Source organism: Aquamicrobium sp. NLF2-7, assembly GCF_022359935.1.
GTDB classification, from domain to species: Bacteria; Pseudomonadota; Alphaproteobacteria; order Rhizobiales; family Rhizobiaceae; genus Mesorhizobium; species Mesorhizobium lusatiense.
In genome coordinates this window covers 1890526-1946535 of sequence record NZ_JAKSED010000001.1, presented here as the reverse complement: position 1 = coordinate 1946535, position 56010 = coordinate 1890526, and the positions used below count along the sequence as shown (strand labels likewise).

The 56010-nt window shown below is 63.8% G+C and carries 55 protein-coding genes (1 of these 55 only partly in view); 26 read left to right on the top strand and 29 right to left on the bottom strand.

Going from position 1 to position 56010, the window contains the following annotated elements:
• The 7 genes from MIC97_RS09660 to MIC97_RS09630 form a co-directional block, all read left to right on the top strand.
• Positions 1-363, top strand: partial view of an acyl-CoA thioesterase II gene (locus tag MIC97_RS09660; protein WP_183825043.1) — the 3' portion only. 507 nt of this gene lie to the left of the window's left edge; 363 of the gene's 870 nt are visible here — the last part of the coding sequence; its start codon lies beyond the left edge, outside the window; the stop codon is at positions 361-363.
• A 219-nt stretch (positions 364-582) separates the two neighbouring features.
• On the top strand, positions 583-921 hold the full coding sequence (locus MIC97_RS09655; RefSeq protein ID WP_183825039.1) for a P-II family nitrogen regulator: 339 nt from the start codon (positions 583-585) through the stop codon (positions 919-921).
• A 32-nt stretch (positions 922-953) separates the two neighbouring features.
• Complete coding sequence (locus MIC97_RS09650; protein WP_239799841.1) at positions 954-2309, top strand: ammonium transporter; 1356 nt, start codon at positions 954-956, stop codon at positions 2307-2309.
• A gap of 426 nt (positions 2310-2735) precedes the next feature.
• Positions 2736-3869 (top strand): porin, encoded by a 1134-nt coding sequence (locus MIC97_RS09645; protein WP_239799840.1) that lies wholly within the window; start codon positions 2736-2738, stop codon positions 3867-3869.
• A gap of 243 nt (positions 3870-4112) precedes the next feature.
• Positions 4113-6782 carry a DNA translocase FtsK gene (locus tag MIC97_RS09640; protein WP_239799839.1) on the top strand — a complete coding sequence of 890 codons (2670 nt, stop codon included), beginning with the start codon at positions 4113-4115 and terminating at the stop codon, positions 6780-6782.
• A 143-nt stretch (positions 6783-6925) separates the two neighbouring features.
• Entirely contained in the window at positions 6926-7618 is a 693-nt protein-coding gene (locus tag MIC97_RS09635) for an outer membrane lipoprotein carrier protein LolA (RefSeq protein WP_239799838.1), read from the top strand.
• A gap of 92 nt (positions 7619-7710) precedes the next feature.
• Positions 7711-8514 (top strand): exodeoxyribonuclease III, encoded by an 804-nt coding sequence (locus MIC97_RS09630; protein WP_239801083.1) that lies wholly within the window; start codon positions 7711-7713, stop codon positions 8512-8514.
• Between the two features lie 13 nt (positions 8515-8527).
• On the opposite strand, the gene MIC97_RS09625 is transcribed toward MIC97_RS09630, so the two are convergent.
• Positions 8528-8983 (bottom strand): cyclic nucleotide-binding domain-containing protein, encoded by a 456-nt coding sequence (locus MIC97_RS09625; protein WP_239799837.1) that lies wholly within the window; start codon positions 8981-8983, stop codon positions 8528-8530.
• Positions 8984-9068: 85 nt separating this feature from the next.
• Positions 9069-9752: a response regulator transcription factor gene (locus MIC97_RS09620; RefSeq protein WP_239799836.1), complete on the bottom strand. Its 684-nt coding sequence runs from the start codon at positions 9750-9752 to the stop codon at positions 9069-9071.
• Between the two features lie 125 nt (positions 9753-9877).
• Between MIC97_RS09620 and MIC97_RS09615 the strand changes: the two genes are divergently transcribed.
• A complete protein-coding gene (locus MIC97_RS09615) occupies positions 9878-10441 on the top strand; it encodes a L,D-transpeptidase (protein ID WP_239799835.1) in 564 nt (187 codons plus the stop codon).
• On the opposite strand, the gene MIC97_RS09610 is transcribed toward MIC97_RS09615, so the two are convergent.
• Genes MIC97_RS09610 through tsaD form a run of 5 tightly spaced genes read right to left on the bottom strand, consistent with a single transcriptional unit; the run spans position 10434 to position 13944 of the window.
• Positions 10434-11099 carry a methyltransferase gene (locus MIC97_RS09610; RefSeq protein WP_239799834.1) on the bottom strand — a complete coding sequence of 222 codons (666 nt, stop codon included), beginning with the start codon at positions 11097-11099 and terminating at the stop codon, positions 10434-10436. The genes MIC97_RS09615 and MIC97_RS09610 overlap by 8 nt on opposite strands.
• The gene (locus MIC97_RS09605; protein ID WP_239799833.1) at positions 11096-11536 is read right to left on the bottom strand and encodes an EVE domain-containing protein; all 441 of its coding nucleotides are present in this window, start codon (positions 11534-11536) and stop codon (positions 11096-11098) included. The genes MIC97_RS09610 and MIC97_RS09605 overlap by 4 nt, the downstream gene beginning before the upstream one ends.
• Before the next feature lie 16 nt (positions 11537-11552).
• Positions 11553-11846 carry a YciI-like protein gene (locus MIC97_RS09600; protein ID WP_183825005.1) on the bottom strand — a complete coding sequence of 98 codons (294 nt, stop codon included), beginning with the start codon at positions 11844-11846 and terminating at the stop codon, positions 11553-11555.
• An 11-nt stretch (positions 11847-11857) separates the two neighbouring features.
• A complete protein-coding gene (locus tag MIC97_RS09595; protein ID WP_239799832.1) occupies positions 11858-12856 on the bottom strand; it encodes an NAD(P)H-dependent glycerol-3-phosphate dehydrogenase in 999 nt (332 codons plus the stop codon).
• Positions 12853-13944 carry a tRNA (adenosine(37)-N6)-threonylcarbamoyltransferase complex transferase subunit TsaD gene (gene tsaD, locus MIC97_RS09590; protein WP_239801082.1) on the bottom strand — a complete coding sequence of 364 codons (1092 nt, stop codon included), beginning with the start codon at positions 13942-13944 and terminating at the stop codon, positions 12853-12855. The genes MIC97_RS09595 and tsaD overlap by 4 nt, the downstream gene beginning before the upstream one ends.
• 93 nt (positions 13945-14037) lie before the next feature.
• Between tsaD and hemC the strand changes: the two genes are divergently transcribed.
• The 6 genes from hemC (at position 14038) to MIC97_RS09560 (ending at position 20272) form a co-directional block, all read left to right on the top strand.
• Complete coding sequence (gene hemC, locus MIC97_RS09585; protein ID WP_239799831.1) at positions 14038-14985, top strand: hydroxymethylbilane synthase; 948 nt, start codon at positions 14038-14040, stop codon at positions 14983-14985.
• Positions 14964-15701 carry a uroporphyrinogen-III synthase gene (locus MIC97_RS09580; RefSeq protein ID WP_345773557.1) on the top strand — a complete coding sequence of 246 codons (738 nt, stop codon included), beginning with the start codon at positions 14964-14966 and terminating at the stop codon, positions 15699-15701. Before hemC ends, MIC97_RS09580 begins: the two co-directional genes overlap by 22 nt.
• Positions 15702-15807: 106 nt before the next feature.
• Positions 15808-17205 carry a phage tail protein gene (locus MIC97_RS09575; RefSeq protein WP_239799830.1) on the top strand — a complete coding sequence of 466 codons (1398 nt, stop codon included), beginning with the start codon at positions 15808-15810 and terminating at the stop codon, positions 17203-17205.
• A gap of 3 nt (positions 17206-17208) precedes the next feature.
• Positions 17209-18948, top strand: coding sequence for a heme biosynthesis protein HemY (locus MIC97_RS09570; protein ID WP_239799829.1), 1740 nt, complete (start codon positions 17209-17211; stop codon positions 18946-18948).
• Complete coding sequence (locus MIC97_RS09565; RefSeq protein WP_239799828.1) at positions 18948-19427, top strand: TerB family tellurite resistance protein; 480 nt, start codon at positions 18948-18950, stop codon at positions 19425-19427. The genes MIC97_RS09570 and MIC97_RS09565 overlap by 1 nt, the downstream gene beginning before the upstream one ends.
• 134 nt (positions 19428-19561) lie before the next feature.
• Positions 19562-20272 (top strand): glutamine amidotransferase, encoded by a 711-nt coding sequence (locus tag MIC97_RS09560; protein WP_183824988.1) that lies wholly within the window; start codon positions 19562-19564, stop codon positions 20270-20272.
• An 89-nt stretch (positions 20273-20361) separates the two neighbouring features.
• Here MIC97_RS09560 and MIC97_RS09555 read toward each other — a convergent pair whose 3' ends face one another.
• The 6 genes from MIC97_RS09555 to MIC97_RS09530 form a co-directional block, all read right to left on the bottom strand.
• The gene (locus tag MIC97_RS09555) at positions 20362-20943 is read right to left on the bottom strand and encodes a CarD family transcriptional regulator (protein WP_183824985.1); all 582 of its coding nucleotides are present in this window, start codon (positions 20941-20943) and stop codon (positions 20362-20364) included.
• A gap of 343 nt (positions 20944-21286) precedes the next feature.
• Positions 21287-21625 carry a ferredoxin FdxA gene (fdxA, locus tag MIC97_RS09550; RefSeq protein WP_183824982.1) on the bottom strand — a complete coding sequence of 113 codons (339 nt, stop codon included), beginning with the start codon at positions 21623-21625 and terminating at the stop codon, positions 21287-21289.
• A gap of 151 nt (positions 21626-21776) precedes the next feature.
• Entirely contained in the window at positions 21777-22157 is a 381-nt protein-coding gene (locus tag MIC97_RS09545) for an RNA-binding S4 domain-containing protein (protein WP_183824979.1), read from the bottom strand.
• 21 nt (positions 22158-22178) lie between these two features.
• Complete coding sequence (locus MIC97_RS09540; RefSeq protein ID WP_239799827.1) at positions 22179-25364, bottom strand: helicase-related protein; 3186 nt, start codon at positions 25362-25364, stop codon at positions 22179-22181.
• A gap of 634 nt (positions 25365-25998) precedes the next feature.
• Positions 25999-26721, bottom strand: coding sequence for a beta-ketoacyl-ACP reductase (locus tag MIC97_RS09535; RefSeq protein ID WP_239799826.1), 723 nt, complete (start codon positions 26719-26721; stop codon positions 25999-26001).
• 115 nt (positions 26722-26836) lie between these two features.
• Positions 26837-28024 carry an acetyl-CoA C-acetyltransferase gene (locus MIC97_RS09530; protein WP_183824970.1) on the bottom strand — a complete coding sequence of 396 codons (1188 nt, stop codon included), beginning with the start codon at positions 28022-28024 and terminating at the stop codon, positions 26837-26839.
• A 283-nt stretch (positions 28025-28307) separates the two neighbouring features.
• On the opposite strand from MIC97_RS09530, the gene phaR reads away from it, so the two are divergent.
• Positions 28308-28910 (top strand): polyhydroxyalkanoate synthesis repressor PhaR, encoded by a 603-nt coding sequence (gene phaR / locus MIC97_RS09525; protein ID WP_239799825.1) that lies wholly within the window; start codon positions 28308-28310, stop codon positions 28908-28910.
• A 37-nt stretch (positions 28911-28947) separates the two neighbouring features.
• Here phaR and MIC97_RS09520 read toward each other — a convergent pair whose 3' ends face one another.
• On the bottom strand, positions 28948-30141 hold the full coding sequence (locus MIC97_RS09520; RefSeq protein WP_239799824.1) for a diaminopropionate ammonia-lyase: 1194 nt from the start codon (positions 30139-30141) through the stop codon (positions 28948-28950).
• Positions 30142-30245: 104 nt separating this feature from the next.
• On the opposite strand from MIC97_RS09520, the gene MIC97_RS09515 reads away from it, so the two are divergent.
• From MIC97_RS09515 to MIC97_RS09505, 3 genes are all read left to right on the top strand, one after another.
• Positions 30246-30749, top strand: coding sequence for an Lrp/AsnC family transcriptional regulator (locus tag MIC97_RS09515; protein ID WP_239799823.1), 504 nt, complete (start codon positions 30246-30248; stop codon positions 30747-30749).
• Between the two features lie 41 nt (positions 30750-30790).
• Positions 30791-31840, top strand: coding sequence for a dipeptidase (locus tag MIC97_RS09510; RefSeq protein WP_345773544.1), 1050 nt, complete (start codon positions 30791-30793; stop codon positions 31838-31840).
• 125 nt (positions 31841-31965) lie between these two features.
• Positions 31966-32823, top strand: a complete 858-nt coding sequence (locus tag MIC97_RS09505; RefSeq protein ID WP_183824955.1) for an RNA polymerase factor sigma-32 — start codon at positions 31966-31968, stop codon at positions 32821-32823.
• A gap of 52 nt (positions 32824-32875) precedes the next feature.
• Here the strand turns inward: MIC97_RS09505 and trmD are convergent, their stop codons facing one another.
• Positions 32876-33562 (bottom strand): tRNA (guanosine(37)-N1)-methyltransferase TrmD, encoded by a 687-nt coding sequence (gene trmD, locus MIC97_RS09500; RefSeq protein ID WP_239799822.1) that lies wholly within the window; start codon positions 33560-33562, stop codon positions 32876-32878.
• Positions 33559-34155 carry a ribosome maturation factor RimM gene (gene rimM, locus MIC97_RS09495; protein ID WP_239799821.1) on the bottom strand — a complete coding sequence of 199 codons (597 nt, stop codon included), beginning with the start codon at positions 34153-34155 and terminating at the stop codon, positions 33559-33561. The genes trmD and rimM overlap by 4 nt, the downstream gene beginning before the upstream one ends.
• Before the next feature lie 101 nt (positions 34156-34256).
• On the opposite strand from rimM, the gene MIC97_RS09490 reads away from it, so the two are divergent.
• From MIC97_RS09490 to MIC97_RS09480, 3 genes are all read left to right on the top strand, one after another.
• On the top strand, positions 34257-35204 hold the full coding sequence (locus MIC97_RS09490) for a tyrosine recombinase XerC (protein ID WP_239799820.1): 948 nt from the start codon (positions 34257-34259) through the stop codon (positions 35202-35204).
• Between the two features lie 50 nt (positions 35205-35254).
• Positions 35255-36322: a TraB/GumN family protein gene (locus MIC97_RS09485; protein WP_239799819.1), complete on the top strand. Its 1068-nt coding sequence runs from the start codon at positions 35255-35257 to the stop codon at positions 36320-36322.
• A 90-nt stretch (positions 36323-36412) separates the two neighbouring features.
• Complete coding sequence (locus tag MIC97_RS09480; protein ID WP_239799818.1) at positions 36413-36838, top strand: hypothetical protein; 426 nt, start codon at positions 36413-36415, stop codon at positions 36836-36838.
• Between the two features lie 181 nt (positions 36839-37019).
• Here MIC97_RS09480 and lpdA read toward each other — a convergent pair whose 3' ends face one another.
• The 9 genes from lpdA to MIC97_RS09435 form a co-directional block, all read right to left on the bottom strand.
• Positions 37020-38426, bottom strand: coding sequence for a dihydrolipoyl dehydrogenase (gene lpdA, locus MIC97_RS09475; protein ID WP_239799817.1), 1407 nt, complete (start codon positions 38424-38426; stop codon positions 37020-37022).
• An 81-nt stretch (positions 38427-38507) separates the two neighbouring features.
• Positions 38508-39020: a hypothetical protein gene (locus MIC97_RS09470; RefSeq protein WP_239799816.1), complete on the bottom strand. Its 513-nt coding sequence runs from the start codon at positions 39018-39020 to the stop codon at positions 38508-38510.
• 20 nt (positions 39021-39040) lie between these two features.
• Positions 39041-40315 (bottom strand): 2-oxoglutarate dehydrogenase complex dihydrolipoyllysine-residue succinyltransferase, encoded by a 1275-nt coding sequence (gene odhB / locus MIC97_RS09465; RefSeq protein ID WP_239799815.1) that lies wholly within the window; start codon positions 40313-40315, stop codon positions 39041-39043.
• 30 nt (positions 40316-40345) lie between these two features.
• Positions 40346-43333: a 2-oxoglutarate dehydrogenase E1 component gene (locus MIC97_RS09460; RefSeq protein ID WP_239799814.1), complete on the bottom strand. Its 2988-nt coding sequence runs from the start codon at positions 43331-43333 to the stop codon at positions 40346-40348.
• A gap of 137 nt (positions 43334-43470) precedes the next feature.
• Positions 43471-44373, bottom strand: coding sequence for a succinate--CoA ligase subunit alpha (gene sucD / locus MIC97_RS09455; protein ID WP_183824909.1), 903 nt, complete (start codon positions 44371-44373; stop codon positions 43471-43473).
• A gap of 6 nt (positions 44374-44379) precedes the next feature.
• Positions 44380-45576 (bottom strand): ADP-forming succinate--CoA ligase subunit beta, encoded by a 1197-nt coding sequence (gene sucC, locus MIC97_RS09450; protein ID WP_239799813.1) that lies wholly within the window; start codon positions 45574-45576, stop codon positions 44380-44382.
• Between the two features lie 18 nt (positions 45577-45594).
• On the bottom strand, positions 45595-46563 hold the full coding sequence (gene mdh, locus MIC97_RS09445; protein ID WP_183824903.1) for a malate dehydrogenase: 969 nt from the start codon (positions 46561-46563) through the stop codon (positions 45595-45597).
• A 249-nt stretch (positions 46564-46812) separates the two neighbouring features.
• The gene (gene zapE / locus MIC97_RS09440) at positions 46813-48027 is read right to left on the bottom strand and encodes a cell division protein ZapE (protein ID WP_239799812.1); all 1215 of its coding nucleotides are present in this window, start codon (positions 48025-48027) and stop codon (positions 46813-46815) included.
• A gap of 22 nt (positions 48028-48049) precedes the next feature.
• The gene (locus tag MIC97_RS09435) at positions 48050-48595 is read right to left on the bottom strand and encodes a protease inhibitor Inh/omp19 family protein (protein WP_239799811.1); all 546 of its coding nucleotides are present in this window, start codon (positions 48593-48595) and stop codon (positions 48050-48052) included.
• Positions 48596-48840: 245 nt separating this feature from the next.
• On the opposite strand from MIC97_RS09435, the gene dapF reads away from it, so the two are divergent.
• The 5 genes from dapF to MIC97_RS09410 all read left to right on the top strand — a co-directional run bounded on the left by dapF (position 48841) and on the right by MIC97_RS09410 (position 53623).
• Complete coding sequence (gene dapF / locus MIC97_RS09430) at positions 48841-49722, top strand: diaminopimelate epimerase (protein ID WP_239801079.1); 882 nt, start codon at positions 48841-48843, stop codon at positions 49720-49722.
• Complete coding sequence (gene mtaB, locus MIC97_RS09425; protein ID WP_239799810.1) at positions 49722-51035, top strand: tRNA (N(6)-L-threonylcarbamoyladenosine(37)-C(2))-methylthiotransferase MtaB; 1314 nt, start codon at positions 49722-49724, stop codon at positions 51033-51035. Before dapF ends, mtaB begins: the two co-directional genes overlap by 1 nt.
• 13 nt (positions 51036-51048) lie before the next feature.
• Positions 51049-52578: a signal recognition particle-docking protein FtsY gene (ftsY, locus tag MIC97_RS09420; RefSeq protein WP_239799809.1), complete on the top strand. Its 1530-nt coding sequence runs from the start codon at positions 51049-51051 to the stop codon at positions 52576-52578.
• A gap of 57 nt (positions 52579-52635) precedes the next feature.
• Positions 52636-53295, top strand: coding sequence for a septation protein A (locus MIC97_RS09415; RefSeq protein WP_239799808.1), 660 nt, complete (start codon positions 52636-52638; stop codon positions 53293-53295).
• Between the two features lie 160 nt (positions 53296-53455).
• On the top strand, positions 53456-53623 hold the full coding sequence (locus MIC97_RS09410; RefSeq protein ID WP_183824889.1) for a DUF1127 domain-containing protein: 168 nt from the start codon (positions 53456-53458) through the stop codon (positions 53621-53623).
• On the opposite strand, the gene MIC97_RS09405 is transcribed toward MIC97_RS09410, so the two are convergent.
• The 4 genes from MIC97_RS09405 to ccmA all read right to left on the bottom strand — a co-directional run bounded on the left by MIC97_RS09405 (position 53614) and on the right by ccmA (position 55860).
• Positions 53614-54189: a DsbE family thiol:disulfide interchange protein gene (locus MIC97_RS09405; RefSeq protein ID WP_239799807.1), complete on the bottom strand. Its 576-nt coding sequence runs from the start codon at positions 54187-54189 to the stop codon at positions 53614-53616. The two genes, MIC97_RS09410 and MIC97_RS09405, sit on opposite strands and share 10 nt — an antisense overlap.
• Positions 54186-54359: a heme exporter protein CcmD gene (ccmD, locus tag MIC97_RS09400; protein ID WP_183824883.1), complete on the bottom strand. Its 174-nt coding sequence runs from the start codon at positions 54357-54359 to the stop codon at positions 54186-54188. Before ccmD ends, MIC97_RS09405 begins: the two co-directional genes overlap by 4 nt.
• A gap of 151 nt (positions 54360-54510) precedes the next feature.
• Positions 54511-55176: a heme exporter protein CcmB gene (gene ccmB, locus MIC97_RS09395; RefSeq protein ID WP_239799806.1), complete on the bottom strand. Its 666-nt coding sequence runs from the start codon at positions 55174-55176 to the stop codon at positions 54511-54513.
• A 69-nt stretch (positions 55177-55245) separates the two neighbouring features.
• The gene (gene ccmA / locus MIC97_RS09390; protein ID WP_239799805.1) at positions 55246-55860 is read right to left on the bottom strand and encodes a heme ABC exporter ATP-binding protein CcmA; all 615 of its coding nucleotides are present in this window, start codon (positions 55858-55860) and stop codon (positions 55246-55248) included.
• Positions 55861-56010: the final 150 nt, after the last annotated feature.

The window sequence follows — 56010 nt, the reverse complement described above, 5'->3', positions numbered from 1 at the left end:
ACGAGCCGCGAAAAGCTGGAGCCGAAGCAGAACATCTGGATCCGCACCACCGGCCCGGTTCCGGCCGATCGTGCACTGCAATGCGCGGTGCTGGCCTATCTTTCCGACATGACCCTGCTCGATACCTCCACCTTCGCGCATGGGCGGGCCGTGTTCGACCGCGACATCCAGGCTGCAAGCCTCGATCATGCCATGTGGTTCCATCGCCAGAACCCGCTGGACGACTGGATCCTCTACACGCAGGACAGCCCTTCGACCCAAGGGGCGCGGGGTTTCACCCGGGGCGCGCTGTTTGCACGTGACGGAACGCTGATCGCCTCCGTCGCACAGGAGGGGCTTATCCGCCTGCGCAAGAAGCCTTAATTTTGTGCATCTTGATATTTCTGCCTAAAAATTAATCGCATCGATTGCCGGCGGGCGCATGGCCAGCCTCGGAAGGAAAATTTTATCGCTTTGAAATCAGCGTGTTGAGCGCGTGCCAGGGCAACTGGCACGGCGCTTGATTGTCACTTTGTGCTGCCGGTCCGCGTCGGGTCGGTGAGACAGCGTGCGGGATGCCGCACCAGCAGAGGGTGAAAGCTGATGAAAATCGTGATGGCTGTCATCAAGCCGTTCAAGCTCGACGAAGTGCGCGAGGCGTTGATGGCGCTCGGCATCGAAGGTCTGACCGTTACCGAGGTCAAGGGCTACGGGCGTCAGAAGGGGCACACTGAAATCTACCGCGGCGCCGAATACGCCGTGAGCTTCCTGCCGAAAATAAGGATCGACGTCGCGGTCGCCGGCGACCTTGCCGACAAGGCCGTCGAGGCCATCCGCACCGCCGCCCGCACAGGCCAGATCGGAGACGGCAAGATCTTCGTCTTCGGCATCGATCAGGCCGTGCGCATCCGTACCGGCGAAACCGACACCGACGCCCTGTGATCAGGCGCGCCCGATTTATCATGGAGAGATCAATGAATTTTTCTTCCACCCTGACAAGAGCGGGGCTGCTTGGCCCGGCGGCTCTGGCGCTGTTCGGCCCGCTCGCCGCCTCGGCGCAGGAAGCCGCCCCGGAAGCGGCGGAAGCCGCGACGGAAGCGGTTGCGGCAGCCGCGATCAATTCCGGCGATACAGCCTGGATGCTGGTTTCGACCATTCTCGTGCTGTTCATGATCCTGCCGGGTCTGGCCCTGTTTTATGGCGGCCTCGTGCGGTCCCGGAATGTGCTGTCGGTGCTGATGCAGTGCACCATGATCACCGCCGCCGTCATCGTTGTGTGGGTGCTGTGGGGCTATTCCTTCGCTTTCGGCGGCAGCGACAGCCCCTTCTTCGGCGGCTTCGGCAAGCTTTTCCTCGCCGGGGTGACGCCGGACTCCGTCTCGGGCACCATTCCCGAACTCGTCTTCATCTGTTTCCAGATGACCTTCGCCTGCATCACGCCGGCGCTGATCGTGGGTGGTTTCGCCGAGCGCGTGAAGTTTGGCGCCGTCATCCTGTTCGTCGTTCTGTGGGTCAGCCTCGTCTACTTCCCCGTCGCCCACATGGCGTGGGATGAGAACGGCCTGTTCTTCGGCTGGGGCACCATGGACTTCGCCGGCGGCACGGTGGTTCACATAAATGCCGGCATCGCGGCGCTGGTCGGTGCGATCGTGATCGGCAAGCGTGCGGGCTACGGCAAGGAAAACATGGCGCCGCACAATCTGCCGCTGACGCTGGTGGGTGCGGCCATCCTGTGGGTGGGCTGGTTCGGCTTCAATGCGGGTTCAGCGCTTTCGGCCGGTGGATCCGCGGCTCTTGCCATGATCAACACCTTCACGGCCACCGCCGGTGCAGTCATTGCCTGGTCGCTGGTGGAAAAGGCGGCGCGGGGCAAGGCCTCGATGCTGGGCGGCGCGTCCGGTGTGATCGCTGGCCTCGTCGCGGTGACGCCTGCGGCCGGCTTCGTTGGCCCGGTCGGCGCCATCGTTCTCGGCGCCATCGCCAGCGTGGTGGCCTATTACTTCGTTGCGGTCGTCAAGATCCGGCTTGGCTATGATGATTCCCTCGACGTGTTCGGCATCCACGGCGTCGCCGGCATTGTCGGCGCCATCGGCACGGGCATCTTCGCTTCGGCCTCTCTGGGCGGTGTCGGCTACGGCGAAGGCGTGACCATGGGTGCGCAGCTGTGGACGCAGTTCCTCGCCGTCCTCATCACCATCGTCTGGTGCGGTGTCGTTTCAGCCATTCTCTACAAGCTTGTCGATGCGCTTGTCGGGTTGCGGCCCAAGGCTGAAGAAGAAGCGCAGGGACTGGACATCACCTCCCATGGCGAGGTCGCCTATCATCCTTGATCGACCCATCGATATCCATCGCCACCAGAGGGGAAAAATACACGCAAAAAGAGTATAAACAGAATTTGCGATGTATCTGGTTGTAATGCTTCGGGGCCGGTTCTGCCGGCCCTCTTTTTTTGATTCCTGTCCGATTCGAGGCTTCGAGAACCGAAACATCGGGTCCGGCGGCCCCCAATCGTTAATGAAACCTTTCCGGCGCGCGCAAAATCGTGGCGTTTGTGCAACACACCTCTCGGATAGCAGCTGCTGAAGTTGCAGCGCGTTGCGTTCCTTGTTGAACGGAGCCGCCCGATGGGTAATGTCGGTTTCGAAGGAGAGGCGCGGTGCGCGTCTTTTTCGACCGTGGGGATGGGGCAGGGAACGCTGTCCTTCGGCAAAGAATAGCCCAGACCCGTTTTTGAACTTTTGACTGGAGGTCAGAAAATGAACATCAAGAGCCTTCTTCTCGGCTCCGCTGCGGCTCTCGTCGCAGTCTCCGGTGCGCGCGCCGCCGACGCTATCGTCGTGGCCGAGCCGGAACCCGCTGAATACGTCCGCATCTGCGACGTCTACGGCGCTGGCTACTTCTACATTCCGGGCACCGAAACCTGCCTGCGCGTGGGCGGTTATCTGCGCTACGACATCGGCGTGGGTGATCTGAATGGTCATACCGACGTTCTCGACCGCAAGGACGACATGCGCGGCAATTTCGACACGAACGACACCTACTACAAGCGTATGCGCGCTCAGCTGCAGCTGGATGCCCGCTCGGAGACCGAGTACGGCACCCTGCGCGGCTACATGGCAATCGACTTCAACCGCTTTGATGACCACCGAGGCGGCAGCGGTGCTAGCATTGATCATGCCCTTATCCAGCTCGGTGGCCTGACCATCGGCTACTCCGACTCGCTGTTCGAGTCGCTGACCGACTCGGCTGGTACGGTGATCAATGACGGCTACGTCAATTACACCCCCGGTAAGTCGCACCAGATCTCCTACACCTTCGATGGCGGCAACGGTTTCTCCGCTACCATCGGTGTTGAAGAAGGTACGGGTGAGTTCGTGCTCGACTCCTACGTTCCGCATGTCGTGGCTGGCGCTTCGTACACGCAGGGCTGGGGCAAGATCGCCGGTGTCATCGCTTATGACTCCGTCTACGAGAAGGTCGCTGGTAAGCTTCGCGTTGATGTCAATGTCAACGACGCTCTGACCCTCTGGGTGATGGGTGGTTATCAGGACTGGGATTGGCAGACTGCAGCCTACGTCAACGGTGGCGGCATCTCCGGTATCGACCACAATGGCGGCAGCTACTACGGCGTCTGGGGCGGCGACTGGGCTGTCTGGGGCGGCGGTCAGTACCGCTTCAATGAAAAGACCGCTCTTGACGTTCAGCTTTCCTATGACGATCTCGAGACCTTTGGCGCTGTTGTCGGCCTCCGTCACGAGCTCGTTCATGGCTTCGTAATCCGTCCGGAAGTCTCCTACGCTTCTTGGAAGAACTACGACGCCGTCGGCAACAAGATTGGCGGCAAGGATGATGGTTGGGGTGGTTTCCTCCGCTTCCAGCGTTCGTTCTAAGATCGGTTCTACCGTCTGAACAGAAGAACCCGGCAGGCAACTGCCGGGTTTTTTCTTTTGAAGTCTTGTCCGGCTCAAAACATTTCGCAGATGCCGTGGAGTGTAGCTTCCGGACAGCCGGCGGTTGAAAAGCGCTCACCTCCCGCATGGTTAATGCGGTTTTAACCATCCCTTCGCTAGTTTGAGCCTCAGAGTCCGTCCGGCGTTCGCGCCGGCTCACCAAGACCGACGAGGACCAGATTGATGCGTTCAGGGGCGACAGCACGGCTTGCGCTGGAAGAACCGGCCTATGGAGGCCTGCAGGCATTCGCGCGACGGCAGGTCGGGCGGATAACCGGCTTCGCGCTGTTCGCTTTCGTGGGCTTCGGCGTGGCAAGTCTGGCCACCTGGAACGTCTCCGACCCAAGTTTCAGCCATGCCACCGATAACATCGTCACCAACGCCATGGGCTATGCCGGCGCGGTGTTCTCGGATCTCGCCATGCAGTTCTTCGGTCTGGCTGCCGTCGCCAGCCTCGTGCCGGCGGTGATCTGGGGCTTCATTCTGTTTTCAGCGCGCGGGATCGGGCGTCTGCCGCGGCGCGCGCTTGGCTGGCTGGGCTTTTCGCTGCTGGCCGCCGCGATGGCCGCCTGCATCACGCCGCCGCCTACCTGGCCACTGCCGACAGGGCTCGGGGGTGTGTCGGGCGACATGGTGCTGCGAATCCCCGGCATGTTCATCGGCGATTATCCGACCGGACTGGTGGCTGCGGTCATTGCCGGCGTGCTGGCGGCGCCCTGCCTGTGGCTGTTTGCCTATGGTTCGGGCCTGATCCGGCGCGGCAATGGCGTCGCCATCACAGACGCAGATGAATATGACGACGCAGACGATGCGGATTCCGTCCTCTATGAGGATGGCGAGGACGACGATGAGGGGCGTGGTAGCCTGCTGCTGGGTATGCTGGGCCACTGGTGGATGTCGGCACGGGGCTGGATGCACAGGCATGTGCCGTCCCGTCGGGCGGCTGATGATGGTTATCCCGAAATGCCGGCCCAGTCGCGCCGCAGCGCATGGCGGCAGGCGGCTGAGCGCGTCGAATCGGCGGAAATGGAAGAAGCCCGCATGTATCGCGGCGGCAGCGCTCGCGTCGAACCCGAGCTATTTGCGGAAATGGTCAGGCAGCCCTCACCGCCGCTCGATCCGCATGACCGCGACGTCTTCGACGATGGGGACGAAGGCGATCTCTGGTTCGACGATCAGCACGGCCATGCGCCGCAAGGTCATGTCCAGAATTTCCGGTCTCCCGAAGGCGGAGCGCGCGTGGCATCGCCCGCGCCGCGCCCGGCGCCCGGTGCCCGGGTGCAGCGCGAGGCGCAGACTTCGCTCATTCATCCGGGCATGAGCGGCGCGCACAGCTTTGAGATGCCGTCGCTGCACTTCCTGTCCAACCCGCCCAATGTGGTGCGCGATTCCAGCCTCTCGGCGGATGCGCTGGAGCAGAACGCCCGCCTGCTGGAAGGGGTTCTGGAGGATTTCGGCGTCAAGGGCGAGATCATTCAGGTGCGCCCCGGTCCGGTGGTCACCCTCTATGAGCTGGAGCCTGCGCCCGGCATCAAGTCGAGCCGCGTCATCGGTCTTGCCGACGACATCGCCCGCTCCATGAGCGCGATCGCCGCGCGCGTCGCCGTGGTTCCCGGCCGCAACGCCATCGGCATCGAGCTTCCCAATGCAAGGCGCGAAACCGTTTATCTGCGCGAGATTCTGGCCAGCCGGGATTTCGAGACCAGCAAGGCCAAGCTCGCTCTGGCGCTAGGCAAGACCATCAATGGCGAGGCGGTGATCGTCGACATCGCCAAGATGCCGCACGTTCTGGTGGCCGGCACCACCGGTTCGGGCAAGTCGGTGGCCATCAACACCATGATCCTGTCGCTGCTTTATCGGATGACTCCGGAGCAGTGCCGCCTGATCATGATCGATCCGAAGATGCTGGAACTGTCGGTTTATGATGGCATTCCGCATCTGCTGACGCCGGTGGTTACCGATCCGAAGAAGGCCGTTGTGGCACTGAAGTGGACGGTGCGGGAAATGGAAGACCGCTACCGCAAGATGTCCAAGGTGGGCGTGCGCAACATCGACGGCTTCAATGCGCGGGTGGCGGCGGCCGACAAGAAAGGCGAACAGATCACCCGCACCGTGCAGACCGGTTTCGACCGCCAGACCGGCGAGGCGATCTACGAAACCGAACACCTCGATCTTGAGCCGATGCCCTACATCGTCGTCATCATCGACGAAATGGCTGACCTCATGATGGTGGCCGGCAAGGACATCGAAGGCGCGGTGCAGCGGCTGGCGCAGATGGCGCGTGCGGCCGGCATCCACGTCATCATGGCCACGCAGCGGCCGTCGGTGGACGTCATCACCGGTACGATCAAGGCCAATTTCCCGACCCGCATTTCCTTCCAGGTCACCTCGAAGATCGACAGCCGCACCATTCTGGGCGAGCAGGGCGCCGAGCAGCTTCTGGGCATGGGCGACATGCTCTATATGGCCGGCGGCGGTCGCATCCAGCGCGTTCACGGCCCCTTCGTTTCCGATGACGAGGTCGAGAAGGTGGTCGCGCATCTCAAATTGCAGGGCGTACCGCAATATCTCGATGCCATCACTGAGGATGACGAGGAGGATGGCGACGAGCCCGCCGGCAAGGGCGGTTCCGGTGGCAATTTCGAGGATTCGGACGATCCCTACGATCAGGCGGTTGCCGTGGTGCTGCGCGACGGCAAGGCCTCGACCTCCTACATCCAGCGCCGTCTTGGCATCGGCTACAACCGGGCGGCCTCGATCATCGAGCGCATGGAGCAGGAAGGCATCGTCGGGCCTGCCAACCACGCCGGCAAGCGCGAAATCCTCGTGCCGACGGAAGAGGACAAGTTCTGACCAGAGCAATTCCGGACGCAAAACGGCTACGCACTTTTGCTGGAATTGCTCTGGCCTCATGGAACTTCCTGCGGCGGTCAAACTTAAGCCCAACTGAAAGCTCAAAAGCATTCCGAAGGGCAGACGAGACGAGAGCGACACGAATGACGAACCAGATTTTTGCCACGGCCGCCGAAACCGGTTTCTCCCGCCGCCGCCTGATTCGCCTCGGATTGGGCCTCGGACTGGCCTGCGTGGGCGCGGCGGCGCTCAATATCACTCCCGGCTTCACGCCAGAGGCTGCAGCGCAGACGGTTCCTGCCGCCGCGCAGCGCATTGCCGATCATTTTTCCTCAGTCAGGTCGATGACCGGCGAGTTCGTGCAGTTCGGCCCCAAGGGTGAGCAGACCGGGGGCAAGTTCTTTCTGGAACGCCCCGGAAAAATCCGTTTCAACTATGACGGGTCCTCCAAATTCCGCGTGATTGCCGATGGAAAATCGGTGGTCATTCTCAACCAGAAGCTCCAGACCTCCGATCTTTATCCCCTGTCGAAGACGCCGTTGAAGCTGCTGCTCGATGAGCGCATCGACCTGTCGGGCGACAAGGTTCGCAGCGTGAAGCAGGAAGACGATCTCACCACCATCCAGCTCGCCGACAAGTCGGTGTTCGGCAACGCCATGATCACCATGATGTTCGACCCGAAAACCTTCGAGCTGCGCCAGTGGACGATCACCGACGCACAGGGCAAGGACACGACAGTGATGATCTTCAACGTGCAGGAAGGCGTGCGTTTCGCTGCCGACACCTTCACCATCGATTATCGCGCCAATCGCGTGCTCAACAGCAAGGGGCCGTAAGGTCTCACGGCATCTGTGGAAATCCCGCCGGGGCGCGTCGGAAGGCGTGCCCCGACTTGTTTTTCGCATCCGTCGCTGACATGTTCCGCGCCATGTCTTTCAAGCTCGCCACCTGGAACATCAACTCCGTTCGTCTGCGCATGCCGCTGGTGGAGCACTTCCTCCAGCAATACCAGCCGGATGTCCTGTGTTTGCAGGAAACCAAGTGTCCGGACGACCTGTTTCCGTTCAAGCCTTTGCGCAAACTGGGTTACGAGCACATCGCCATCCACGGCCAGAAGGGCTATCACGGCGTCGCAACCATCTCGCGCCGACCGCTGGAGATCGTCGAGAAACGGCGTTTCTGCGAGATCGACGACAGCCGCCATCTGTCGGTGACGCTGGATGCGGGATCGCGGAAAATCCTCCTGCATAATTTCTATGTGCCGGCCGGCGGCGACGAGCCGGACCCCGAGATCAACCCGAAATTCCGCCACAAGCTGAGTTTCGTCGAGGAAATGCGCGCGATTCGCGCCGAGCATGACGAGGTGTCCGGCTCGATTCTGGTCGGCGACCTCAACATCGCGCCGCTGGAACATGATGTGTGGTCACACAAGCAGCTGCTCAAGGTGGTCAGCCATACGCCGGTCGAGACGACGAATTTCGACGCGATGCGCGAGGCTGGCGAATGGGTGGACCTGATGCGCCACAACATTCCCCATGAGCAGAAGATCTATACGTGGTGGAGCTACCGGGCGCGCGACTGGGACATCTCGGATCGCGGGCGGCGTCTGGACCATGTGTGGTCCTCGCCCAATCTGGTGCCGCACTTTGCCGGGTATGAGATCCTGCGCGAGGCACGCGGATGGGAGCGCCCGTCGGACCACGTGCCGGTGATCGCCAGCTTCGATCTGTGAAGCGTACGCCGGCTTATTCCTCGAAGCGGGGCGCCATGCCTTCGATGCGCTCCACCAGCGCCTGAAAGCGTTGCAGGATGCGGCCGTGCAGGTGCACGGCGACCTCCGGATATTCTTCCAGAATGCGCCGGAACATCGACCGGTTGAGTCGCAGCACCTGCGTGTCGGTCTGGGCGTAGGCGCTGGTCATGCGCCGCGTGTCGGAGATAAGGGCCATCTCGCCCAGAATCTCGCCGGCGCCGGCCGCGGCGATCGGCGTTTTTTCCGCGTCATCCTCGTAATACAGCGCGATGCGGCCGCTGATGATGATGTAGGCGCAGTCGGCCTCATCGGCTTCCCGAAACAGCTTGCGCTCTGCCTGCAGGCTTGTCGTTTCCGCACCGAAGGCGAGCAGGCGCAACTGTTCGCTCGTGAAGTCGGCAAAAAGCTCCACGCCAGACAGGAGGCGGATGTCATCATCCAGCGCCATCAGCTATGTCCCCGTATCGATAGGCCGTTCCCTCCACCCACGACCCGCGCCCCGAATCATTGTCGGTTAATACACCTGAAATTGCTTAAGGAACCAGCTTGTAGCCTCCACTTTCCGTAACGAGAATCTCCGCATTGGAGGGATCGCGTTCGATTTTCTGGCGCAAGCGATAAACATGGGTCTCCAGCGTATGGGTGGTGACGCCTGAATTGTAGCCCCACACCTCCTCCAGAAGCACGTCGCGGGTGACGACTTTCTGCTCTGCCCGGTAGAGATATTTGATGATCGCGGCTTCCTTTTCGGTGAGCCTGATCTTGCCGCCACGCTGGTCGATCAGCAGCTTCTGGCTGGGCTTGAAGGTGTAGGGACCGACAGTGAAGGTGGCATCCTCGCTCTGCTCGTGCTGGCGAAGCTGGGCACGGATGCGGGCCAGCAGCACCGCGAAGCGGAACGGCTTGGTCACATAGTCGTTGGCGCCGGCTTCCAGCCCCAGAATGGTGTCGGAATCGGTGTCATGGCCGGTCAGCATGATGATGGGGGCCTTGAAGCCTCCCTTGCGCAGCATCTTCACCGCCTCGCGGCCGTCCATGTCGGGCAGGCCGATGTCCATGACGAGCAAATCGATCAGTCCGTTGCGCACAGTGGCCATGCCGCGCGCGGCGCTGGCTTCCTGCAAAACGTCGAATTCCTCGTAGAGCGACAATTGCTCCACCAGCGTTTCGCGCAGGTCCTCGTCATCATCGACAATCAACAGGGTCCGTGAGGTCATCGTGGATCAGTCCGTTCTTCTGCCTGGTCTTCCGGCTTCCGGTTGACCGGGGCGATTTTTTGCGGAAGGTGACCGGCAAACTTCCGATCACGCTGATTTGTTCCGTGGCCAGATCATACAGGAAAATGCGCGGACGCAATGCCGCGACTGAAACTTTCCCCGGCAGCCTTGCTGTTCTGGTGGTCCGGGCGCGTCCGGGCAAGCCCACGCAGGGGCTTTTGCAGGCCGGACCGCTGGTTATTCCATGTGCGCTGGGCAAGGGGGGGATAACCGCCAACAAGCGAGAGGGCGATGGAGCGACACCGCTGGCCGCGATGCGCATCCTCTCCGGCTATTTCCGCAATGAGCGCTTTGCCGGCGCCCGCCGCACCTGTCTGCCCATGGCGGCGACGGATGCGGGGCTCGGCTGGTGCGACGCGCCGGGCGACCGCAACTACAACCGGCCGGTGCGGCTGCCCTGCAAGGCAAGCCACGAGACCATGCAGCGGGCGGATCATCTTTATGATGCGTGTCTCGTGCTGGACTGGAACATCGCGCCGCGCAAGCGCGGGCGTGGCAGCGCCATCTTCTTTCATCTGGCAAGACCGGGCTACGCGCCGACTGAAGGTTGCGTGGCTATCAGCCGCCGCGATATGGAGCGGTTGCTGCCGCATCTTTCCCGGCGCACGGTGCTGAAGGTGGTCAGGTAGCGGTGCAGCCAAACCGCCATACGGTGGTGCGCTTGACCTCGGCATCCTCCAGCGCCCGCGTCACCGGCACTTCATAGACGGCCAGCTTTTCGAGCCCGGATTTCGGCAGGTAGGAGCGGCCGGGATCGCCGACCAGTATGTCGGCACTCCGGGCCCTCAGAGCTCCAAACCACGGGACCAGCCGCTCGGCAAAGGGCTTTTCGTAGAACACGTCACCGGCCAGAATCACGTCCCAGCCGCCATCGGTGCCGACGAGGTCGGAACCGTCGAAGGCGACGGAAACGTTGTTGGCTGCGGCATTGAGGGTAATGGCGGTTTCGCAGAACGGATCGATGTCGCAAGCCATCACGCTGGTCGCGCCGGCTTTTGCGGCTGCGATGGCGACAAGGCCGGAGCCGGAGGCGAAATCCAGCACTATTTTGCCGCGCACGATTTCGGGATGATCGAAGATGTGGCGGGCAAGGCCCTGTCCGCCCGCCCATGCGAAGGCCCAGAAGGGCGGAGGGAGGCCGATCTCCGCCAGTTCTTCCTCAGTGCGCTGCCACAGATCATGCGCCTCATCGGCCAGATGGAGCGCGATTTCCGGCACATGTGGCGGCCTGATCAGGCCCGTGTTGGCGCGGATGAAGGTCTCTGCCGTCCGCGCCGTCAGCTTCATGGAGCGGGCCTCATGGGAGCGGGCACGAGGCCGCCCATGCGGCAGACCTCTTCCCATTCCGCCCGCGTCACCGGCTGCACCGAAAGGCGGCCAAGGCGCACCAGCGCCATTTCCGACAGATGCGGATTGGCTTTCACGTCGGCAAGGCTGACGGGTTGCGGCATGTCGCGCGCATAGCGGATGTCGACGCATTCCCAGCGCGGATCGTCCGTGGTGCTGTCGGGATGGGCCAGCGCGCAGACTTCCACGATGCCGACGACATTCAGCCCCTCATTGGAGTGGTAGAAGAAGCCGAGATCGCCGATCTGCATGGCGCGCATGTTGTTGCGCGCGGCGTAGTTGCGCACGCCATCCCATTCCTCGCCCTTCTCGCCTTTCTTCTTCAGGTCGTCGAAGGAGAATTTGAAAGGCTCGGATTTGAACAGCCAGTAATTCATTGCGGAAGCGCTCCCCTCAGGCGGACGGCTTGTTGAAGACCCAGTTCCAGGCCCGCACCTCGACGCTGTCGAACAGGCTGGCGAGTGCGTAAGGGTCGGCCGCAGCGATGGCTTCGGCCTCGGCCTTGTCCGCGGCCTCGACCACGACGAGGCTGCCCTCCGGCTTGCCGTCGGCATCGAGGAAGGGGCCGGCGAAGGCGAGCTTTCCGGCTGCGTTGAGCCCTTCCAGATAGGCGGCATGGGTGGGCCTTGTGTCGAGCCGCAGTTGCAGCGAGCCGGGCTTGTCCTTGCAGATCAGGGCGAAAAGCATGTCTCTGGCTCCTAGATTTTGTTTTCGTGCTTCAGCGGCCGGGTCATCAGCGCTTCCACGGCTTCGGTGACGGTGATGGCGCCCTGCAGGATGGCGGCAACGGCGGAGATGATCGGCGCCTCCACGGCATGTTCGGCGGCAAGGCGGGCGGCAATGGCGGCTGTCGGCACGCCCTCGGCCAGCGGCCGGCCTTCAAGCGATTCGCCCCGGCCCAGCGCCAGCCCGTAGGTGAAGTTGCGGGACTGGGTGGAGGAGCAGGTGAGCATCAGGTCGCCGAGGCCGGAAAGGCCCATCAGCGTTTCGGGCTGCGCGCCGAAGGCCGCACCCAGACGGCGCAACTCCACGAAGCCGCGGGTGACCATGGCCGCCTGCGCGCTCGCGCCAAGCTCTGCGCCGACGACCGCGCCGGCGGCGATGGCGAACACGTTTTTCAGGGCACCGCCCAGTTCCACGCCAATGATGTCGTCGCTGGCATAGCAGCGCAGGTTTTGCGCGGAAAAGCGCGCTGCAAGCTGCATGGCAAGGGCGTTGTCGCGGGCCGCGACGACAACCGCCGTCGGCAGGCCGCGCGCCACGTCGGCGGCGAAGCTCGGACCGGACAGGATTGCCACCGGATTGTCGGGCAGGATTTCGGCAACGATCGAGGACAGCAGCGCGCCGGTCTCGCGCTCGATGCCCTTGGCGCACAGGACGAACGGAATGCCGGCCGGCATACGTGGCTTCACCTGCTCCAGCACGCTGCGCAGCGATTGCGCGGGCGTGACCGAAAGCACGCAATCGGCATCGGCAAGGGCGGCCTGCAGATCCGTGGTCGTTTCGATGCCCGTGTCGAAGGAGATGCCTGGCAGGTAGCGCGGGTTTTCGCCTTTCGCGATCGCAGCCGCCATGTCCGCATCGCGGGCCCACAGGCGCACCGCATGGCCGGCATGAAGGGCGGCAAGCGCCAGCGCCGTACCCCAGGCGCCGCCGCCCAGAACGGTGGTTCGCGACGGGACTGGATTTCGGCTCATGCTTTTGCTCCGCGTCTGCCGAACCCGACCACGGGCGCCGAGACTTCGTCCAGCGGCCAGCGCGAGCGCGGGGCGAAATCGAAGGCGTCGATGTCGGCCTTGCCGGCGTTCAGCCGCTCGATTCCCGCCCATGCGATCATCGCGGCATTGTCCGTGCACAGGCTGTGCGGCGGGGCGACGAAACGAAAGCCGTTTTCGGCGCACAGGCGCTCAAGGGTTTCACGAATGACACGGTTGGCGGCGACGCCGCCGGCCACCACCAGCGCAGATTCGGCCTTGCCGGGATAGTCCGCCCGGAAACGGTGCAGGGCGCGCGCGACGCGGTCGGCCAGCGCATCGGCCACCGCCGCCTGAAATGAGGCGCAGATGTCGGCCACGTCCTGATCGGACAGGGGCGCAATCGCCGTCGCGGCTTGCCGCACGGCGGTCTTGAGGCCGGAGAAGGAAAAATCGGGCTGGGCCGAGCCTTTCATCGGGCGCGGAAAGGCGAAGCGGTACGGATCGCCCTTCGCCGCCGCCTTCTCGACATTGGGGCCGCCGGGATAGGGAAGGGCCAGCATCTTGGCGACCTTGTCGAAGGCTTCGCCCAGCGCATCGTCGATGGTCGTCGCCCAGCGGCGATAGTCGCCGACGCCGGCCACGCGCACGATCTGGGTGTGGCCGCCGGAGACCAGCAGCAGCAGATAGGGAAACTCCAGCCCATCGGTAAGTCGGGCGGTGAGCGCATGGCCTTCCAGATGGTTGACGGCGATAAGCGGCTTGTTCGCGGCGGCGGCAATGGCCTTGGCCGTCATCAGGCCGACGATCAGCCCGCCGACAAGGCCGGGACCGGCTGTGGCGGCAACCGCATCGACTTCGGCAAGCGTGACGCCCGCATCCGCCAGTGCTGCCTCGATGATGCCGTCCAGCGCCTCGACATGGGCGCGGGCGGCGATTTCCGGCACCACGCCGCCGAAGGCGGCATGTTCCTCCACCTGGCTGAGGATCACGTTGGACAGGATCCGGGGCGGGCCCGATGCATCGTCGAGCGCGACGACGCTTGCCGCCGTCTCGTCGCAACTGGTTTCGATGCCAAGCACGCGTATCACGTCGCCGCGAACCTCAAAGTTGCCCCTCATCGCTTTCCCCGATAGGAGAAGGGCCGATCACAATCGTCGCCGGGTTATCATGGACCGCGTGTGATGCAAACCGTTATCAGGAAGGGGCAATCCGTGCTGAAGATCGGAACACGCGCCAGCCCGCTGGCCATGGCACAGGCGCATGAGGCGCGCGACCGGCTCATGGCGGCGCATGGGCTCGGTGCGGAAAGCTTCGAGATCGTGCCGATCACCACCACCGGCGATGCGATTCAGGACCGGCCCCTTTCGGAAGCCGGCGGCAAGGGCCTGTTCACCAAGGAACTGGAAGACGCGCTTTACGACGGGCGCATCGACATTGCCGTCCATTCCTCCAAGGACATGCCGACCCTGCTGCCGCCCGGTCTGGTGCTGTCAACCTTCCTGCCGCGCGAGGATGTGCGCGACAGCTTCATCAGCCTCTCCGCGCCGTCGATCATGGATCTGCCGCAGGGCGTGAAGTTCGGGTCGTCGTCGCTGCGGCGGCAGGCGCTGATCCGCCGCATGCGCCCGGATATCGATGTGGTGATGTTCCGCGGCAACGTGCAGAGCCGGCTGCGCAAGCTGGAAGAGGGCATCGTTTCCGGCACCATGCTGGCGCTCGCCGGTCTGAGGCGGCTGAAGATGGAGCACATCGCCACCGACATCATGCCGGTGGACAGCTTTCCGCCCGCTCCGGGGCAGGGCGCGATCAGCATCGAGCATCGCGGGAACGACGCGGAGGTCGCGCGCATGCTGGCACCCATCCATGACGAGGCGACGGGACAGGCGCTTGCCTGTGAACGCGCCTTTCTCGCGGCGCTGGACGGTTCCTGCCGCACGCCGATCGGCGGCCATGCGGTGGTCGAGAACGGCATGCTGCGCTTCCGGGGCCTGATCATCACGCCGGACGGCACGCTCTGGCACGAGATCGGCGCCGAAGGCCGCGTGGAAGATGCTGCAGCCATCGGCGCGAAGGCCGGCGCGGACGTGCGCGAGAAGGCCGGAACGCAATTCTTCGAGGGCTGGTTCTGACGCGGGTTCTCGTCACCCGACCTGAACCGGGCGCCACCCGCACGGCGGCCCGGCTGGCCGGGCTGGGCTTCGAGCCGTTGGTGTTGCCCCTGTCGCGCACCGAAGCACTCGCCATCGATCCTTCCACTGTTTCCGGCGATGCCGGGGCGGTGGCCGTGACCAGCGCCAATGCGCTGCGCCACGCCTCCCCGGAGCTTATCGGCAGGCTGTCGCACCTTGTCTGCCATGTCGTGGGCGCGCGCACCGCGGAGGCCGCGCGCAAGGCCGGCTTTACCCATATCGAGGAAGGTCCGGGCGATGCCGCCGGGCTCGCCCGGCAGATCGCCGCCGGTTTTTCAGGGAAGATCGCCTATCTGTGCGGGCGGGTGCGGTTTTCGGGCTTCGAGGAACGATTGGCCGCATCGGGCGTTCGTGTCGAGGCGCTGGAGGTCTACGATACGGTGGCGATCGACTATGATGAGGCGGATATCCGTGAACGGCTCGGCGGACAGGGCGTCGCTGCGGTGCTGCTTTATTCGGTGACGGCGGCACAGGCCATGCGCGCTCTGATGCGGCGGAAAGCTCTGCGCCCGCTCTTTGCGACGGCGGATTTTTTCGCTCTCTCGCCACGCATAGCCGCTGGCATGGGTGAAGAATCTGCGGTCATGGTGAACAGCGCTCCGCAGCCCTCGGAGCCTGCATTGCTGGCGCTTCTGTCCCGTCGCCGGGGTATGTAAGTTGGGGGGCGCGTCATCACACCGCCCCTTTTCACCGCTTTGAGGTGTGCTAGACCTCTGTTGAAATCCTGTGTCCGCGGGCGGCACGAAGAAGTGGGGAGCCGGCATGGTCAAGACGCCAAGAACGCGCCATTCGAAGAGCAGCCGTGAGCCGGTGACGATCGATCTGGATTCCGATCAGGTGTCGCGGGTGGAAAAGGCCGATACAGCCGCGACCACGCCAGAGTCTGTGCCTTCCACGCCCGAGCCTTCGGTGAAAGCGGAAGAAGCCGTCAGAGGCGCAGCAGAGGCGAAGCCGGCGGAACCGCCGGTGCGCGACCATGCTCGGGACTACAGTTTTACGGAAAAGCCTGTGTCGAAGACAGACGAAAAACCGGTAGCAGACACCGCAAAGGATACCGCGAAGCCTGCTGAAAAGGCAGCTCCTGCACAGTCGGCACCGCAGCCGGAACCGGCCCCGCGCGGTGGTATCGGTCTGCTGGCTGCCGGCCTCGTTGGCGGCGTGGTGGCGCTGGCCGGTGCTGGCGCCCTGCAGTTCGCCGGGGTGCTTGGGGCTCCGGGCGGCTATGCTTCGACCGACAGCAGCGGGCGTATCGCAGAATTGCAGGCGCAGATTTCCGATCTTGCCGCATCGCGGAGCGACGATGGATCCGCACAGCGTATCGAAAGCCTTTCAACCGGTCTCGACCAAGTGAAGGGCGAGCTTGCCTCCCTGAAAAGCACAGTGGAGGCGAGCGCAGGCAGCGGCGACAATGGCGAGGCGCTGGCAGCGCTGTCGCAGAAGGTGGGCGAACTCGAAACCTCGGTTGCCGCGCTTGGCGAGGCGGCAACGCCGGAAGCTGTCGATCTCGGCCCCGTCAATGAGCGGCTGGCCGCGCTGGAGGAGCTGGTCCGCGCCGCCGGCGAGGGTGCCCGGCAGCAGGCCAGCCGACTGGCGGTGCTGGACCAGTCGCTGGCAGACGTCACCGGCAAGGTCGAGGAGCAGGCGGGACAACCGAAGATCGCGCTGGCGATCGCGGCTTCCGCGCTGAAATCGGCGCTGGAGCGCGGTGCGCCGTTCAAGGCCGAACTGGAGACCTTTGCGGCGATCGCACCGGAAGCGCCGCAGCTTGCAGGTTTGCGCAGCTATGCCGAACAGGGCGTCGCGACCCGCACGGAGATCGCCGCGCAGGTGGATGCGGCGGCCGACGCCATGGTGGCGGCCGACGATCCGGTCGATGACAATGCCGGTTTCGTCCAGCGCCTGATGTCGAGCGCGGAAAAGCTGGTCAAGGTGCGGCCGATCGGTGCCGTGGAAGGCCCCGGCGTGCCGGAGACGGTGGCGCGGCTGGAAGCGGCGGTGAGCCAGGGCGACTACGGCAAGGCGCTCACTGAATATGAGGCCCTGCCGGCGCCGGTGCAGGCGGCGGGGGCGGATTTCGCCGCAGCGCTCAGGGCCCGCATGGAGGCCGAAGCGCAGGTCGATGCGCTGGTGGCGGAAACCATGGCGGGAGGCGAAGGGTAAGGCATGATCCGCATCCTGTTCTATCTCCTCATCGTTCTGGCGCTTGGTCTCGGCTTTGCGTGGCTGGCGGATCGTCCGGGCGACATGGTCGTCACCTTCGGCGGCTACCGCTATCAGGTGAGCCTGATGGTGGCCGCGGTGGGCGTCGTCGCCGTCGTTGCGGCGACGATGATTGCCTGGTGGCTGATCAGGTCGATCTGGAACAGCCCCTACGCCATCGCCCGGCATTTTCGCGTGCGGCGGCGTGATCGCGGCTATCAGGCACTGTCAACGGGCATGATCGCAGCGGGAGCGGGCGATGGCGTGCTGGCCCGCAAGAAGGGCAAGGAAGCCGCCAAGCTGATCAGTTCCGATCAGGAACCGCTGATCCATCTTCTGGAAGCCCAGACGGCCCTGCTGGAAGGCGACCATGATGCGGCGCGGCGGAAATTCGAGGCGATGCTCGACGATCCCGAGACGCGGCTGCTTGGCCTGCGCGGGCTTTATCTGGAGGCCGGGCGTCTTGGCGACCGCAATGCGGCGCGCCATTATGCCGGCCGTGCGGCGGCCGTGGCTCCGCAGCTCAACTGGGCGACGGAAGCGACCATCGAGGAACTGGCCGCGCGCAGCCAGTGGGATGGCGCGCTGGAACTGGTGGCAGCACAGAAATCGACGAAGCGGATCGAGCCGGCCGTGGCCAACCGCCAGCGTGCGGTGCTGCTGACGGCCAAGGCCACTGAGCTGATGGGCACCGATCCGGCGGCGGCAAAGACGGCGGCGCTGGAAGCCAACAAGCTCGAGCCCGACTTCGTGCCGGCCGCGCTGGTCGCGGCCAGAGCGCTTTTGCGCAATGACGATGTGCGCAAGGCGTCGAAGCTGCTTGAGCATGTGTGGCGGGCCGCACCGCATCCAGAGGTCGCCGATCTCTATATCCATGCCCGGCCGGGGGATGCCGTGCTCGACCGGCTGAAGCGGGCGCGCAAGCTTCAGGACATGAAGAAGAACAACGCCGAATCGGCGCTGGCGGTGGCGCGCGCGGCGCTGGACGCAAAGGACTACCGCTCGGCGCGCGCCGAGGCGGAGGCCGCCATTCGCATCGACCCCCGCGAGGGCGCCTACCTGCTGCTTGCCGACATCGAGGAAGCCGAAACCGGCGATGAAGGCAAGGTGCGGCAGTTGCTGGCAAAGGCCGTGCGCGCGCCCCGCGATCCTGAATGGGTGGCGGATGGCGTGGTTGCGGAAACCTGGGCGCCTGTCTCCCCCGTAACTGGCAGGCTGGATGCCTTCGAATGGCGTGCGCCGGTCGAGCATATCGGCCACATGATCGAGAGCGATGAGCCCGGCAAGGCTGAAAAACCGGCTCCCGCCATTGCCGCGCCCGTCGCCGCGGAACGGCTGGGCGAGGTCGCGGAGGCCGAGATCATCGAGGCTGTGCCGGCTGTCGTGGTCGCGGCCGAACCCGCCGCCCGTAACGGGCAGGCTCCAGCCGTTGTGCCTCACGCAAGTCAGATCCCGGCTGCGTCTCCGCCCGCTCAACCGGCCGTAGCGCCAGCCCCGAAGCCTTCCGTGGCGGTCAGGGAAGAGCCCGCGCCGGCCCCGGTGCAATCCGATCCGGCAAAGCGGGCGGGTAGGAGCAAGATTCCGCCGCCGCCGGATGTCGAAAGCGCGTCCCGGCAGGATTTCATGCCCCGCCTTCCCGACGATCCCGGCGTCGATCCCGACGACGAGCCAGAGCCCCAGGCAACGAGGTTCAAGCTGTTTTGATGTTCGAGCGTTTTCTAAGTTTTCTCAAGGAAATTCCGGGCGGCTCCGGTCGCAGCACCGGTGACGACGATCCACGCGTGGCCGCCGCAGCACTGCTCTACCACGTCATGAATGTCGACGGTGTGCGGCAGGATGCGGAGTGGGAGCGGTTCAAGGCCGTTCTCGGTGAGAATTACGGCGTGTCCGGAACCGAGCTGGACGACCTGGCAAAGGCCGGCGAACAGGCGGACCGCGAGGCCGTTGATTTCTATGCCTTCACCAGCGTGCTCAAGCGCCATCTCGATCCTGACGGACGCAAGGCCTTCATCGGGCTGATGTGGGAGATCGTCTTCGCCGATGGCGAGCTGCACGAGCTGGAGGACAATACGGTGTGGCGCGTTGCAGAGCTGCTGGACGTGGAGCGGCAGGACCGTATCAGCGAACGCCGCAAGGTGGCGGCGAGCCTGCCGGATCCGGCTAAAATTCCTGATGAGGAGTAGAATCCGGCCACAAAGCGTCTGGTTTTCTCGGCGCGCCGCACTGACGATCTAAGCCTTTGTTTTCACGCAATTGCGCTTCGCACTTTTGATGAAGTCGCTATAATCCGGCAAATCATCTGCTGATTCTGCCCGCGATGCTTGCCAGAACCCGACCGAGAATACTGACAGTCCTGCATCAGGAGACGTCGAGCCCCGGCCGCGTCGGGCATATGCTCATGGAGCGCGGCTTCGATCTTGACATCAGACGCCCGCCGCTTGGCGATCCCTTGCCGGACACGCTCGACGGCCATGCCGGAGCGGTGGTGTTCGGCGGGCCGATGAGCGCCAACGATCCCGATGAGTTCGTCAGGCGCGAGACCGACTGGATGCGCGTTCCGCTGAAGGAGGACAAGCCCTTCCTCGGCATCTGCCTCGGCGCGCAGATGCTGGCAAAGCATCTCGGCGGCAAGGTGGAGGGACATGGACGTGGGCTGGTGGAGATCGGCTGGTATCCGATCGAGGCAACCGGCTGTGGACGGCAGCTGCTGCACTGGCCCGACATGGTCTATCAGTTCCACCGCGAGGGCTTCACGCTGCCGTCCGATGCGACGCTGCTCGCCACGGCCGACACATATCCCAATCAGGCCTTCCGCTATGGCGAGAAGGCTTATGGCATCCAGTTTCACGGCGAGCTGACGCAGGCGATGATGCATCGCTGGGTGGTACATGGGGCGCAGCGCTTCTCGCTTCCGGGCGCCCAGCCCGGCCGCGACCATCTCGGCGGACGGCTGATCTGGGACATGCATCTCAGGCGCTGGCTCGGCGAGTTCCTGGAGACGATCTTCGGCCACGCGCCGGTGCGGTAAGGCGACTCAAAAGAAAAACCGCGGATCTTGCGACCCGCGGTTTTCAGATTTCAGCCGGCAGTGCCGGAAATGATCGGGGCCGGACAGGATCAGGCGGCTTCTTCCTGCTCGCCTTCCTCATTGTCGGCCTTGGTGCCGCGCTTGGGGCCCTTGTTGAGGTTCACCTCGATCAGGCGCACCGCTTCGGTTTCCGACATGCGGTTGACGGCCGCGATCTCGCGGGCCATGCGGTCGAGGGCCGCCTCATAGAGCTGACGCTCGGAGTAGGACTGCTCGGGCTGGTTCTCGGCGCGGTAGAGGTCGCGCACGACTTCCGAGATCGAGATCAGGTCGCCGGAATTGATCTTGGCATCGTATTCCTGCGCGCGGCGCGACCACATGGTGCGCTTAACGCGGGCGCGGCCCTGAACGACCTTCAGGGCGCGATCGACATAATCGGTTTCCGAAAGCTTGCGCATGCCGATGGAGGTGGCCTTGGCCACCGGAACCTTCAGCCGCATCTTGTCCTTCTGGAAATCGATGACGAACAATTCCAGCTTGTGCCCTGCGACTTCCTGCTCCTCGATGGTTACGATCTGGCCGACACCATGGGCTGGATAGACGATGAACTCGCCGCTTTTGAAACCGTGACGCGTGGGAGCAGACTTCTTCTGCGGGGTGCTGGTTGCCATTACGCCATAGACTCCTTGTTGTGGCCGGCGCCACGCCGACCGTACACAGTGGGGCCGGACCAGCCGGCAGATACCGCGCAACAGTGAATTGTCCGGAAGAAAAGCTGAGGGCCTGGACGCTAAACGACCACATGGCCCAGATCGCTCTGGTCCGGACTGGGAGATTCACCTTTCAGTGATTAGGGCGTGTGCGCCATAAATCGACGTTGTGTCACGGGCATGTTGGCCGATGTGTAACACAAAAAGTCGCAAGAATCAAGATTTTGCTGCACACGCTAACGGCAAGCGCCATGAAGGGCAAGCATAGCTGCCATTCTCAAAGGCACGATGACAAAATAAAGTGCTAGTCGCCGCTGCCGGCTTCAGGAGAAAAATACTTCTCCAGCTTGCCGGTCTGTCCGTCGAATTCCTCGGCTTCGGGAAGCTGATCCTTCTTGGTGGTCAGGTTGGGCCACTTCTCCGCATATTCGGCATTGAGCTGCAGCCACTGATCGAGGCCGGGTTCCGTGTCGGGGCGAATGGCGTCGGCCGGGCATTCCGGTTCGCACACGCCGCAGTCGATGCACTCGTCGGGATGAATGACGAGCATGTTCTCGCCTTCATAGAAGCAGTCGACCGGACACACTTCGACACAGTCGGTGTATTTGCACTTGATGCAATTGTCGGTGACTACATAAGTCATACGAGGCTCCGGGCGTCCCGTACATGCCAATTTCGGGTCGCGTCATCGAGGGGTGAGGTAACGCCTTTGCACCGCGCTTTCAAGCCGAAGCGCATGCGCCATAGCGCCCCTGGCGGAATGATTTTGCGCCGGGGGTTCTCGCGCCAGCATGTTATTCCCGTCCCAGCAGCCGGTTCGTGATACGGCGTTCCTTCTTGGTGGGACGACCGCTTCCGGCCTCCCGCAGGGGAGCCTGCGCATCCGGAATTTCCGCCTGTGACGGGGCCGGAGACAAGTCCTCGTAAAGGGTTCGGGCTTCAGGTGCCGGGCCGCGGCGCGTGCCGGTGTCGAGCACTTTCCAGACCAGTATGCGACGCTCCAGCGTGATGGTGAGAACGTCGCCCGGCTTCACCAGATCGGAGGCCTGCGATGCTTTGTCGCGATTGATGCGGACGCGCCCGCTGACCGCCAGTTTGGCGGCAAGCGAACGCGATTTCACGACGCGCGTAAAGAACAGCCATTTGTCGAGGCGCTGGCGGCCAGCTGCTGCCATCGTCCGACGCCGGGCCCCGCGCTACTTCTTGAGCTGCTCGCGCAGGGCGGCGAGCTTGGCAAAGGGCGAATCCGGATCGATGCGCACCGGGCGCTCCTCGCGCTTGCGCGGCTCGAACTTCGGCTTACCGCCGGATTTGCTGTCCGGCCTCTCGCCTTGCCGTTCGGGGCGATCCCCTCCCGGCTTGCCGCCCTTGCGGTTGCGGTCGAAGCGGCGGTTGTCGTCTTTGTTGCCTTCGCCGCCTTCGCGACGCTCACCACTCCTCTGCTGGCCGCGCCCCTGCTGGCCGTGCTGACCCTGCCGGCCGCCCGGCCGCTGGTTCTGGCGATCGAAGCGGCCCTGACGCCAGATAAGCACCGGCTTCGGCTCTTCGGCCGGCTCCGGAGCCGCTGGCGATGCAGGCTCGGATGGTGCCGGAGCGGCTTCTTCCGTCGTCGTAGCGGTTTTTTCGGCAACGGGGGCTGTGGCTTCTTGCGAAGCCTCGGCGGAAGCATCGGGCGCTTCGGCCCGCGCCGGCTGGTCCTGCCCGGCCTCGGTGGGCGCTTGTTCATCGGATGCCGGCTGATCGGCTGCCGAAGCATCCACATCGGTCGCCGCAATCTGGTCCTGCGGGACGGCTTCCGTATCCGCAGCTGCGGTGTGCGTCTCAGCAGTGGCTTCTGCCTGTGCTGCGTCCGCTGCCGCCTTTGCTTCGACGGCTTCGCGGGCGGCGGTATCGAAGGCCTCGACCTTCGCCTTCACCTCTTCGGCCGGCTTCGGGTCGGCACGGTAGCCGAGTCCCTTGAGGATTTCCTCCATGTCCTCGGCGGTCGCGCCGAGGATCGACATCATCGGCGGCGTGACCGTGAAGGTGCCGCCATCGAAAGCGCCATCGGGGCGGGGCCCGAGGCCTGGCTTCCAGTTGATGGCGGGGCGGATCAGGTCGGCCAGCCGTTCCAGAATGTCCACGCGCACGGCGCGGCGGCCAAGGCTGCGATAGCCGGCAAGGCGGTAGAAATTACGGTCGAAAGTCTGGTCCACCACCACCGACGTGCGGCCGGTGGCCAATGCGAGGACGACATCGCCGTAGCCCGGCTTGTCCTTGCCGTCGTTCTGAAGTGCCCACAGCAGCGTCACCAGTCTGGCAGGGGCCGGCTTCAGCAGGGCCGGGACGAAGACATGATATGCGCCGAAGCGCACGCCGAGACGACGCAGGGCCGCGCGGCCATCCTGCTCCAGCGAGCGCATGTCCTCGGCAATGTCACGGCGGTTGAGAAGCCCAAGATTCTCCACGAGCTGGAAAGCAATGCCGCGCGCGATGCCGGTGAGCTGATCGTTGGCCTTCAGGTCGACCAGCGGCTTCAGCAGGGTTTCGATGTGGAAGGTGACGAAGCGCTCGGCGCGGCTGACGACCTTGTCGCGTGCCGGGCCGGTCAGCTGTTCGTCGGCCAGCAGCACCAGACGCGGGCGCAGAATGTCCTCGCCGGCGACGAGAGTGGCAATGGGCGCGCCGATCCAGCGCAGCACACCGTCATCGCCCAGCGCAATGTCATTATTGCCGGAGGCGGCGAACCGCTCTGCGCGGGTTTCGAACTCGGCGGCCAGCGCCTTTTGCGCGGCAGCGCGAACCGCCTTGGCGGCTTCGCCGCCGGCGCTCTGGTCCGCGGTAAAGCGGAACCCCTGCAATTCTCCGACATGGTGCCCTTCGACGAGGACTGTTCCGGAAGGGCTGATTTCTGCTTCGGACATGGTATTTTCTCTGAGGCGGCGCATAAGCACGGAAGTCCTGCGGTCTACGAAGCGTTTCGTCAACCTGTCATGCAGCGCATCCGACAATCTATCCTCGATTTCGCGCGTCTTTTCCTGCCAATGTGCCGGATCGGCAAGCCATCCGGGCCGGTTCGACACGAAAGTCCAGGTGCGGATCTGGGCAATGCGGGCCGACAGCGTGTCGATGTCGCCCTCGGTGGTATCTGCGCGGCGCACCTGTTCGGCCATGTAATTCTCATCGACATGGCCACGCCGGGCGATGTCCATGTAGATGGACGCGATCAGGTCGGCGTGCTGGGCCGGCGAGATGCGGCGATAGTCGGGCAGGGCGCAGGCGTCCCACAATTGCGCCACCCGCTCCGGGCGTGAGGCGAGGGCGCGGATGTCGCCGTCGCGCGCGAGATATTCCAGCGCCTGCGCATCGACGGCCGGCAGCGCGCGCGTCAGTCCTTCGACCGGCGCATTGGTTTCGATCGACCGGCGCAGCGCATCGAGGCTGGCGAAGTCGAAGGCGGCGGTGCGCCATTGCAGCACCTTAACCGGCTCGAAATCGTGGCTCTCGATCTTTCTGACCAGATCGTCGTCGAAAGGATCGACGCGGCCGGTGACGCCGAAGGTGCCGTCGCGCATGTGGCGGCCGGCGCGGCCGGCGATCTGGCCAAGCTCGGCGGCGGTGAGCTGGCGGAACTGGTAGCCGTCGAATTTGCGGTTCTGGGCGAAGGCGACATGGTCGACATCGAGGTTGAGCCCCATGCCAATGGCGTCGGTGGCGACCAGATAATCGACATCGCCGTTCTGGTAGAGCGCCACCTGCGCGTTGCGGGTGCGCGGGGACAGAGCGCCTAGCACCACGGCCGCGCCGCCCTGCTGGCGGCGGATCAGCTCGGCGATGGCGTAGACCTCATCGGCCGAGAAGGCGACGATCGCCGTGCGCCGGGGCAGGCGGGTGAGCTTTTTGGATCCGGCATAGGCCAGATGCGACAGGCGCGGGCGCGTCACCACCGAAATGCCCCGCAACAGCTTCTGGAGAATGCCCTGCATGGTGGCAGCACCCAGAAGCAGCGTTTCCTGCCGTCCACGCAGATTGAGAATGCGGTCGGTAAAGATGTGGCCGCGCTCCAGATCGCCGGCAAGCTGGACCTCATCGATGGCGACGAAAGCCGCATCGGTCTCGCGCGGCATGGCTTCCACCGTGCAGACCGAGTAGCGGGCGCCTGCGGGCTGGATCTTCTCCTCGCCGGTGATCAGCGCCACTTTCACCGCTCCCACCTTCTCGCACAGCCGCGCATAGACCTCGCGGGCGAGCAGGCGCAGCGGCAGGCCGATGACGCCGCTTTCGTGCGCCACCATGCGCTCGATGGCCAGATGGGTCTTGCCGGTGTTGGTGGGACCAAGCACGGCGGTCACGTCGCGGCCGGACAGGATAAGCGGCTGTTGGGGCTTGGGTTGGATGTTCATCGGCGGGGAAAGTCTCTCCGGCCACAGTGCAGCAAGGGACGCCCGAAAGCGCTGGATCGCCTCCGACCCGTCTGACACATAGGCATTTATGCACGGGGGTGAAAGGCGGAAGTTTCAGCGCATCCCTCAGTCGTCGCATCAGAGGCGGCTGGCGGCCCGCGTTAACGGGTGGAACGAGTCTGGAACGAATCGGCGACGAATCGCTGACTCTTGCCGATTCATGGTTCGTTCACGGCTACATATAGGCCGTGAGGTGCGGTCCGGAGCTATATGCTGAATCGCCTTCGGAACAAGACAGCGGCTGCTCTTTACTGTCGTTAAGGTTTGCCGGCCGCTTGCATCGCGGTAACGGGCGAGGGAAGGCAATTCATTGAAAAATAAGGAAATTATTAACTTCCATTAAGAAATTCCAACCGCTCACATGGCCATTTTCTTAACGATTCGATCAAAGGAGGAACGAAACGGCGACGAATCGCCGACCTGTGAATTTTCCCGTTTCGTTCACCGCTACATGTTGTGTCCCGCACAGCTTATCCACAGGCCTTCCACAGCAGGGTCGCAGCCGGATGCGGAAACGGCGCGGCCATGAAGGCCGCGCCGTTAACTGTTTCGTGCCGTATCGGGACAGGCAATCTCAGGCGAGGTACTGCCCGCCATTGGCCGTCAGCGTCGAGCCGGTGATGAAACCGGCGTCGTCGGAAGCGAGGAAGAGCACGCAGCGCGCGATCTCCTCGGCTTCGCCCAGCCGTCCGACCGGGATCTGGGCAATGATGGACTCGCGCACCTTCTCCGGTACGGCCATCACCATGTCGGTGGCGATGTAGCCGGGGCAGATGGCGTTGACCGTGATGCCGGCGCGGGCGCCTTCCTGCGCAAGTGCCTTGGTGAAGCCGATATCGCCCGCCTTGGCCGCCGAATAGTTGGCCTGCCCCATCTGGCCCTTCTGCCCGTTGATCGAGGAGATGGTGATGATGCGGCCGAACTTGCGGTCACGCATTCCCGTCCACAGCGGATGCGTCATGTTGAAGACGCCGCTGAGATTGGTGCCGATCACCTCGTTCCACTGCTCGCGCGTCATCTTGTGGAACATGGCATCGCGGGTGATGCCGGCATTGTTGACCAGAACCGAGACGGGGCCGAGATCCGCTTCAACCTGAGCGATTCCCTGCGCGCAGGCATCGTAATCGGCCACGGACCATTTGTAGACCGGGATGCCGGTTTCCTCCTTGAAGATGCGGGCGGCGTCATCATTGCCGGCATAGTTGGCCGCAACCTTGTAGCCCGCATCCTTCAACGCCCTGGCGATGGCGGCACCGATGCCCCGTGTCCCACCGGTGACGATAGCTGTTCTGCTCATGCTGGTGATTCTCCATTATCAGTGCAGTCCGCCGCAGCCGAGCAGGAGATTGAGGCGTTATGGTGCCTTAACAGCTTGCCCTTGCGGTCGTTCTGCCCTGTCCTCCCATTGTTGCCTAGTTCAGCCCCTCGAGACACATGGCAACGCCCATGCCGCCGCCGATGCACAGCGTGGCCAGACCCTTCTTCGCATTGCGGCGCTTCATCTCATAAACAAGCGTGTTGAGGATGCGGGCACCCGAAGCGCCGATCGGGTGACCGATGGCGATGGCGCCGCCATTGACGTTGACGATTTCCGGATTCCAGCCAAGCGACTTGTTGACGGCACAGGCCTGCGCGGCGAAGGCTTCGTTGGCTTCGACGAGGTCGAGATCGCCGACGGACCAGCCAGCCTTTTCCAGCGCTTTCCGGGAAGCCGGGATCGGTCCGGTGCCCATCACGGCAGGGTCGACGCCGGCGGTTGCCCAGGAAGCGATGCGGGCGATCGGGGTGAGGCCCCGGCGCTGAGCCTCTTCTTCGCTCATCAGCAGCACGCCGGCGGCGCCGTCATTGATTCCCGAAGCGTTGGCGGCGGTCACGGTGCCTTCCTTGTCGAAGGCGGGCTTCAGCTTCTGCATGGCCTCGATGGTGGCGCCGTGGCGGATATATTCGTCATCTTCGACGATGGTGTCGCCCTTGCGGCCCTTCACCGTTACCGAAACGATCTCGTCCTTGAACTTGCCGGCCTTCTGGGCCGCTTCGGCCTTGTTCTGCGATGCGAGCGCGAACTGGTCCTGCTCGTCACGCGAAATCTGGAACTCGCGCGCCACATTCTCGGCCGTGATGCCCATGTGGTAGCCGTTGAAGGCATCCCACAGGCCGTCCTTGATCATGGTGTCGATCATCTTGTAGTCGCCCATCTTCACGCCGTTGCGCAGATGCTGGGCGTGGGGCGAGAGCGACATGGATTCCTGTCCGCCTGCGATCACGACACGAGCGTCGCCGGTGGCGATCTGCTGCATGCCGAGCGCAACCGAGCGCAGGCCCGAGCCGCAAACCTGGTTCATGCCCCAGGCCGAGGTTTCTTTGGGAATGCCGGCCAGCATGGATGCCTGACGGGCGGGGTTCTGGCCCTGCGCCGCGGTGAGCACCTGACCGAGGATGACCTCGTCCACTTCCGCCGCGTCGACGCCTGCACGCGCCAGCAATTCCCTGATGACGATGGCGCCAAGCTCATGCGCCGGCATGTTTGCGAAGGAGCCGCTGAAGGAGCCGACCGGTGTGCGGGCGGCACTGACGATGACGATGGAATTGGAAGACGACATTGTTTTCTCCGGACTTTGCAGAACTGCACTCGGCGGTGTCATGACTTTTGTTGCCCTTTCCGAAAGGCGAGTCAAATCCGAAAAAGTCGTGGCGAGGTGACCTGCGGTAAGTCGGCTCAGCAATGCTGCGCAGCATTTTGCAGGTGACAGGAACATGCCTGCCGTTCCGCACTGCACAAAATCTGTTGGAGTCGGTGCCGTTTTGGGCCTATCCTGTTGCAAAGCAATGCAAATGGTAAGTTCATGCTTACCAATTCGACAAAGCTGTTCGGGGAGGACGCTGGTGGCTGCGAAAGACGATAGTGTGATCATCAAGAAATACGCCAACCGTCGGCTCTACAATACGGGAACCAGCACCTATGTGACGCTGGAAGACCTCGCCGCCATGGTGAAGCGCGGCGAGGATTTTACGGTTCAGGACGCCAAGAGCGGCGACGACATCACCCATTCCGTGCTCACCCAGATCATCTTCGAGCTGGAAAACAAGGACGGGCAGAACATGCTGCCGATCCCGTTTCTGCGCCAGCTCATCGCCTTCTATGGCGATCAGATGCAGATGATCGTGCCGTCATTTCTCGAACAGTCGATGATGGCCTTTTCCAAGGAGCAGGAGCGGTTTCGCGAGCAGATGAAGGATGCGCTGCCGAAATCGCCCATGGACATGATGAAGATGCCACTGCCGATGAAGGCGCTGGAAGAGCAGACGCGACGCAACATGGAGATGTTCCAGAACGCGATGCGCATGTTCACGCCGTTTCCCGCCGGCGCGGCGGCGAAGCAGGGCGACGGCGAGCCGCACAAGGAAACGGGCGAGCGCGATGGCGACCTTCAGGATCTGAAGGAGCAGATTGCCGCGATGCAGCGAAAGCTCGACACGCTGTCCTGAGCGACAGACCGCGCTGCCGGATGCCGGCCCGAAATCTTCAGGCGATTTCGGCCACAGCCTCCGGCGCCATGCCGACAATGGCCTCGTAACGGCCCTTGTCGGTGGCGGTTTCCGTGTTGATCGCCAGAACGCGCGCGTTCTCGTCCAGACCCAGCATTTTTCTCCCTTCAGGGTCCGACGCCGCGCGGATCAGCCCGGCGAGCCCGGCACAGCCGCTTTCACCGGCGACGATGGCGGGATCCGGGGCTGGCGGCCGGGCAAGGCGGAGCATGGTCGCTGCTGCGTCGTCCTCATCCACGGTCATGAAGGCGTCGGCCTTGCGCGACAGTATCCGCCACGCCACCAGCGACGGCTCGTAGCATTCCAGCATCGCCATGATGGTCGGCTCCCCATGCGGGGTTTTGACCAGTCGCCCGGTGCGCGCACTTTCATGAATGCAGGCCGCGCGGGCTGGCTCGACAACGATGAGTCTGGGACGGTTCGCTCCGAACACGATGGCGAGATGTCCGGCGAGGGCTGCCGCCAGCCCGCCGACGCCGGCCTGCACGAAAACATGCGTCGGCCTTTGCGGCAATGCTTCCAGCACTTCGCCGAGCATGGCGGTATAACCCTGCATGACCAGCGAGGGGATGCGCTCATAGCCCGGCCATGAGGTGTCGGAGACAACGCTCCAGCCGTTTTGCTCACAGACACGGGCGGCCTCTGCAACGGAATCGTCATAGGTGCCTTCAACGCGGATTATCTCGGCGCCACAGGCAGCGATTGCTGCCACCCGCTCGTCGCTGACGCCGGCATGCACGAAGATCGCGGCGCGGGCGCCCACCATGCGCGCGCCCATGGCGACGGACTTGCCGTGGTTGCCGTCGGTCGCGCAACCGAAGGTCATCTGCCGCGCGATCTCGCGCACCTGCGATGAATTGAGATCCGCGATGTCTTGGGGATGGCCGAGCCTGTGGCCCGCCTCCTCCAGCACCAGCCGGATGACGGCATAGGAGCCGCCAAGTGCCTTGAAGCTGCCGAGGCCGAGCCGCAAGCCCTCATCCTTGAGGAAAATGGCTGCGACCCCGAGTTCTCCGGCAAGGCCGTCGAGCCGGTGCAGCGGCGTTTGCCTGTAGTCGGGGCGACAGGACAGGAAGCGCTGCACCTCCCGGGCGGCTTCCATTCCAAGAGTGGTGGAATCCGCAGGGTCCAGCGCCGTATTATAGCCGGGAAGTGTGTTCAGGGTGATCATGGTCTCATCTCTCTTTGCGTGATGAGATTTTATCGCGGATGAAGACTGGATTTTCCTCGATTTGACCACCAGAATGCAAAAAACTCTCGATTTTGGTGGTTTTGATGCCTGAATCCGAGCAGGATGGCCTCGACGGTTTCGATCTTGCGATCCTCGATATTCTGCAGCGGGACAACACGACCGCTCACCGCATCATCGGTGAACGGATCGGCCTGTCGGCGGCGGCCGTGCATCGCAGGGTGCGCCGCATGCATGAGAACGGGGTCATCACCGGCAACTTCGCCGTCGTCGATCCGGGACGCGTCGGCCAGCCGATCACCATCGTGGTGGAGGTCGAGATCGAAAGCGAGCGGCTCGATCTGCTTGATGCGGCCCGGCGCAGCTTCGCCGCCGATCGGTCTGTGCAACAGTGCTACTATGTGACCGGTGAAGCGGATTTCGTGCTGATTGTCACAGTCGCCTCCATGGCTGACTATGAGGCGCTGACGCGGCGGCTGTTCTTCGAGAACCACAATGTCAGGCGCTTCCGTACCCTCGTGGTCATGGACAGGATCAAGGCGGGGCTGGCGGTCCAGTTGCCGGAGCGGCCACCAAGGCGAATCAGATAGGCTTTTTCTCAGACAATCACCTTCCCAAGGATGCGACAGACGTGACAGACCTTATCCCGGTTTTCGATGGCCACAATGATACGCTGATGAAACTCTACCAGTCCGCCGAGCCGGACAAGGAGAAGCTTTTCGTCAAAGGCAGTCCCTCGAGCTGGCATATCGATCTGCCACGTGCCCGCAAGGGCGGGCTTGCAGGCGGCATGTTCGCCATCTTTCCGCCGCCGCTGGAGGACGCGCCGATGCGCACCACCGCACCCGCAACCAACGAGCCGATGGCGCCCGAACTGAGCCGCGCCGATGCGATTGTGTCGACCACGGGGATGGCCTCGATTTTGCTGCGTCTCGAACGGTCAGGTGCGCTGAGCGTGTGCCGCAGCGCCGCCGACATCAGGCGCGCGATGGCTGAGGGCTCTCTGGCCACCGTCTTCCATATCGAAGGCGCGGAGGCGATCGATACCGGTCTGGCCGAACTCGACGTGCTTCATGCGGCAGGCTTGCGCTCGCTCGGCATCGTCTGGAGCCGGCCCAACGCATTTGGCCATGGCGTGCCGTTCCGCCTGAACTCGACGCCGGACACCGGCCCCGGTCTTACCGATGCCGGCAAGGCGCTGGTGCGTGCCTGCAACGAGCTTGGGATCATGATCGATCTGTCGCATCTCAACGAAAAAGGGTTTCGCGACGTCGCTTCCCTGAGCACCGCGCCGCTGGTCGCCACCCATTCCAACGTGCATGCGCTCTGCCCCCACGCGCGCAACCTGACCGAATGGCAGCTTGGCGCCATTCGCGACAGCAACGGCATGGTCGGGCTGAATTTCGCCACCGGCTTCCTGCGTGAAGATGGCCGCATGGATCCCAATACCGGCCTGGAGGTGATGGTTCGCCACATCGATGCCCTGATAGAGGCACTGGGGGAGGACCGGGTCGGCTTTGGGTCCGATTTCGACGGGGCCACGATCCCCGCTGCCATCGGTGACGTTTCCGGCCTTCCGAATCTCATCGATGCATTGCTCGAAAAGGGCTATGGGCGCGAGCTGGTCGAGAAGATCGCCTGGAAGAACTGGGTGGCTGTCCTGGAGCGCAGCATAGGATAGTCAGCTTCTGACTCTCTTCGGGCTGGAACAAATTCCGCCCACATCACGTTAAGGCTGCGGTTCCGTACATGTCCGCAGCTTCATGCGGCATGCGGCAAAGGTCGTTCGAATGCCGGAATATCGTGATGATTCAAAACAGCCTTGAACGTAAATTCATTCGCCTGGCCATGACCGCGCCCTATCTGGAGCGCGATGAAGAGCAGGAACTGGCGCAGAACTGGCGCGACCACGGAGATCAGGAAGCACTGAACCGCATGACGATGGCGCATATGCGTCTCGTCATCTCCATGGCCGGCAAGTTCCGCAATTACGGCCTCCCCATCGGGGACCTCATTCAGGAAGGCCATGTAGGGCTGCTCGAAGCTGCGGCAAGGTTCGAGCCGGAACGCGAGGTGCGATTTTCCACCTATGCAACATGGTGGATCAGGGCTTCCATGCAGGATTATATCCTGCGCAACTGGTCGATCGTGCGCGGTGGCACCAGCTCGGCGCAGAAGGCCTTGTTCTTCAACCTGCGGCGGCTGCGTGCGCGGCTTGCGGCTGGCTCCGACACGCTTTCCAGCGCCTCGATCTACGAGGAAATAGCCACGGCCCTCGGCGTGCAGACCGCTGACGTCGCCACCATGGATTCACGCCTGTCGGCACCCGACAGCTCGCTCAACGCCCCGCTTTCGGGAGAGTCGGATTCCATGGAGCGCATGGACTTTCTGGTCAGCGACGCTCCGCTGCCGGATGAAGTGGCGTCCGAGGCTATCGACGTGGAGCGGCGCAACGGCTGGCTCAAGGATGCGCTCGGTGCACTGAATCCGCGGGAGCTGCGAATCATCGAGGAGCGGCGGCTGAAGGATGATGGCGCAACGCTTGCCGAACTTGGCGATGTGCTGGGTATCTCCAAGGAGCGCGTGCGCCAGCTCGAAGCCCGCGCCATGGAGAAGCTGAAAGTGGCGCTGGTGGCGCGCAATCCGGAGTTCATGGCTGCCTGACCGGGATCAGTTGATGAGCCGCCTGAGAGGCAGTGTCCGTCAGGCGGCGAAGTCAGTTGCCGGAAAGCAGGTCAGGCCGTCTTTCGCGCGTCAGCTTTTCGGCTTCGGCACGACGCCATGCGGCGATTTTCGCGTGATTGCCCGAGGTCAGCACCTCGGGGATCGTGCGGCCCTCGAATTCCTGCGGGCGCGTATAGTGCGGATGCTCCAGCAGGCCGCCTTCAAAACTTTCCTCTTCGCCGGACAGCTCATTGCCCATGACGCCCGGCAGCAGGCGCACGACGGCGTCGAGCAGCACCAGCGCCGCCGGTTCGCCGCCTGAGAGGATGTAGTCGCCGATCGAGACCTCCTCCAGTTGCCGGCTCTCGATCAGCCGCTGGTCTACGCCTTCGAACCGCCCGCACAGGATGACGGCGCCGGGGCCAGCGGAAAGTTCGCGCACGCGCGCCTGCGTCAGCGGGCGTCCGCGCGGGCTCATCAGCAGGCGCGGGCGCGGGTCGGACGGTGGGGCAGTGTGGTCGATGGCGCGGGCCAGAACGTCGGCGCGCATCACCATGCCGGCGCCGCCGCCTGCCGGTGTGTCGTCCACCGTGCGGTGGCGGTCGGTGGCGAAATCGCGGATCTGCACCGCTTCCAGAGACCATGTGCCGGCTTCAAGCGCCCGTCCGGCAAGCGACAGACCGAGCGCGCCCGGAAACATCTCGGGATAAAGTGTGAGGACGGAGGCCGAAAAGCTCACCGGTTGCCCCCGGCGCTTTTCGGTCCGCGCGGCCGGTCCGTACCGGAGGGTTCACCATCGGGCGCATCCTCATCATCGTCGCCGGCCAGTCCGGCCGCGACCGGGTCGATGCGGATGAAGCCGCCGGCGACCGACACTTCCGGCACGGCTGCCTGCGTGAACGGGATCAGCACGCCCTTGCGGCCGCCGATCATCAGGTCGAGTATGTCGCCGCCGCCGAAATTCTGCACCGCCAGCACCTTGCCCAGCGTTGCGCCGGTCTCATCGCGCACGGCCAGCCCCATCAGGTCGGCATGGTAGAACTCGTCGTCTTCCTCCGGCTCGGGCAGCATGGAACGTTCGATGAACAGCTCGGTGCCGGTCAGCGCTTCGGCCGCGTTGCGATCCTTCACTTCGGCGAAGCGCACCACGGCCATGTTGCCGGCCGGCCTGATGCTGAGGATCTCGAAGCTGCGTCCATCCAGTGTGTAAAGCGGGCCATAATCGCCCAGCGCCTCGGGATCGCCGGTATAGGTCTTGACGCGCAGCTCCCCCTTGATGCCGTGCGGGGCGCCGATCACGGCCATCTGGACGGGGTTTTCGAGCCTGGTCATGGAACTGATCCTTGCAATGATATTGCTTGTCCTAGTTTCAGGACGCCCGCTTTTCAAGCAAGCTTCACCGCTTCCTAACCGTATGCGCGCATCATGCCGGTATGACGACGCAGGAACAATTTCTCATTTCGGCAAAGCCGGATCTGCAGGCCGCGCGCATGGCGTGGCTGCAATCGCTCGGCGGCGAGCGCCGCTTGTCTCAACTGACCGTCGATGCCTATGAGCGCGACACGAGACAGTTTCTGCAATTCCTGACAGGCCATTGCGGCGGCGCCCCCGGAATATCCGACATAAAAGAACTCAGGCCGGCTGACCTGCGCGCCTATCTTGCTTCACGGCGTAGCGCCGGGGCAGGGGCCCGCACGCTGGGACGGGGACTGGCCGGAATCCGCTCGCTGCTGCGCCATCTTGAAAGGCAGGGCATGGTCAATGCGGCCGGCGCGGCGGCCATGCGTGCACCCCGCCAGCCGAAATCGCTGCCCAAGCCGCTGACGGCAGCCGATGCAAAGCGCGTGGTGGCAACGGATGAGCAACTGGCCGAGGAGCCATGGATCGCGGCCCGCAACGCGGCGGTGCTGACCCTGCTCTATGGCTGCGGCCTGCGCATTTCCGAAGCGCTTGGCCTGACCGGCGGCAATCTGGCCAGCGGAGACGAAACCGTGCTGCGGGTAACGGGCAAGGGCGGCAAGACACGGCTTGCGCCGCTGCTGCCGGTCACGGTGAAGGCGGTGATGGAGTATCGCCGCCTGTGTCCCTATCACCTCGATGCCGGTGAACCGCTGTTTCGGGGCGCGCGGGGCGGGCCGCTCAATGCCGCGATCATCCAGCGCGAAATGGCGAAACTGCGCTCGGCGCTCAACCTGCCCGAAACGGCGACGCCGCATGCGCTGCGCCATTCCTTCGCCACGCATCTGCTGGGACGGGGCGGCGACCTGCGCACCATTCAGGAACTGCTCGGCCATGCCAGCCTGTCGACCACGCAGGTCTATACCGGCGTCGATACGGCGCGGCTGCTCGAAATTTACGATTCGGCGCATCCGCGCGCATGAAACGGCACCGCCTTAACGGTTTGGCCGGGATTTAAGGCTAGTGGAAAACCATGACACGCACATTCGCTCTCGCTGAACGCGCCGCCCTGGTCTGCATGAAGCTGCTTGCCGGGCTGAACCTGTTGTTTTTCATAACCTTCCTGATCGTTCTGGCAATGGCGACCGGCCGGGCGCATGCGGATGCAACTGCCTGCTCGGGCGCCGACCTCATAGAAAAGCTCCGCAAGGACGATCCGGACGCCTACTCAGACGTGCGCAAACAGGCCGATGCCGTGCTCAACGGCAAGGGCGTTCTGTGGAAGCTGGAGAAGCAGGGCACAGCACCCTCCTATCTGTTCGGAACCTTTCATCTGAGCGACCCGCGCGTAGTCACGCTGCCGCCAGCGGCGCAGACTGCGTATGACGCGGCTGCGACAGTGGTAATCGAAACCACGGATGTGCTTGATCAGTCCCGCATGATGGCGGCCATGTCCGAAGAGCCTGAACTGATGATGTTCACGGGATCGCAGACGCTTACCTCGCAGCTTTCTGCCGAGGATGCGGAGGCTTTGAAGAAAGGCCTCAAAGCGCGCGGAATCCCGCTGGCCAGCGTGGCGAAAATGAAACCGTGGATGCTGCTCGGTGTCGTGGCGGTTCCGCAATGCGAGCTTGCCCGCCGCTCGGCCGGGGAAGCCATTCTCGACGTGAAGCTGGCGCAGGATGCCGACGCCGCCGGCAAGGCGCTGGGCGGTCTTGAAACGGCGGCGGACCAGCTTCGCGCCATGGCGTCCCTGCCGATGGAGTTCCACATTCAGGGGCTGGTGGAAACGCTGCAACTGGGCGATGGCATCAACGATCTGACCGAGACCATGATCCGGCTCTACCAGCAGGGCGAGGTTGGCATGATCATGCCGATGTTCACCGCGGTGATGCCGCAGCATGGCGGCGATATGGCCGGCTATGCGGCGTTCGAGGAAGCGCTGATCAACAAGCGCAACAAGGGCATGATTGCCAGTGCGGACGCGTTCCTTTCGCAGGGTAACGCCTTCATCGCGGTGGGTGCGCTGCACCTGCCGGGGCCGGAAGGGCTCGTGGAGGGGTTCCGCAAGGCGGGCTATACTGTGAGTGCCGTGCAATAGCACTGCCGGCTGCTCTGCAGGGGCGGATGCAACCTGTCAGCGTTTTATGCGTTGACCTCTTGTTGCCTGATCCGTTTCCTGGAGGACAGAATGGCCAATCCGCACAAGCCGGGTCCAGACGATCCCCGTCCGCTGGATCCCCTCAATCCCATTCCACCACATGCGGACCCCGATCCGCATCTCGATCCAACGCCCCCGCCGCGCGGTGGTGGCACCACCTGGCTGATCGCGCTGATCGTGCTGGTGCTGGCGCTCGGCGCCTATTACCTTTTTGCTGGCGGCAACCGACCGGCGACCGAGCCTGAAGCGGCACCGCCGCCTGCTGCCACCGAGCCGGCGCCTGCGCCTGCCCCTGTCGAACCTGCTCCGGCACCCGCACCTGCGGAACCTGCACCTGCTCCGGCAGAACTTGCGCCGCCGGCCGAACCGGCTCCTGCTCCAGCCGAGCCTGCACCGGCTCCCACCGACAGCACGCCGGCTCCGGCCGAGCCTGCGCCACAGCAGCCGGCGAACTGACCGGACAAGACCCGAACAAGAAATGGCCCGCCGGTTGGCGGGCCGTTTTTTTGGTTCCGGGATCTGGATTATCGGGAGAGCAGCGGGGCACCCGAAAACCGCCGTCCGCTTTTCGGTCCGATGCTCTGGCCGATCGGATAGGGGGCCGATCGGATAGCGGGGCCGTCAGATATGGGGCCGATCAGATGTGGATCGGCTTGAAGAATGTGGCGAGCGCGGCTTCCTTGACCGCCTCCGACATGGTCGGGTGGGCGTGGCAGGTGCGCGCGAGGTCTTCCGAGGAACCGCCGAATTCCATCAGGACGGCAGCTTCGTGGATCATCTCGCCGGCACCGAAGCCGACGATGTGGACGCCGAGCACGCGGTCGGTCTCCTTGTCGGCCAGCACCTTCACGAAGCCGTCGGTGTGCTGCATGGCGCGCGCACGGCCATTGGCGGTGAAGGGGAACTTTCCGGACTTGTAGGCGACGCCGGCCTTCTTCAGCTCTTCCTCGGTCTTGCCGACCGAAGCGACCTCAGGGCTGGTGTAGACGACGCCCGGAATGACGTCGTAGTTCACATGACCGGCCTGACCGGCGATGATCTCGGCAACGGCCACGCCCTCGTCCTCGGCCTTGTGGGCGAGCATCGGGCCGGCGACCACGTCGCCGATGGCATAGATGCCCGGCACATTGGTGCGCAGATGGCCGTCGGTCTTGACGCGGCCGCGTTCGTCCAGCTCGACGCCGGCTTCGCGGAGGCCGAGACCTTCCGTGTAAGGCTTGCGGCCGGTTGCGATCAGCACGGCATCGGCCTCGACGGTTTCCGCGTCGCCGCCCTTCACCGGCTCGAAGGTGACGGAAGCGCCCTTGCCGGACTTCGCCACGCCGGTAACCTTCGAGCCCAGCCTGAAGGTGAAGCCCTGCTTGCCCAGCAGGCGCTGGAACTGCTTTGCGACTTCGCCGTCCATGCCGCCGAGAATGGTGTCGAGGAATTCGACCACCGTGACCTTCGCGCCAAGACGAGCCCAGACCGAGCCGAGCTCCAGGCCGATGACACCGCCGCCAACGACGACCAGATGCTCAGGCACCTTTGCCAGCGACAGCGCGCCGGTGGAGGACACGATGACCTTCTCGTCGATGTCGACCTCGACGCCCGGGATGCCGGCTACGTCGGAACCGGTGGCGATGACGATGTTCTTCGTCTCGATTTCCTGCGTGCTGCCGTCATCGGCAGCGACGGCCACCTTTCCTGCAGCGACGACCTTGCCGGTGCCACGGAAGGAGTCGATCTTGTTCTTCTTGAACAGGAAGGCGACGCCGGCCACGTTGGCGGACACGGTCGTGTCCTTGTGGGCCATCATCTTTTCGAGGTTCAGCTTCGGAGCGGAAATTTCCACGCCGAGCGCATCGAAGGAGTGGCTTGCTTCGGCAAACATTTCCGAGGCATGCAGCAGCGCCTTGGAGGGGATGCAGCCGATGTTCAGGCAGGTGCCGCCGAAGGTCTCGCGCTTTTCAACGACCGCGACCTTGAGGCCGAGCTGGGCTGCCTTGATGGCGCACACATAGCCGCCCGGACCAGAGCCGATGACGACGACATCATATGCCATTTGTCCATTCCTTTCCTGCTGGCCGATCCGGCCATTTCAATCGGGTCGCGTCGGCCGTCCAGCGGCGCGCGGGTGAGAAATCTATTCCTGACAGCCACTCAGCGCGAATATGTCGCCGGGAAGCTTGTCTTCGGCAGCGGATTCGAAAACGGCCGCCTGCCGCAATGTCGGACCGAGGTCGGGGAATATCAACGCCTGCGGGGCGGAGGCGTCTTCTTTGGGGAGAAGACCGACGGTGCCCTTGTCATCCACGGCGTAGAGCGGCCCTTCCCACAGGGTGCATTCGGCGATCTCATCCCCGGTCACGTCCCCTTCGAGGCACTCGTGCAACAGGGATGCATAGGGGCGCGGGGTTTCCTCGCTCCACATGACGATGCCTTCGAGCTGGATGCCGGTGGCGAGGTTCATCCTGAAGCTGTTGGTGACCACCATCGAGTCTCCCGTCGGGCGGAAGTCGATGCCGGTGCCTTTGGCCGCGTCTTCATAGACGGCCAGAGGCATCGGGCAGGCGGCACGCGCACCCGCCGTCTGCGCGATGAGCAGGGCGGCAAGGCAAACCGCCCCGCCACCCCGCCGGATAAGATGGTTCGTCACCACGGACGACCGCTCCCTGCTCAGAGATCCAGAACCAGACGCTCCGGGTCCTCCAGCGTTTCCTTAACGCGGACGAGGAAGGTCACCGCTTCCTTGCCGTCGACGATGCGGTGATCGTAGGACAGCGCCAGATACATCATCGGACGCACGACGATCTGCCCGCCGACCACGACCGGGCGCTCCTGGATCTTGTGCATGCCGAGGATGCCGGACTGCGGCGCATTGAGGATCGGCGTCGACATCAGCGAGCCATAAACACCACCGTTGGAGATGGTGAAGGTGCCGCCCTGCATGTCAGCAACCGACAGCTTGCCATCGCGCGCGGCAATGCCGAGGCGTCCGATTTCCTTCTCGATCTCGGAGATCGACATGGAGTCGGCGTCGCGCACCACCGGAACCACGAGGCCCTTGTCGGTACCGACCGCCACGCCGATATGGGCGTAGTTCTTGTAGATGATGTCGGTGCCGTCGATCTCGGCGTTGACGGCCGGGATTTCCTTCAGCGCGTGGGTCACGGCCTTGGTGAAGAAGCCCATGAAGCCGAGCTTTACGCCATGCTTCTTCTCGAACAGGTCCTTGTACTTGGCGCGCAGGTCCATCACCGGCTTCATGTCCACCTCGTTGAAGGTGGTGAGCATGGCGGCGGTGGACTGGGCGTCCTTGAGGCGGCGTGCGATGGTCTGGCGCAGGCGCGTCATGCGCACGCGTTCTTCACGCACTTCGTCCTCAGCGGCGGAAGGTGCGCGGGCCACGGCCGGAGCCTCGGCCGGCTGCGAAGGCGCGCCCCTGGCGATGGCGTCGAGCACATCGCCCTTCAGCACCTGACCGCGCTTGCCCGAGCCTGAAACCTGATCTGCCGACAGGTTCTTCTCGGCCAGCAGCTTTGCGGCGGAAGGGGCCGGCGGCATGGTGCGGGGCTCGATCGGGCTTTCGCCGGCGATCTTGGCCTGCTGGGCCGCGGCTTCCTTTGTGGTGGAGGCGGCGGTCGGGGCGGAAGCCTGTGCCACGGCAACGTCCTGCTTCGGCGAGGGTGCTGCGCCCTTTCCTTCGCCACCTTGGCTTTCGCCGATGGTGCCCAGCAGCGCGTCGATGCCGACAGTCTCGCCTTCCTTGGCGGTGATCTCGACCAGCGTTCCGGCGGAGGGCGCCGGCACTTCCACCGTAACCTTGTCGGTTTCGAGTTCGACCAGCGGCTCGTCGACAGCGATGGCGTCGCCAACCTTCTTGAACCACTTGCCGATGGTGGCTTCACTGACGGATTCACCCAGAGTGGGAACGCGGATTTCGGTAGCCATGATGCCTGTCCGTTCTTTCTTCTTGAATTGTTATTCGCCGAGCGCGTCTTCGAGGAAGGCGGCAAGCTGCGCCAGATGCTTCGACATGAGGCCCGTCGCCGGGGAGGCGGCGGCCGGGCGGCCTGTGTAGCGAACGCGCTGGTGCTTGGCGTCGATATGGGCCAGGACCCATTCCAGATAGGGGTCGATGAACGACCAGGCGCCCATGTTCTTGGGCTCCTCCTGACACCACACCATCTCCGCATTGCGGAAACGCGACAGTTCGGTGATCAGGGCCTTTGCCGGGAACGGGTAGAGCTGTTCGACACGTAGCAGGTAGATGTCGTTGATGCCGCGCTTCTCGCGCTCCTCGTAAAGGTCGTAATAGACCTTGCCCGTGCACAGCACGACGCGGCGGATCTTCGAGTCCTTGACCAGCTTGATCGGCTGGTCGCCCAGATACTGCGCATCGTCCCACAGCAGGCGGTGGAAGGAGCTTTCACCCGACAGTTCGGCGATCGTCGACACAGCGCGCTTGTGGCGCAGCAGCGACTTCGGCGTCATCAGGATCAGCGGCTTGCGGAAGTCGCGCTTCAGCTGCCGGCGCAGGATGTGGAAGTAGTTGGCCGGCGTCGTGCAGTAGGCGACCTGCATGTTGTCCTCGGCGCAGAGCTGGAGGAAGCGCTCCAGACGGGCGGAGGAGTGTTCCGGCCCCTGTCCTTCATAGCCATGCGGCAGCAGGCACACGAGACCCGACATGCGCAGCCACTTGCGCTCGCCCGACGAGATGAACTGGTCGAACACCACCTGCGCGCCGTTGGCGAAGTCGCCGAACTGGGCTTCCCACATGGTCAGCGCCTTGGGCGCCGACAGCGAGTAGCCATATTCGAAGCCGAGCACGGCCTCTTCGGAGAGCATCGAGTTGATGACCTCATAGCCGGCCTGTGCCGCCGACAGGTTGTTCAGCGGAATGTAGCGGTTCTCGTCGCGCTGGTCGTAGAGCACTGAATGGCGCTGCGAGAAGGTGCCGCGCTCCGAATCCTGGCCCGAAAGGCGGATCGGATTGCCGTCGAGCAGGATCGAGCCGAAGGCCAGAGCCTCGGCCGTCGCCCAGTCGATGCCGGTACCGCTCTCGATCGCCTGACGGCGATTGTCGAGGAAGCGCTGGATGGTGCGGTGCGCCTCGAATTCAGCGGGAACCTCGGTCAGCTTCTTGCCGATTTCCTTCAGCGTCTTGACCGGAACGGCGGTCTTGCCACGGCGCAGCTCGTCCTGATGGTCAGCGGCGCGCAGGCCCGACCATACACCGTCCAGCCAGTCGGCCTTGTTGGGCTTGTAGGTCTGGCCGGCCTCGAACTCCTCTTCCAGACGGGCGCGCCATTCGGCGCGCATGCGGTCGAGTTCGTCCTGGGTGATCAGGCCTTCCGCGATCAGGCGGTCGCCATAGAGCTGAACGACGGTCTTGTGGGCGCGGATGGCGCGGTACATCAGCGGCTGGGTGAATGCCGGCTCATCGCCCTCATTGTGACCGAAGCGGCGGTAGCAGAACATGTCCACGACCACCGGCTTGTGGAACTTCATGCGGAATTCGGTCGCGACCTTGGCGGCGTAGACAACGGCTTCCGGATCGTCGCCGTTGACGTGGAAGATCGGCGCCTCGATCATCTTGGCGACGTCGGACGGATAGGGCGACGAACGCGAGAAGCGCGGATTGGTGGTGAAGCCGATCTGGTTGTTGATGATCACGTGCAGCGTGCCGGCGACGCGGTGGCCGCGCAGGCCGGAAAGCCCGAGGATTTCCGAAATAACACCCTGACCGGCGAAGGCGGCATCGCCGTGGATCAGCAGCGGAAGAACCTTGGCGCGCTCTTCCAGCGGCACGATCTCCTCGCGGCTGCGGCCGTAGAGCTGGTCCTGCTTGGCGCGGGCCTTGCCCATCACCACCGGATTGACGATCTCCAGATGCGAAGGGTTTGCCGTCAGCGACAGGTGAACCTTGTTGTTGTCGAATTCGCGGTCGGACGAGGCGCCGAGGTGATATTTCACGTCGCCCGAGCCTTCCACATCGTCAGGCGCGTAGGAGCCGCCCTTGAACTCGTGGAAGATGGCGCGGTGCGGCTTTGCCATCACCTGCGAAAGAACGTTGAGGCGGCCGCGGTGGGCCATGCCGAGCACGATTTCCTTCATGCCGAGCGCGCCGCCGCGCTTGATGATCTGCTCAAGGGCCGGGATCAGCGATTCGCCGCCGTCGAGGCCGAAGCGCTTGGTGCCCTTGTACTTGACGTCGATGAACTGCTCGAAGCCTTCCGCCTCGATCAGCTTCGACAGGATGGCCTTCTTGCCTTCAGCGGTGAAGGAAATTTCCTTGTCGGCGCCTTCGATGCGCTCCTGAATCCATGCCTTTTCCTCGGGATCGGAAATGTGCATGAACTCCACACCCAGCGTCGAGCAATAGGTGCGGGTGAGAATGTCGAGCATCTGCCGGATGGTGCCGAATTCCAGGCCCAGGACATTGTCGAGGAAGATCGGGCGGTCGTAGTCGGCTTCCGTGAAGCCGTAATTCTGCGGCGAAAGCTCGTTATAATCCTCAAGCGGCTTGGCGATGCCGAGCGGATCGAGATTGGCATGCAGATGGCCGCGCATGCGGAAGGCGCGGATCATCATGATGGCATGAATGGAATCGCGCGTCGCCTGATGCACATCGGCATTGGAAAGCGGGGTTCCGGCCGTGGCGGCCTTTTCCTGCACCTTCTTGCCGACAACCTTCTCGATCAGGCCCCAGTTGCCGTCGAGCGCGGAGATCAGCTCGCCATTGGCCTGCAGCGGCCAGTTGGGCTTTTTCCACGATGCGCCTTCGGCGTTCTTCTTCACCGTGGCGGCGTCGTCCTGCAGCGCGGCGAAGAATTCCTGCCACTCGGTGTCGACCGCCGAGGGGTCGTCCTGCCATGCGGCGTGGAGTGCCTCGATATAATCGGCGTTACCGCCGTAGAGGAAGGAGGAGAGTGAGAATTGGTCGTTCTTCTGGTCTTGTCTCGACATGTCGCTTTTGAAGCTTCTGCTTCAACTCCTGACGGTTAGCGGCGGTTCTGCCGATGGGGATGGCCATGCGGCCATCCGTTGAAAGTGTCCCCTCCTGACCGAGTACGCCGGGCAGAGGAACTGCCCGGCGTGTCAGATCAGCCCTTGATGGCTTCGACCAGGGTCTTGCCCAGTCGCGCCGGGGATGGAGACACCCGGATGCCTGCCGCTTCCATGGCGGCGATCTTGTCTTCGGCTCCACCCTTGCCGCCCGAAATCACGGCGCCGGCGTGGCCCATAGTGCGGCCGGGAGGGGCCGTGCGGCCTGCGATGAAACCGGCCATGGGCTTGGAGCGCCCACGCTTGGCCTCGTCACGCAGGAACTGCGCGGCGTCTTCCTCGGCGGAACCGCCGATCTCGCCGATCATGATGATCGACTGGGTCTCGTCGTCGGCAAGGAACATCTCAAGCACGTCGATGAACTCCGTGCCCTTGACCGGATCGCCGCCGATGCCGACAGCGGTGGTCTGGCCGAGGCCTTCATTGGTGGTCTGGAACACTGCCTCATAGGTAAGCGTTCCCGAGCGCGAAACAACGCCGACCGAGCCCTTGCGGAAGATGTTGCCGGGCATGATGCCGATCTTGCACTCGTCGGGGGTGACGATGCCGGGGCAGTTCGGGCCGATCAGGCGCGACTTCGACTTGTCGAGCTTTGCCTTGACCTTGACCATGTCCATGACCGGGATGCCCTCGGTGATGCACACGATCAACTCCATCTCGGCCTCGATGGCCTCGATGATGGCGGCCGCGGCGCCCGCCGGCGGAACGTAGACGACCGAGGCGGTGGCGCCGGTCTTGTCCCTGCCTTCAGCGACGGATGCGAAGATCGGCAGGGTCTCGCCCTTCGAGCCGGTCCAGTTCTCGCCGCCCTTCTTCGGGTGGATACCGCCGACCATCTTCGTGCCGTGATAGGCCAGCGCCTGCTCGGTGTGGAACGTGCCGGTCTTGCCGGTCAGACCCTGAACGAGGACCTTGGTGTCTTTGTTGATGAGAATGGACATCTGAGGTCAGTTCCCTTTCACGGCCTTGACGATCTTCTGGGCGGCGTCGTCGAGATCATCGGCCGAGATGACGTTGAGGCCGCTCTCGTTGATGATCTTCTTGCCCAGTTCCACATTGGTGCCTTCGAGGCGCACCACCAGCGGCACCTTGAGACCCACTTCCTTGACGGCTGCGACAACGCCCTCGGCGATCACGTCGCACTTCATGATGCCGCCGAAGATGTTGACGAGGATGCCCTCGACGCGCGGGTCGGCGGTGATGATCTTGAATGCCGCAGCGACCTTCTCCTTGCCGGCGCCGCCGCCGACGTCGCAGAAGTTGGCAGGCTCGGCGCCGTAGAGCTTGATGATGTCCATCGTCGCCATGGCAAGGCCCGCGCCGTTGACCATGCAGCCGATGTTGCCGTCGAGCGCGACATAGGCGAGGTCCCACTTCGAGGCCTCGATTTCCTTGGAATCTTCCTCGGTGATGTCGCGCAGTTCCTTCACGTCCTCGTGGCGGAACAGCGCGTTGCCGTCGAACGAGACCTTGGCGTCGAGAACGCGCAGGCGGCCATTGGTCATGACGATCAGCGGATTGATCTCAAGCAGGCTCATGTCCTTCTCGGAGAAGGCCGTGTAAAGCAGCGGGAACAGCTTCTTGCCGTCCTCGGCGGCTTCGCCGGTGAGCTTCAGCGCGTCGTTGATCTTCGCGACATCGGCGTCGGTGACGCCGGTTTCGGGGTCGATGGCGACGGTGATGATCTTCTCCGGCGTCGCCTCGGCGACGGCCTCGATGTCCATGCCGCCCTCGGTGGAAACCACGAAAGCGACGCGGCCGACGGTGCGGTCGACCAGCAGCGACAGGTAAAGCTCACGGTCGATGTCGGCGCCGTCCTCGATGTAGAGGCGGTTGACCTGCTTGCCGGCAGGGCCGGTCTGCTTGGTCACCAGCGTGTTGCCCAGCATCTCGTTGACGTTGGCAACCACTTCCTCGATCGACTTGGCGAGGCGCACGCCGCCCTTGGCATCGGCGGGCAGTTCCTTGAACTTGCCCTTGCCGCGGCCGCCGGCATGGATCTGGCTCTTCACTACATAAAGCGGGCCGGGCAGCGTCTTTGCCGCAGCTTCCGCCTCGTTGGCCGACAGGATCGCCACGCCGTCCGCGACGGGCGCGCCGTAGGCTTTCAGGAGCTGCTTGCCCTGATATTCATGGATGTTCATGTGAACGCCTTTCCTTGATTACTTCTGGGCAAGCTGCGGCGCGATGCCCGTGCAGGCCTCGGTCAGGCTCTGGACGGCGGCAAGCGACTTGTCGAACATCGCCTGCTCTTCCTTGTTGAACTCGATCTCGATGATGCGCTCGACGCCGCCGGCACCGATCACCACCGGCACGCCGACATAGGTGTCCTTGACGCCATACTGGCCGTTGAGATGCGTGGCGCAGGGCAGCACGCGCTTCTTGTCCTTCAGGTAGCTCTCGGCCATGGCGACAGCCGAGGAAGCCGGCGCATAGTAGGCGGAGCCGGTCTTGAGCAGGCCGACGATCTCGCCGCCGCCCTTGCGGGTGCGCTCGACGATGGCGTCCAGCTTCTCCTTCGAGGTCCAGCCCATCTTGACCAGATCGGGCAGCGGGATGCCGGCAACGGTGGAGTAGCGCACCATCGGCACCATGTCGTCGCCGTGGCCGCCGAGCGTCATGGCCGACACGTCCTCGACGGACACCTTGAACTCCTCGGCGAGGAAGTAGCGGAAACGGGCGGAATCCAGCACGCCAGCCATGCCGACGACATGGCTCTTCGGCAGGCCGGAGAACTTCTGCAGCGCCCAGACCATGGCGTCGAGCGGGTTGGTGATGCAGATGACGAAGGCGTTCGGCGCGTATTTGGCGATGCCGGCGCCAACCTGTTCCATCACCTTGAGGTTGATGCCCAGAAGGTCGTCGCGGCTCATGCCCGGCTTGCGCGGCACGCCGGCGGTGACGATGCACACGTCCGCACCCTCGATGCCGGCATAGTCGTTGACGCCGACATAGCGCGCATCGAAGCCGTCGACCGGCGAGGATTCAGCGATGTCGAGGCCTTTGCCCTGCGGAATGCCTTCGGCGATGTCGAACAGGACGACGTCGCCCAGTTCCTTGAGGCCGATGAGGTGAGCGAGCGTGCCACCAATCATGCCGGAGCCAATCAGTGCTATCTTCTTGCGTGCCATGTCAGGATGGTTTCCCTTTGCTATGACGGCGCCGCGATGGCGTCGAGGTGAGGCAGGCAGGCCATGGAGAGCCCGCGAATTTTCGCCGCACCCCATAGCCCCGGTATCCAAAAAACTCAATCGATTATTTCAAGCCCTGAAATTTCAATCGTTTAGAACTTGTTTAATTTACGTAAGCGTCAAAATTAATGTCGCTTTTCCACCGCGCGTGAATTCTAAGCAGAAGATTGTCTCCAAAAAGTGACGAACTCAGCTCTCTTGCGGAGCTGCGGCATTTTCCTGTGCGGGGTTCTGCCTGCCCTCGCGGTTGCGGGCGTTCCAGGTGTCGCGCCAGTCGCGGCTCTGCATCTCGATGAGGCGCGAGGCGGTCCGGTCGAATTCGAAGGCTTCGGTGCCGGTGCGCCCGACATAGAGCCCGGTAGGCGGTGCATCGGCGCTGATGAGCAGGCGAAGCTGCTGATCGTAGATGACATCGACCAGCAGGATGAAGCGCTTGGCTTCGTTTCGGCGGCTTTCATCGAGCACGGGAACATGATCGATGAACAGGGTGGAGTAGCGGGCGGCGATGGCGAGATAGTCGCGGGCGCCGAGCGGCTTCTCGCACAGATCGGCAAAGCTGAAGCGGGCGGCGTCGCCGGCGGCGCGCGGCACTGGAATGGTGCGGCCCTTCACCGAAATGCTTGCCGGCAGCGTTTCGTGGCCTTCGGTCATTGCCTGCCATGCTTCGTCCAGCGCTTCATCGGCTGCCGCATCGGCGGGCGTGATGTAGACCGGCAGGCTGTTCAGCTTTTCCAGCCGGTAGTCGGTGTCGATGTCGAGGTTGAGCACTGCGGCATGACGTTCGAGAATGGTGATGAAGGGCATGAAAAGCTGGCGGTTGAGGCCGTTGTGATAGAGGTCGCGGGGGGCGACATTTGAGGTCGCCACCAGCACGACGCCGTGATCGAACAGAACCGAGAACAGCCGTGACAGGATCATGGCGTCGGCGATGTCGGTGACGGCGAATTCGTCGAAGCACAGCACCCACGCCTCCTCCGCCAGCGCGCGCGCCACCGGCGGGATGGGATCGTCTTCCTTCGTCTTGCCGTCCTTGCGTGCCTGCCGCTGCTTCTGGATGCGGTCGTGCACGTCGGCCATGAAGTCGTTGAAATGGGCGCGGCGCTTGGCGCGGGCCGGGACATGCTCGAAGAACATGTCCATCAGCATGGTCTTGCCGCGCCCGACACCGCCATAGATGTAGAGGCCGCGCACGTCGGCATGTTTTTCGCGCTTGCGGCCGAACAGCCAGCCAAGCGCGCTGGATTTTCTGGAAAGCCGCTTGTCGGCGATCTCGCCGATCAGCCTGTCGAGCTGGTCGGCAATGATGAGCTGTGCATCGTCGCGGCGCACTGCGCCGGTTTCGACGCGGTGAAGATAGTCCTGCCTGACGGTCGCGCGCGTCTGGAGGCCGTCACGCAGATGCATGTCGATGTTGTCCTGCGAATATCTAGCGGGTCAGCGCGATGGGCTGGCCGTTGGACGTCTGGCCATCGAAGCGTCCGCCGCCCGACGAGTAGAGGCGGGCCAGCGTGCCGCCGTCCTGATCGTAGAGCGTAAGCTGCTTGCCGGCGACATTCCAGGACTTCACGCCGTCGACCGGGGCCGGGCAGCGGAGCGGGCCGGCGCGGTAACCCTGCCCGAACTTGGTTTGCGGCGTGGCGACCTTGCAGCTCTGGCCGCTGACATTGACAGTCCACACACCGGCGACGCTGGCGGGCGTCAGGTCGGCGGCCGTTGCAGGCGCGCTGCCATCCGGCGGCAGGGAAGCGACCTGCGTGTTTTGCTGGGGCGCTGCCGGGAACTGCGACGGATCGCCCGGAACGCCGGGTCCGGTGGGCGGGGGGAGCTGGTTGGAGGAGATCGTACCCGACGGCGCGGGCTGCAGCGGCTCGGGGCGTGTGTTGTCCATGGAGGAAAACCGCGTGCTGGAACAGCCGCTTGCCAACAGGGCGGCGCCAATTGCCACGATCGCGCCCGTTCTCAGAAATGTCATCGCAACCTCCGCGGGGCCTGACCGGCGCCGTCTCACTATTCGCCCCCTACCAATTCGGTGAAGGTGGCAGAATTTCAACTTGATATGGTTAAAATAAGGTTTGCGTTGGCTTGTGTGATGTTTTTGCAACGCATAATGAAGGCGCAGCCGCCTCGTCGTGGCGGATGGCCCGTCCGGACTGCACTGGTAATTCCCGGCTGTTTCCGCCATATAGCGCGCTGGAACAAGCTGGAAACGAAATGGACATGTCAGGCCCGGCTCCCTTCGCCAGGATGAACGGTATCGGCAACGAGATCATCGTTGCGGACATGCGCGGGCGCACTGACCGCGTATCGCCGCAGGCGGCCCTTGCGCTTGCCGCCGATCCGGCCACGCATTTCGATCAGATCATGGCCATTCACGATGCGCGTACGCCGGGTACGGACCATTTCATCGAGATCCTCAATCAGGATGGCTCGTTCGCGCAGGCCTGCGGCAACGGCACGCGCTGCGTGGTGCAGGCGCTGGCGGCCGACACCGGCAAGGACGCTTTCACGTTCGAGACGGTTGCCGGCATCCTCAATGCGCGTCAGCATGAGGATGGGTTGATCTCTGTCGACATGGGAAAGCCGCGGTTCGGCTGGCAGGACATTCCGCTGGCCGAGGAGTTCCGCGACACGCGCATGATCGAATTGCAGGTCGGCCCGATCGACGCGCCGGTTCTGCATTCTCCGTCCGCAGTCTCCATGGGCAATCCCCATGCCATCTTCTGGGTCGACGAGGACGTGTGGTCCTATGCGCTCGACCGCTTCGGGCCGTTGCTCGAAAATCATCCGCTGTTTCCCGAGCGCGCCAACATCACCATCGCGCAGGTGACGGGACCGGATCATCTCACGATCCGCACATGGGAGCGCGGGGCGGGGTTGACCAGAGCCTGCGGCTCTGCGGCATGTGCCGCTGCGGTTTGTGCCGCGCGCACCCGGCGCACCGGGCGCAGCGTTTCGCTGACCGCTCCCGGAGGTCAGCTTCATGTCGCGTGGCGCGAGGATGACCATGTTGTCCTGACGGGTGCTGCCGAATGGGAGTTTTCCGGCACCTTCGATCCGGCCACCGGCGCATGGCAGCGGGATGCCGAGAGCGCGGCCTGATGAGCGACAACGAACCCATGCGGCAGGACAAGGGCATCGAGGTCGTCACCTTCGGCTGTCGGTTGAACACCTATGAGTCCGAGGTCATGCGCCGCGAGGCTTCCGCAGCGGGGCTGGGCGAGCTGTCCGGCGGTGCGATCATCTTCAACACCTGCGCGGTGACGGCGGAAGCGGTGCGGCAGGCCAAGCAGTCGATCCGCAAGGCCCGGCGTGAGAACCCGGAGGCGCGCATCATCGTTACCGGTTGCGCGGCGCAGACCGGACCGCAGGATTTCGTGGCCATGGACGAGGTCGATCTCGTTCTCGGCAATGAGGAAAAGCTGAAAAGCCATTCCTATCGCGCGCTGCCGGATTTCGGCGTCAACCTGTTCGAGAAGGCGCGGGTCAACGACATCTTCTCCGTGCGCGAGACGGCCTCGCACATGGTCGACGCCATCGAGGGACGGGCACGCGCCTTCGTGCAGGTGCAGAACGGCTGCGACCATCGCTGCACCTTCTGCATCATCCCCTATGGACGCGGCAATTCGCGCTCCGTGCCGATGGGCGCCGTGGTGGAGCAGGTGAAGCGTCTGGCCGGCAACGGCTATGCCGAGGTGGTGTTGTCGGGCGTCGACATGACCAGCTACGGCGCGGACCTGCCAGGCGCGCCCAGGCTCGGGCGGCTGGTGAAGGCGATCCTGCGGCAGGTGCCGGACGTGAAGCGGCTGCGTCTGTCCTCCATCGATTCCATCGAGGCCGATGACGAACTGCTCGAAGTGGTGGCATCGGAAAAGCGGCTGATGCCGCATCTGCATCTTTCCCTTCAGGCGGGCGACGACCTGACCCTGAAGCGCATGAAGCGCCGGCATCTGCGCGACGATTCGATCCGTTTCTGTGCGGAAGTGCGCAGGCTGCGCCCCGACATCGTGTTCGGCGCCGACATCATCGCCGGCTTCCCGACGGAGACCGAGGAGATGTTCCGGCGCTCGCTCGACATCGTGGAGGAATGCGGCCTCACGCATCTGCATGTCTTTCCGTTCAGCCCGCGCGAGGGCACGCCGGCGGCGCGCATGCCGCAGGTGCGCCGCGAAGTGGTCAAGGAACGGGCCGCGCGGCTGCGCGCCGTGGGTGAGGCCGCCTATCGCCGGCATCTGGAAGCGCTTGCCGGCACGTCTCAATCGATCCTGATCGAGCGTGACGGGCTTGGCCGCACCGAAGGCTTTACGCTGGCCGCCATCGAAGCCGGCCAGCCCGGCGAGATCATCGAGGCGGTGGTGACCGGCCATGACGGCACCCAGCTTCAGGCGGTGCCGCTCGCCGCGCGCGCGGCCTGAGACAGGAAACAGCATGGCATTCGGTTTCATCAAGAAAGTCTTTTCCTTCGGCAAGAAGGACGCAGCCGCCGAAAAGGCTGCGGAGACCGCGCCGGCACCGGAGACGGATGTCGTATCCGCACCGGAGGTTGCGCCCGAACTGGCATCGGCAGAGGTTGGCGAGTCCGTTGCGGCTGCCGAAGCTGTAGAAGTCGCAAAAGCTGAACAAGCGCCGCCGGCAGACGCGCCGGAAGTTTCGGCCGAACCAGCCTCTGAACCGGAAAATCAGGACTTGCCTGCCGGTCCGGCACAGGCTTCGCTCAAAGAGCAAGAGCCAGAGCCAGAGCCAGAGCCAGAGCCAGAGCCAGAGCCAGAGCCAGAGCCAGAGCCAGAGCCAGAGCCAGAGCCAGAGCCAGAGCCAGAGCCAGAGCCAGAGCCAGAGCCAGAGCCAGAGCCAGAGCCAGAGCCAGAGCCAGAGCCAGAGCCAGAGCCAGAGCCGGTTGTGGTGGCTGTTGAGCCGGAAACGGCTGCTCCCGCCGCCGGGCCGGAGGTTGCGCCCGCGCCGAAGCCTGCTGCCGGCAAGGTGACGGTGGCGAAGAAGGTCGAGGAAAAGGCTGAAGCGGCGCCGGAGCCGGTAGAGGCGCCGAAGAAAACATGGTTCCAGCGCATGAAGGAGGGGCTTTCCCGCTCCTCGCGCGAACTTTCGGGCAATATTTCCGGCGTCTTCACCAAGCGCAAGCTGGATGAGGAGACGCTTCAGGATCTGGAAGACGTGCTGATCCGGGCCGATCTCGGCGTCGAGACGGCGCTGCGCGTTACCGACGCGCTGGCGGCAAGCCGCTATGGCAAGGATGTGTCCGACGCGGATGTACGGGCCGTCATGGCGACGGAAGTCGAAAAAGTGCTTGGGCCGGTCGCGAAGCCGCTGGAGCTCGACCTTTCGCACAAGCCGCATGTCATTCTAGTCGTCGGCGTCAACGGCACGGGCAAGACCACCACCATCGGCAAGCTTGCCGCCAAGCTCACCGAGGGCGGGCTCTCGGTCATGCTGGCGGCGGGCGATACGTTCCGGGCGGCCGCCATCGAGCAGCTCAAGATCTGGGGCGAGCGCACCGGCTCGCCGGTGATCGCGACGAAGCTCGGCGCCGACGCCGCCGGTCTCGCCTATGACGCCTTCGAACAGGCGAAGGCAGCCGGTTCCGACGTGCTGATCATCGATACGGCCGGCCGCCTGCAGAACAAGACCGAGCTGATGGCCGAACTTGAGAAGATCGTGCGCGTGCTCGGCAAGCTCGACCCGGAAGCGCCGCATACGGTGTTGCAGACGGTCGACGCCACGACCGGCCAGAATGCGCTCAACCAGGTCGAGATTTTCCGCAATGTAGCCGGCGTCAACGGTCTGGTCATGACCAAGCTGGACGGCACGGCGCGCGGCGGTATTCTTGTCGCCATCGCGGCGAAGCACAAGCTGCCGGTCTATTTCATCGGCGTGGGCGAGGGGGTGGACGATCTCGAACCCTTCTCGGCCGGTGATTTCGCGAAAGCCATTGCCGGAACCGGTTAAGGCGCAACATCGCGCATGAAACGTGCAAGCGAACGAAGTGACAGGTAGCGAGCCTCCATGAACCAGCCCCTATTCGAGCGTGACCCTTCCGAAACCCGGAATTCGGGCAGGGACGGCGTCAATCCGCTGCTCAAGCTGGCGCTGGAACTGGGGCCGCTTCTGGTCTTCTTCTTCGCCAATGCGCGGGGCGAATGGCTGGCCGGGAAATTCCCGGTTCTGGCCGAATTCGGCGGGCCGATCTTCATCGCCACCGGCCTGTTCATGGCGGCGACCGCGCTGGCGCTTGCCATCTCGTGGGTGCTCACCCGAACCCTGCCGGTCATGCCGCTGGTGTCGGGCGTCGTGGTTCTGGTGTTCGGGGCGCTGACGCTCTATTTGCAGGACGAGCTGTTCATCAAGATGAAGCCGACCATCGTCAACACGCTGTTCGGCGTCACCCTGCTTGGCGGTCTGGCCTTCGGCAAATCGCTGCTCGGCTACGTGTTCGATTCCGCCTTCCGCCTCGATGCCGAGGGCTGGCGCAAGCTGACCCTGCGCTGGGGCGTCTTCTTCCTGTTTCTCGCCGTGGTCAACGAGGTCGTGTGGCGCATGTTCTCGACCGATTTCTGGGTGGCGTTCAAGGTCTGGGGCATCATGCCGATCACCATCGCCTTCACCATGAGCCAGATGCCGCTGATCATGCGCCATTCGCTGGAAGAGCCTTCCGACAAGAAGTAAGCGCCCGCCGCATCCGGGAGCGCCGGACACCGTCCGGCCATGCATTCAACGCATTGCTGCGTTGCAGCATATTCTTTTGCGCCGCAGCGAGATCGTGGCATGATGTGAAGGTCAGGGAGGAACAACACGCCTCGGTTCATGAGGCGGAAAGGGATGTTCCATGAGCCTCTCCAGCCTGATCACCCGCGCCCGCGCCAGCTACGCCAGGCACCGGCGATATCGCCAGATGGTCGATGAGATCAACGGTCTCGACGAGCGTGACCTCGCCGATCTGCGCACCAGCCGCGCCGACATGCTCTACCAGATCCGCCAGCAGATCTACGGCTGAGCGATCAGCGCCTTCTCGATCTCGGGCATCAGCCTTTGCGCCAGTGAAGCCGGCGTGATCGGCCCCACATGCTTGTAGGCGATGCGGCCGTCCTTGCCGACAAGGAAGGTTTCCGGCACGCCATAAACGCCCCAGTCGATGCCGGCGCGCCCGTTCTCGTCGATGCCGATGGCCGTATAGGGATTGCCGAGTTCGGTCAGGAACTTCAGCGCGTTTGCCGGCTTGTCCTTGTAGTTCAGGCCGGTGACGGCGAAGCGCCCGTCGCGTTTCAGTTCCATCACCATCGGGTGCTCGTCGCGGCACGGCACGCACCACGAGGCGAAGACGTTCACCAGCGTGACCTTGCCGGCAAAGGTTCCGGAATCAAGGCCGGGCAGGTCGGTTCCGGGCAATGGCGGCAGCCCGGTGTGGGGGGCGGGCTCCCCGATCAGGGCCGAAGGGATCTCGGAAATGTCGCGGCCCGACATGAGCTGCGCCAGAAAGACGCCGCACAGCGCCAGGAAAAGTGCCAGCGGCAGCAGAACGAACAGCCGGCGTGACGTGGGCCTCGGCGTATCCGAACTCATGGCTTTGCCGTCTTTTTTCGGTCCGAGCGGCGGCGGATGCCGGCGGCCTCCAGTTCGGCCAGTTCCCGGCGGCGGGCATGCTGATCGAGTAAAATCCAGCCGATCAGGGCACCCAGAACCAGAACGGCGATGCCATAGGCCGCCGCGACATAGAGGTCGTGCGTGGTCACTGCCGCACCTCTTGTGTCCGGTTTCCGATCAAGGATGGCTGGTCGTTTCGAATTGCCATTGCTTTCCTTGAAGCAAATCCTGTCTTCGGGGCCGCTTCATGGCGGCCCCTCCGTCCCGGACAGCTTTAACGCTCAGCTTTGCGCCATGCAATCAGTCAGCACTGCGGCGTAACGCCAGAGCCGCGGCCAGCGGCCCGATGACGGCCAGAAACAGCGTCAGCGCCACGAGAATGAGAAAGGGCTGCAGGAACGGGGCAGGGTTTTGCGTGGCTCCATAGCTGGCCGATACGCCGAAGATTAGTGCTGGAATGGTCAGCGGCAGCACGAGGATGGAGATCAGCAGGCCGCCGCGCGGCAGGGCGACGGTGACAGCAGCCCCGGCCGCGCCGATGAAGGTGATGGCGGGCGTGCCGGCAAGCAGGGTAAGCGCCGTGGCCCCGATCGCCAGCGGCTCCATGTTCATGAACAGGCCAAGCAGGGGGGCTGCGATCACCAGCGGCAGCACCGAGCCGGTCCAGTGGGCGAGGCATTTGACCAGCACGGTCAGCGCCAGCATGTGGCGGTCTGCCTCCAGCACCAGAAGATCGAGCGAACCGTCCTCGCGGTCGGCCTGGAACAGGCGGTCAACGCCGAGCAGCGAGGCCAGCAGTGCGCCGATCCACAGGATCGCCGGGCCGATGCGGGAAAGCAGGTTGAGATCGGGACCGACGCCGAATGGGATGGTGGCGATCACGGCGAGGAAGAAGATGATGCCGGTCAGCGCGCCGCCGCCGACGCGCATGGAAAGGCGCAGGTCGCGCAGGAACAGAGCTAGCATAGCCAAGCGTTTCCTGCCGCGCCCCGGCGCAGCGCGGCGGCAGTCATCTCCGCTGCAGTGTCACTGCGTTCACCCATGAGATCTAGTTCCCATGTCCAGAGATTTTACCCCCTCGATGCCGAGCGGCAGGTGGGTGGCGGCAACGATGATGCCGCCTTCGTCCAGATGCCATTCCATCATTTCGGCCAGCCGTTTCTCGGATGCCTTGTCGAGGCCGGCGGTCGGTTCGTCAAGCAGCCAGACCGGCCGGCGGCTCACCAGCAGGCGCGCAAGGGCGGCGCGCCGCTTCTGGCCTGTGGACAGATAGCCGAAGGGCAGGTGGCCGATATGGCCGAGGCCCACTTCCTCCAGCGCCTCGGTGATGCCGAGTGCCGGTTCGCCGGCGAAACGTTGCCAGAAGTCGAGGTTCTCGTTGACGGTCAACGCCGTCTTCATGGCGTTGAGGTGGCCGACATAGTGGCAGGCTGCCGAAGGGGTGGGCCATTTCTCGCCGCCGCCCTCGAAGCGCACGCTGCCTTCGGTGGCGGGCAGAAGGTCTGCGACCACCCGCAACAGCGTGGACTTGCCCGAGCCGTTAGGGCCGGTGACGATCAGCGCTTCGCCATCTTCAAGTGCGAACTCCACATTGGCGAAGATGGTCTCTCCGCCGCGTTCGCCCGCAAGGTTCTCGGCGATCAGCCGCATCGGACCTCCTTTTGTCATTTCCATGCCGCGCAACCTGGAGCTGCGTCAAAATTGCCCAAACACCGTCTAGAACTATTCCAGGATATTCACTATATCCAGCTTACCAACCCCAGCGGTCGGGGAAGGCAAACCATATTGCGCCGAACTGGT

Excerpts from the sequence above, each read along its gene's own strand:
- MIC97_RS09655 (WP_183825039.1), top strand. The coding sequence starts at position 583 with ATGAAAATCGTGATGGCTGTCATCAAGCCGTTCAAGCTCGACGAAGTG.
- MIC97_RS09650 (WP_239799841.1), top strand. The coding sequence starts at position 954 with ATGAATTTTTCTTCCACCCTGACAAGAGCGGGGCTGCTTGGCCCGGCG.
- MIC97_RS09645 (WP_239799840.1), top strand. The coding sequence starts at position 2,736 with ATGAACATCAAGAGCCTTCTTCTCGGCTCCGCTGCGGCTCTCGTCGCA.
- MIC97_RS09640 (WP_239799839.1), top strand. The coding sequence starts at position 4,113 with ATGCGTTCAGGGGCGACAGCACGGCTTGCGCTGGAAGAACCGGCCTAT.
- MIC97_RS09635 (WP_239799838.1), top strand. The coding sequence starts at position 6,926 with ATGACGAACCAGATTTTTGCCACGGCCGCCGAAACCGGTTTCTCCCGC.
- MIC97_RS09630 (WP_239801083.1), top strand. The coding sequence starts at position 7,711 with ATGTCTTTCAAGCTCGCCACCTGGAACATCAACTCCGTTCGTCTGCGC.
- MIC97_RS09625 (WP_239799837.1), bottom strand. The coding sequence starts at position 8,983 with ATGGCGCTGGATGATGACATCCGCCTCCTGTCTGGCGTGGAGCTTTTT.
- MIC97_RS09620 (WP_239799836.1), bottom strand. The coding sequence starts at position 9,752 with ATGACCTCACGGACCCTGTTGATTGTCGATGATGACGAGGACCTGCGC.
- MIC97_RS09615 (WP_239799835.1), top strand. The coding sequence starts at position 9,878 with ATGCGCGGACGCAATGCCGCGACTGAAACTTTCCCCGGCAGCCTTGCT.
- MIC97_RS09610 (WP_239799834.1), bottom strand. The coding sequence starts at position 11,099 with ATGAAGCTGACGGCGCGGACGGCAGAGACCTTCATCCGCGCCAACACG.
- MIC97_RS09605 (WP_239799833.1), bottom strand. The coding sequence starts at position 11,536 with ATGAATTACTGGCTGTTCAAATCCGAGCCTTTCAAATTCTCCTTCGAC.
- MIC97_RS09600 (WP_183825005.1), bottom strand. The coding sequence starts at position 11,846 with ATGCTTTTCGCCCTGATCTGCAAGGACAAGCCCGGCTCGCTGCAACTG.
- MIC97_RS09595 (WP_239799832.1), bottom strand. The coding sequence starts at position 12,856 with ATGAGCCGAAATCCAGTCCCGTCGCGAACCACCGTTCTGGGCGGCGGC.
- hemC (WP_239799831.1), top strand. The coding sequence starts at position 14,038 with ATGCAAACCGTTATCAGGAAGGGGCAATCCGTGCTGAAGATCGGAACA.
- MIC97_RS09575 (WP_239799830.1), top strand. The coding sequence starts at position 15,808 with ATGGTCAAGACGCCAAGAACGCGCCATTCGAAGAGCAGCCGTGAGCCG.
- MIC97_RS09570 (WP_239799829.1), top strand. The coding sequence starts at position 17,209 with ATGATCCGCATCCTGTTCTATCTCCTCATCGTTCTGGCGCTTGGTCTC.
- MIC97_RS09565 (WP_239799828.1), top strand. The coding sequence starts at position 18,948 with ATGTTCGAGCGTTTTCTAAGTTTTCTCAAGGAAATTCCGGGCGGCTCC.
- MIC97_RS09560 (WP_183824988.1), top strand. The coding sequence starts at position 19,562 with ATGCTTGCCAGAACCCGACCGAGAATACTGACAGTCCTGCATCAGGAG.
- MIC97_RS09555 (WP_183824985.1), bottom strand. The coding sequence starts at position 20,943 with ATGGCAACCAGCACCCCGCAGAAGAAGTCTGCTCCCACGCGTCACGGT.
- fdxA (WP_183824982.1), bottom strand. The coding sequence starts at position 21,625 with ATGACTTATGTAGTCACCGACAATTGCATCAAGTGCAAATACACCGAC.
- MIC97_RS09545 (WP_183824979.1), bottom strand. The coding sequence starts at position 22,157 with ATGGCAGCAGCTGGCCGCCAGCGCCTCGACAAATGGCTGTTCTTTACG.
- MIC97_RS09540 (WP_239799827.1), bottom strand. The coding sequence starts at position 25,364 with ATGAACATCCAACCCAAGCCCCAACAGCCGCTTATCCTGTCCGGCCGC.
- MIC97_RS09535 (WP_239799826.1), bottom strand. The coding sequence starts at position 26,721 with ATGAGCAGAACAGCTATCGTCACCGGTGGGACACGGGGCATCGGTGCC.
- MIC97_RS09530 (WP_183824970.1), bottom strand. The coding sequence starts at position 28,024 with ATGTCGTCTTCCAATTCCATCGTCATCGTCAGTGCCGCCCGCACACCG.
- MIC97_RS09520 (WP_239799824.1), bottom strand. The coding sequence starts at position 30,141 with ATGATCACCCTGAACACACTTCCCGGCTATAATACGGCGCTGGACCCT.
- MIC97_RS09515 (WP_239799823.1), top strand. The coding sequence starts at position 30,246 with ATGCCTGAATCCGAGCAGGATGGCCTCGACGGTTTCGATCTTGCGATC.
- MIC97_RS09505 (WP_183824955.1), top strand. The coding sequence starts at position 31,966 with ATGATTCAAAACAGCCTTGAACGTAAATTCATTCGCCTGGCCATGACC.
- rimM (WP_239799821.1), bottom strand. The coding sequence starts at position 34,155 with ATGACCAGGCTCGAAAACCCCGTCCAGATGGCCGTGATCGGCGCCCCG.
- MIC97_RS09490 (WP_239799820.1), top strand. The coding sequence starts at position 34,257 with ATGACGACGCAGGAACAATTTCTCATTTCGGCAAAGCCGGATCTGCAG.
- MIC97_RS09485 (WP_239799819.1), top strand. The coding sequence starts at position 35,255 with ATGACACGCACATTCGCTCTCGCTGAACGCGCCGCCCTGGTCTGCATG.
- MIC97_RS09480 (WP_239799818.1), top strand. The coding sequence starts at position 36,413 with ATGGCCAATCCGCACAAGCCGGGTCCAGACGATCCCCGTCCGCTGGAT.
- lpdA (WP_239799817.1), bottom strand. The coding sequence starts at position 38,426 with ATGGCATATGATGTCGTCGTCATCGGCTCTGGTCCGGGCGGCTATGTG.
- odhB (WP_239799815.1), bottom strand. The coding sequence starts at position 40,315 with ATGGCTACCGAAATCCGCGTTCCCACTCTGGGTGAATCCGTCAGTGAA.
- MIC97_RS09460 (WP_239799814.1), bottom strand. The coding sequence starts at position 43,333 with ATGTCGAGACAAGACCAGAAGAACGACCAATTCTCACTCTCCTCCTTC.
- sucD (WP_183824909.1), bottom strand. The coding sequence starts at position 44,373 with ATGTCCATTCTCATCAACAAAGACACCAAGGTCCTCGTTCAGGGTCTG.
- sucC (WP_239799813.1), bottom strand. The coding sequence starts at position 45,576 with ATGAACATCCATGAATATCAGGGCAAGCAGCTCCTGAAAGCCTACGGC.
- mdh (WP_183824903.1), bottom strand. The coding sequence starts at position 46,563 with ATGGCACGCAAGAAGATAGCACTGATTGGCTCCGGCATGATTGGTGGC.
- zapE (WP_239799812.1), bottom strand. The coding sequence starts at position 48,027 with ATGCATCTGCGTGACGGCCTCCAGACGCGCGCGACCGTCAGGCAGGAC.
- MIC97_RS09435 (WP_239799811.1), bottom strand. The coding sequence starts at position 48,595 with ATGACATTTCTGAGAACGGGCGCGATCGTGGCAATTGGCGCCGCCCTG.
- dapF (WP_239801079.1), top strand. The coding sequence starts at position 48,841 with ATGTCAGGCCCGGCTCCCTTCGCCAGGATGAACGGTATCGGCAACGAG.
- mtaB (WP_239799810.1), top strand. The coding sequence starts at position 49,722 with ATGAGCGACAACGAACCCATGCGGCAGGACAAGGGCATCGAGGTCGTC.
- ftsY (WP_239799809.1), top strand. The coding sequence starts at position 51,049 with ATGGCATTCGGTTTCATCAAGAAAGTCTTTTCCTTCGGCAAGAAGGAC.
- MIC97_RS09415 (WP_239799808.1), top strand. The coding sequence starts at position 52,636 with ATGAACCAGCCCCTATTCGAGCGTGACCCTTCCGAAACCCGGAATTCG.
- MIC97_RS09410 (WP_183824889.1), top strand. The coding sequence starts at position 53,456 with ATGAGCCTCTCCAGCCTGATCACCCGCGCCCGCGCCAGCTACGCCAGG.
- MIC97_RS09405 (WP_239799807.1), bottom strand. The coding sequence starts at position 54,189 with ATGAGTTCGGATACGCCGAGGCCCACGTCACGCCGGCTGTTCGTTCTG.
- ccmB (WP_239799806.1), bottom strand. The coding sequence starts at position 55,176 with ATGCTAGCTCTGTTCCTGCGCGACCTGCGCCTTTCCATGCGCGTCGGC.
- ccmA (WP_239799805.1), bottom strand. The coding sequence starts at position 55,860 with ATGCGGCTGATCGCCGAGAACCTTGCGGGCGAACGCGGCGGAGAGACC.